Origin of the sequence: Methanococcoides seepicolus, assembly GCF_023684405.1 — an archaeon.
In the GTDB taxonomy this organism is placed as follows: Archaea; Halobacteriota; Methanosarcinia; order Methanosarcinales; family Methanosarcinaceae; genus Methanococcoides; species Methanococcoides seepicolus.
The window spans coordinates 1-57671 of record NZ_JAGSOI010000007.1 but is presented as its reverse complement, the minus strand read 5'-3'; the positions used below and the strand labels follow the sequence as shown (position 1 = coordinate 57671).

Below are 57671 nucleotides of genomic sequence, written 5' to 3'. Positions count from 1 at the left end.
ATTTGTTACAGCTTATCAGATATGCAAAGAATTCCATTGAAAATGCATATGAAGACCTTTCTTCAAAGGAATCTCCTGCGAATCTGAAATTAGGATGCGGCTGTAGCGGAGGTAACTAATATGACCTTTACGATCTCAGCTCCACCTCATAAGAAAGAGAATATCACTTTTAAGAAGATAATGTGGGCAAAGGTCCTTGCTCTTATGCCTGTAGTCCTTTTGTCCGTATATTTGTTCGGTCTTCCTGCCATAGGGCTGGTGGCTGCAAGTATCTTTGCAGCGATAGCGACCGAAGCAGCTATACAAAAAGCATTTGGCCAGAAGATAACTATCGCCGACGGACATGCAGTGTTGATCGGTCTGATGGTAGCTATGATAATTCCACCGGAAGTTCCCCTCTGGATCCCTATGATAGGAACTGTTTTTGCTGTTGGTATTGGAAAGCATGCTTTTGGGGGCATTGGTTCCTATGTTTTCAATCCAGTCCTCGCGGCATGGCTCTTCCTGTCGTTGGCATGGGGTTCAATAATGGCTCCTGCATCCTATCCTCAGACAAGTGCCTTATTTGAGCTGGTTCTTGAGAACGGGGCAGGGGTAATGGCTGGAGTGTCACCTTTATTCATTTTACTGGCAGGTGCAGTCCTTATCTTCCGCAGGTACATCGAATGGAGAATTCCTGTGGCTTTCTTTGTGACAACGGTACTGCTTGCCTTCTTACTGGGTGACAGTCTGTCCTATGTTGTTCTTGGGGTTGTAGTGTTTGGTGTTCTTTTCATAGCAACTGATACTTCAACTTCACCCACGACAAAGAACGGTCGTGTGATCTATGGTATCGTTTGTGGTGTTCTTGTAGTTGTATATGGACACTTTGCAAATTATGTGGATGGGACTTTCTATGGTCTGTTCCTTGCAAACTGTGTTGCTTCACTGATCGATAACAATACCCTTCCGGCATCATATGGTACCGAGACATTCTTACAGCGTAAGTACAGGAGTATTGTTTCAAAGGTACCTTTCAAGGACCGTCTGGAGGTGTTCTTAGATGACTGATTCCAACAAAGATATTGTAATAATTATAGGCAAATTGGTATTGATCTCGGTCATTGCTTCAGCCCTTCTGGCTGTGACATTTGTGCCTACGAATGAACAACTGAAGAAGAACTACGCGGAAGCAAGGACTTCTACCCTTGCAGAGATCATGCCCTCAGCAGCAGAGTTCGAGGCAATCTATGGCGATACTGTCATAAATGACGAAGGTGACAAGGAGATCCTCTATTATCGTGCAAAGGATAGTTCCGGTAATCTCGTAGGGTATGCTTTCTTCAGAAAACAAGTAGGTGCTCAGGGTATGATCGAAGTGGCAGGTGGCGTTGATTCCTCGTTCAATGCAATTACCGGTATAGGTATCATGGCTCACACTGAGACTCCCGGACTTGGTTCAAAGATCGCGGATGACCCCTTCAAGAGCCAGTTCACCGATGTGAAGGTTGCAGATCTCAGCCTTTCAAAATCAGGTGGAGCTATTGATTCTATCACAGGTGCTACGATATCCTCGCAGGCAGTAATTGATGCCCTGAATGAACAGGTTGGAGACATTAAAATGGCAGAGGCCTAACGGAGGTGTAGATATGGATCCCTTAAGTGAATTTATTCGTGGAATTACAAAAGATAATCCTATATTTGGTCTGGTATTGGGTCTCTGTCCTACACTGGCAGTTACCACATCCATTGACAATGCGATCGGTATGTCCGCAGGGACAGCATTTGTTCTGATCTGTTCCAACCTTATGATCTCAGGTCTGAGAAAGCAAATTCCTGCTTCTGTAAGATTGCCGATATTCATTTTGATAATAGCAACATTCGTTTCCATTGTCAAGATGGTCATGGAAGCTTATTTCCCGCCGATGTATGCGGCATTAGGTGTGTTCATTCCCCTGATCGTCGTGAACTGTATCATCATCGGTCGTGCGGAAGCTTATGCTAATAAGAACAATATGTTCTATTCATTGATCGATGCTTTAGGAAGTTCTGCAGGTTTCCTTCTTGTGCTGGTACTGATCGGTGGGATAAGGGAGCTTCTCGGAACCGGTGGTCTCGCGATCTTTGGAACTCAGCTTGTAAGCATTCCTATCAATCCGATAACCTTTATGATCCTGTCACCGGGAGCATTTTTGACAATAGGTATTCTCATGGCAATAGTAAATCACAGAAGAGCAAAGAAGCTTGCAAGGGGTGGCTAATATGGCTGCTGATGTAAGTCTTTTCCAGATATTCATGGATGGTGTGTTCATCAAGAACTTCCTTATCATACAGTTCCTTGGTCTGTGTTCCTTTGTAGGTGTGACCAAGGATACAAAGAGTGCTGCGGGCATGTCCGGAGCTGTCATTTTCGTAATGACACTGGCAGCGACCGTGTCCTTCCTTATCTATAACTTTGTGCTTGTTCCACTAAAACTAGAGTTCCTTGATCTTATTAGCTTCATTGTGGTAATTGCAGCACTTGTACAGCTTGTAGAGTTCGTTGTAAGGAAGAATGTCCCATCACTTTATCGTTCCCTTGGTATCTACCTGCCTCTTATTACGACAAATTGTGCAGTTCTCGGTGTAGTATTGCTCAATGTTCTGAATGAATACTCTTTCATTCAGAGTGTCGTTTTCGGTGTTTCAGCAGGTATTGGTTATGCCCTGGTGATGTTGATGATGTCCGGTATCAGGGAAAGGACTACCCTTGTGAACGTTCCGTCATCAATGCGTGGTTTGCCGCATGCGTTCCTTATTGCAACAATGCTGTCTATGGCATTTGTTAACTACTTTGGAGTGATCCCCTTATGAGTCTGACTACATTGATAATCCAGGCAATGGCCACCCTTGGTGGTCTTGGCCTTGTGATAGGTATCATGCTGATCGTGGCATCAAAGTTGTTCAAGGTCGAGACAAATCCTCTTGTTGAGGAAGTTGTTGAGATCCTGCCAGGTGCAAATTGCGGTGCTTGTGGTTATGCGGGATGTGCGGACTTTGCAGAGAAGGTAGTTGCTGAAGATGCACCTCTTGATGGTTGCCCTGTTGGAGGTTTTGATACCACTAAGGAGATCGGTGTGATCATTGGTCAGGAAGTTTCAGAATCCGAGAAGGAATATCCATATGTAAGATGTGGTGGTGGCATCCGCTGTGTCGACAGGTTCGATTATGTCGGTATTGAAGATTGTACTGCTGTTATCATGCTTTCAGACGGTGAAAAGGGCTGTAATTACGGCTGTATGGGCCGTGGTACTTGTGTTCGCGCGTGTCCATTCGATGCTATTTTTATTGGCGAGGACCGCCTTCCATCTGTGAACAAGAACCTCTGTACAAGCTGTGGTCTTTGTCTCGAAGCATGTCCGAACGATATACTGATGTTTGCAAAGGACTCTGAGCAAGTTCATGTCCAGTGTAATTCACATGACAAAGGAAAGACCGTAAAGGCTGTCTGTGAAGTCGGATGTATTGGCTGTAAGATCTGTGAGAAGAACTGTCCTGAAGATGCTATCAAGGTCACGAAGTTCCTTGCAGAGGTCGATCAGGATAAGTGTACTGCTTGTGGAATCTGTGTAGAGAAATGTCCACAGAACTGTATTGAAATGAGATAAGGAGTGAGTTGAATGACATATAAGACTTCTATAGGACTCAACGAGAACATTGTGGCGGTATTGTGCTATCTTGGATTCTGGATGACCGGTGTTTTGTTCCTTTTCATTGAAAAGGAGAATAAGTTCGTTCGTTTCCATGCAATTCAGTCAGCAATGGTCTTCATGGTCCTTACTGCGATCGTCTTCCTCATTGCATGGGTTCCATACGTTGGCTGGTTACTTGCAGATTTTGCAGGTTTCTTTTCCCTTTTCCTTTGGGCATTGTTCATGTTCATGGCATGGAGAGGTTCAAGGCTCAAAGTACCTGTCATTGGAAGGATCGCATACAACTATGTTTACCAGTGAGTCCGGATCTTTCCGGTCTCAATTTCAATTTTCATGTGCATCTTGCACATGACCTTTGTTTATTTTTTATGAACTATGGTCTTTCTCACGAAAGATTAAAAAGTATTATCAACCTTATTCCTGCATCGTTAATCCAATTCGCAATTGAATGGAGGGTTCTAAATAAAAGAAGAGATATGGATCGAAAAATACAGGCCTTTTAAGCTTGAAGATGTCGTAGGTCAAAAAGAGACAACTGAAAGGCTGATATCCTATGTAAGGTCTGGAAATCTTCCTCACTTATTGTTCTCAGGTCCTCCGGGAGTAGGCAAGACCGCCACTGCAGTCTCAATTGCAAGGGAACTTTTTAAAGATGACTGGCGTGAGAACTTCACAGAGCTTAATGCATCGGATGAGCGTGGTATCGATGTGGTCAGGACCAAGATCAAGAATTTTGCTAAAACCTCTCCTATTGGTGGTGCGGATTTCAAGATAATCTTCCTTGATGAAGCCGATGCATTGACATCTGATGCACAGTCCGCTTTGCGCCGTACAATGGAAAAATATACCAGTAACTGTCGTTTCATTCTTTCCTGTAATTACTCTTCAAAGATAATCGAACCAATTCAGTCAAGATGTGCAGTTTACAGGTTCCGACACCTTGCAGATGATTCCGTTGGTGAAAGATGTCGCCATGTGGCTGAAAAAGAGGGCCTTACCATCGCCGATGATGGGATGGATGCTTTGAAGTATGTTGCACAGGGTGATATGAGGAAAGCAATAAATGCACTTCAGGCTGCAGCATTGTTCGATACCACCATTCACAAGGATGCGATCTATAGAATAACTGCGACCGCTCATCCGGAAGAGATAGCCGAACTTTTGAAAACAGCTCTTTCAGGGAACTTCATATCTGCACGCAAGAAACTTGATTCTTTAATGCTCGAAAAAGGTCTTTCAGGGGAAGATGTTGTAGGGCAGATATATCGTGCCATCTTTGATATGGATGTTTCCGGTAAGAAACTGGTAGCCTTGATGGATATGATCGGTGAGGTCGATTTCAGGCTCACTGAAGGTGCCAATGAAAGGATACAGCTCGATGCTCTACTGGCCCATTTTGCACTGGCAGAGGAGCAATAAGGAATGCCTTTCGAAGAGCAGTTAATTGAACTTCTTGTAAGCATCCCTTCCTGGTTTGCAACCATAATCTTGAGTGCTCTGCCTATTTCTGAGCTACGTGGTTCAATTCCGATAGCTATTGGTGTCTATGGGCTAGGTCCGATAGAAACATACTTTTTAGCGGTGTTGGGAAATCTCATCCCTGTGATCCCGCTTTTACTTTTTCTGGAGCCGGTTTCAACCTTTCTGAGACGTTTCAAGGTAGGGGACATCTTCTTCACATGGCTTTTCACAAGGACACGTCAAAAGCATTCTGAACGTATGGACAAGTATGGACCACTTGCTCTGACGTTGTTCGTTGCCATCCCCTTACCGGTCACAGGTGCCTGGACCGGTTGCGCGGCAGCGTTCGTATTTGGAATAAAGTTCAGGCAAGCTTTGCTGGCTATATTTGCAGGATTGTTGATCGCCGGAATTGTGGTTACTCTTGTAACTCTGGCTGGAATGGGTGCCCTTGAGATATTGAATTAAAAAATAGTGGGGAGGTTCAATCGCGTGGCTTTGTGATCATTTCGTAAGCCAGTTTTATATCTTCCTCTTTTACTGTTTTTCTTCCTGCATGATTGGCGTATATTATTGCTTCCTTTGAAATTTTGATCCCGTATGCTTCTATTATTTCCAAAAGGGCGGTTGCTGCAGGTTCGCTAACTCTTTCTGCATCTGCACTGCGTATCAACCTTTCTACGGAAGCCAATGGTAGTATTGTCATTCTTTCATCCCCTTATTTCTTTTTTATCGCTTTTTAATTGAAGCTCTGCTCTTGATTTGGGTAAATATCTATATATACGTTTGTATTATGAAAAAAGCTACGTATGCTTGTTTTTCCTGGTATTCTGATCTGAAATATCTGTGGGTGTATCTTATTTATGGAAGAAATGCTTAGATTATGTGTACTGTCTCACTAAAAAGGGAGAATATTATGGATGAGAAATATGCGCCTCACATTGAGGAACTAACAAAGGCGCTTGCTAATGTCGATAGGTCCAAGGTCGAAGATGAATTTCATTTGCTGATAAAGTATCGTGTTCCGATCAGTGAAGCAAAACGTACGATACTGAGAAAATTCAGATCATCAGACTCTGTGACGACTGATGTCAAAGACCTTTCTATAGGTGACAAAGGAGTTTCCCTGGAGACTCGCATCCTTAATATCGGTGAAAGGACCGTTGATCTGAAAGGTGAACGAACTAACATATTTTCTGGTGTTCTTGCGGACGGGTCCGGATTATGTCCTTTTACATCGTGGAAACAACTCGCGTTGAATGCCGGGGATGCGGTGAGGATAAGTAATGCAAGTGTCAAGAACTGGCATAATCGTGCGGAAGTGAGTATCAGTGCTTATTCCGAGGTCATATTGCTGGATGATAGTTCTCTTCCGGACATTTCTGAATTGTCTGTTACTCCTGTAAAGAAGCTCATCGATGTAGGTCCTTCTGATCTTTTTATTAGTTCGGTGGCTGCGATCATTGACCTGTATCATCGAAATGTGGAAGTAAAGGGTGAAGATCTTACCATCATTGAAGGTGTTCTGGCGGATGAGACCGGTAGGTTGCCTTTTGTCTCGTGGTCTCCTCTGGATGGTATGGATATCGGTTCGATGATCCGTTTTAAAGATGCATCTGTGCGTATGTATCGTGGGGTTCCATCTATACATCTTGATAGTTCTACTCCAGTTGAATCGGTTGGTGCTGATGAAGATCTATCGTTCGATCCGTTGGCAGTGAACAAACCTCCTGAGCCAGTGCCCATCTCTAATGTCTTGCAGGCTGAAGGTATGTTCGATGTTGCTGTGGAGGGCAATATTGTTTCTGTCAGGCCGGGTTCAGGTCTGATCACACGCTGTCCTGTCTGTAATCGGGTGATCATAAAGAACGTTTGCCGTTCCCATGGGGCTGTTGATGGTTTGCAGGATATGAGGATCAAACTAATTCTCGATGATGGGACCGGTTCCGTACTCGTGATGTTGAATAGGGAACTCTCGGAGATCGTTTATGGAAAAACTCTTCATGAATCGTTCTCTCTTTTGGGTAAGACTATGTCGATGAATGCGATCTTTGAGGATATGAAACGTGTTCTTACGGGGCGTTATCTTGGAGTTCGTGGGAATACTTCCCGAATCGAGTTCGGGGTTACTTTTGTGACAAAGTCTGTATGGGTGCCGGAGTCGGATATTGAAGAAAGGGTTCCTCTTCTTCTAAAAAGGCTGGATGGGGTGGAGTAATAGTATGGTAGATCGTGAAATAGCATATAGGGTGTTTGCAAAAGAGCTTAATGATTCCAGTTCTACGATCCATTCTACTGTGGATGAGGCGATAACATCTGATGGGCACACGCCAAACTATCTGTTGACTCCGGGTGGTGTTATGGTGAACCGCGTTTTTGTCACAGGGGTTCTGACAGAGGTGGAGAATATAGGTTCCGATGGTGATACTTGGCGGGCTCGCGTTGTTGATCCTTCCGGAGCTTTTACTTTATATGCAGGTCAGTATCAGTCCGATGCAGCGATATTTCTGTCATCCGTAGAGCCTCCGGAGTATGTTTCTGTTGTTGGTAAGGTCCGATCCCATAAGCCGGATGATGGTCCTGTGGTCATATCTCTAAGGCCTGAAGAGATCAATATTGCAGATGAGGATGCGCGCAACAGGTGGATATTGGATACTGCAGAATTGACGCTTGACAGGCTGGATGCATTTTCTAAGATATTGCTAGCATGTGGCAATATTGATTCCATGGATGAATGCATGGAAGGTCTTGGAATAGCTCCTGTGCTTTCAGAGGGAATTGGAATGGCTATAAGGCATTATGGCGTTGATGAAAGTTATCTTAATGAAATTCGATCAGTCGTAAAGAAATGTATAGTTTCCCTGGATCTGCTTTCTGACGCATCTGATGAAAAGGATATTGATACCCTCGTTCTGGAAATAATGGACGAACTTGATAAGGGTAAAGGTGTTGATTATGCCGAACTTCTATCTGTTGCAGTTTCCAGACAGCTTAATGAAAGAACAGTGGATTCAGCAGTAAGGTCATTACTTGCAATAGGGCAATGTTATGAGCCAAAGGCGGGTATCTTAAAGCTGATATCATAAGATATCATTCTGATATATTGTATTGATACCTTGATATAATTGTATCAAGGGTATCAATTATAATGTATCATTTTTTGGGCTCTGTAGAAAACCTATCAAAATCAACATATATAGACTGGAATTGGAATTATATTCCAACATCATGTAACACATTCCATAATCTTTTCAAATTGGATTAGTGTCCGAATATCGAGGATTTCTACAGAGACATTTTTTGATATGTATTAATTCACTTAAACTCGATACTTATATCTTTTACATTTTTTGCAAGGGTCTGTGATATTAATCCTAGCTCAAGGTTGCATGCATGAAGTATTCCGCTCGGTACTATACAGGTGGCACAACAGTTCCCGTCTTGTGCTTTTCCGATGACATAATTATCTTTAATACCAAACATTTGCATCATTGAAACTTCAAGATCTGAAATGTTCTTTACTTTTGGACAATCTGTCTCAATTTTGATCGTAACATTTTTACCGTCCTTTGTTCCATGGATCTTGTGTGTGAATCCACATATCCTTGAGTTTACAGTGATATCTGTCATGGTATACCTCTTGTAGATCTTTAATAAAATATATGCCTTGATAAATTTCATTTGCTGATCTGTCTAATAAACGTATCGTGAACTTTCTATATAAGGTCTTGTAAAAATGTCACAAAACCATATGGTTCAGCACTTGTGTCATATTCTACCTTCTCAATATTTGTTTTATCAGTTATTTTCATTACAAAAAGGTTAAATATTGATAGGGATTGTTCGATATGCTTAAATAAAGAAAACAAAAATAGATTCACAGCGATTGTGTCTCTCAAAAAACATTTACGATCACAATTTTTTGATATTGAAGGCAGGGAAGGGATTGGCATGGAAAAAGATGAGATTATCAAAATGGTACGGGAAGGATTGGAGGGTATGACCGGAGTTGGCAAAACAATTGTCCTTAGTGATGAAGACAGGAAGGTCATAGCAAAACTGGAAGAAAAAGCAGATCAAATGACTCTTATGGGACTTGGCAGGGGTGACAACAAAGGCGTGAAGGCAGTTCTGCAGAGTGATGTTATTATTCCATTCCAGACGACCATGGAATATAAGTGGCCTTGTGGGCCTAATGTTCTTCTTATGCATGAGGATACGGTCGTTGGTGAGGATATTAATGATCCTGAGAAATTACAGTCCTTTGAAAATGACGCGGAGTCTCTTGTCATCGGCAATATTGTGGTATACGATAAAGGTTTCCTAACAGCGCTCAATTCTAAATCTGATCCTCTCGTGGTCGTTATGCCACCAAAGCCATGTGATGAGGTCGAATGTTTTTCCCATGTCTGTAATGCAATTCTCGCTTCCCCCTCTCCTCCTACGGATGAGTATCTGAAAGAAAAGATGGGGCTTCAGAGTGAACATGGTACTGGTTCATTCCTTCTTGGATTCAATTTTGAATGTTGTCAGTGTGACTGAAACTTATTTTGTCATTTTCTCTTTTTTATTTCTTTTTTTGTTGCTTAAGGCATCGACCGACCGGTTTTGTATGGTTTATACAAAGCCCTTATATAGCATTGAATCTTTTGTTTTAATGCATTATTATTATATTGAACTGAAAGTATTATTATGTCAGAGGTAATCAAAATGTATGGTATCGCATTGGATTTGGGAACAAGTGGGTTTCGTGCCCAGTTGATCGATCTGGAATCTAAAAAGGTTCTAAAGACGGCTATTACTATGAAACATCCGCTACCTGGTGGAAATGTCATGGACCATCTGGATTTCGCTATCCAGATCGGAGAAGATGTGGCCAATGAGATAATGTTGGATACGATCAAAAGGATATTTGATGAGTTCGGTGTTGATCCTTCTCTCATTAAAAGACTTGCTGTTTGTGGGAATCCTATACAGCTCTCCCTGTTCCAGAACATGGAGATAAGGGACCTTGCTTATGCGGGTGAGAACAAGCAGAAAAAGTTGGGTGTTGAGAATGTGGTCAGGGATGCAAGGGTCTTCCCTGCAAGCGAACTGTTCGAAGGTATCATGGACCTTCCAAACTGTATCGTTATTGTTCCTCCTGCGATAAAACATGAGATCGGTGCAGATGCTCTTGCTATGATGATCAAGACCGATTTTATGGACATGAACACTCCTTCGATGGTGACTGATTATGGTACCAATGCAGAGATGGCTATCAAGGTGGGCGATAAGATCATAACCGGTAGTGCAGCAGCAGGTCCTGCCATTGAAGGGCAGGGCATCAATTGTGGAATGCTGGCAAGTCCGGGTGCTATATCAGATGTGACGGTTGAAGATGGTCTGTGGAGGGTCACTATCCTCGATGAGTCCATGACCGGGCGCAAGGGGCATTTGATTGATCCTGTTACAGGTGAGATAAAAGAGTCTTCTGATGTTGTTGCAAAAGGCGTGACGGGTACTGGTGTCATTTCTGCTCTGGCTCTTGCATTGGAATGTGGTATCATGAAGAAAATACCTGAGCTTCCCAATGGTAAGCTTTTCCTTGATGAGGGTATCGAGATATTTGAAAAGGATATCGAAGAGGCTGGTAAAGCGATTGGTGCTATCAGGGCTGCACAACTTACCCTTATGATCGAATCAGGTACTGCTTATAGTGACCTTGATAATATGTATATGGCTGGTGCAACGGGTGCTTATGTTGATGCGGACAAGGCGAGAAAATTGGGTTCATGTCCTAATTTTGCACATAATATAGTACAATTCGGGAACACTTCAGTTGCACTTGCAAGGGACCTTGTTCTTGATGAGTCCAAGCTCGATGAGGTTATCGAGATGGCCCATAAGATCACCGCCGATCACTTGATGATGGCAAAAAGTACGGTTTTCTCTAATATCTATATGTGTGAGCTTTCTTACTGGACACAGGGAATGCCCATTGAGATGTATAACCAGATGCTTGAGATGTACGGTTTGCCTTCTCTGCCGGAAACTTTCATAAATCCTCGTATAGAGAAGAGGGGTGTAAAGGATATCGATGAAGTTGGCGTAGGCGGGCTTCAGATAGTTGAGGACATTGGCATCATCATTGAAGAACATGCTCCTAAATGTATTCGCTGCGGTCAATGTGAGATCGAATGTCCGGAGGATGCTATTGAGATAATTGAGCGCGATGGGGAGCTCTATGCAAATTATAATAGTGAAAGATGCCTTGGCACCAGTTGCAGAAGATGTGTGGCGGTTTGCCCGGTGGATGCAATTCACTATAAGGAGATCTCTGTTAAACATTGAATGCGCTTGTAAAGGCGTGCTCAATTCTCTTTTTTATTTTTTTATCGGGTAGTTGCGGCGGCATCTCTTCTTTGTATTTAAATCTTATGTAATTCAGTGTTTTGCTTTTAAACACATCATCATTTAAAACATATTTTGATACATTATTATAAAATTCATATACTCTATTTGCCTGTGTATTATCACATGTGTAGATACAATAAATAGGAGCAATTTTTCTTGTGTTATTTTGTCACAATTCTCACATTTTATCTTTTTAGCTTCTATTGATCGTGTTTTTTTCTCTAAATCTGCTCCATGTTCTTTTTTTAGCATCCGAGCAAATATGCTTGATTTAGACAAGCATCTAAAAATATGGATGTTGTGATTCTTTTGAAATTGTCCGTTTAAGGCAAATGGGGCATATATATTTTTGGAGTTGTTAACCAATATATATATAAGCGAGTATTGAAAAGCAGGTATTACAGTAAAAAGCGGAAGTGCGTCTGACAACTGATGATGGATGATCAAATTAACAATTGCTTACAGGGTCTATACGGATCTTGGCATGTTAATGATGTTTTCCATTATAGATGTTTTAAGACGCTATATGAAACGCTGTTTGTATAGGTCATTGACCTGTCTTACGGGGTTTCATACCGAAGCAATATAATGTTGGCATTTCCGCCACATTCGGACACCCTTTTGGGGGCTGTGGTCCTTGTGACCTTGTCCGAATAAAAAAGACTTGCCGATATTATGATCGGGGACGTTCGTTCCAGAATTGATCCGATCTTACTAAAAAAGACAAATAAAGGAGTTGTAAAGAAAATGGTAGAAGCTTATTATCCAGGTAGATCCCCTCTCCAGGGTGTACAGTTAGAGTTGTTCTCCGAAGATGATCTCAGAGCTATTCATTATGCTTCAATGGAAGTTTTCCTTAACCCTGGTGTTCAGGTATCTGACGCAGAAGCAAGGGCTATCTTCAAGGAAGCAGGCTGTGAAGTTGATGAGAAAACCCAGATCGTAAAGATCCCTGAGTACCTTGTAAACAGAGCACTTATTGACGCTCCATCAAGGTTCGTTCTCGCTGGCCGTGACAAGAAGAAGGATGTCGCAATGGAGCACAAGGGTAAGGTTCACTGGGTTAACTTCGGTACCGGTGTCAAGATGTGCAACTATGTCGCACCAGGCAAGTACGAGACAGTCGACTCCGTTGAGCAGGACATTGCAGATTCCGCAAAGGTCGTTGACTACTTAGAGGAGATCAGCTACTTTACACTTTCCGTTTCCGCAAGGGACTGGGCAGGTAAGGGTGCACAGGATGTTCACGAGACATTCACACCTATCGCAAGCACCACAAAACACTTCCACCACATCGACCCTGTTGGTGAGAACGTTGAGTACTACAAAGGTATTGTTGACGCATACTACGGTGGCGACTCTGAAGCAGCACGCAAGAGGCCTATCTTCTCTATGCTTCTGTGCCCAACCAGCCCACTCGAGCTCAGTGACAATGCATGCCAGGTAATCATCAAAGGTGCACGCTTCGGTATGCCTGTAAACGTTCTGAGCATGGCAATGTCCGGTGGATCCTCCCCAGTATTCAGGGCAGGTACACTCGTTACACACAACGCAGAAGTTCTCGCAGGTATTGTACTCGCACAGCTTGTACAGCCAGGCGCAGCAGTATTCTACGGTAGCTCAACCACAACCTTCGATCTGAAGAGAGGAACAGCTCCGGTCGGTGCACCAGAACTCGGTCTTATCAGCGCTGCAGTAGGTAAGCTCGGTCAGTACTATGGCCTCCCAACCTATGTTGCAGGTACTTAGGCAGATGCAAAGATCCCTGATATACAGGCAGGCCACGAAAAGACAATGACCACTCTCCTTCCAGCATTCGCAGGATGTAACACCATCTACGGTGCAGGTATGCTCGAGCTCGGTATGACACTCTCTTTGGAGCAGTTGGTTATCGACAACGATATCATCAAGATGACCAGGTCCGCAATGCAAGGTGTCCCAGTAACAGACGAGACACTCGCTGTACCATCCATCCAGAAGGTAGGAATCGGTAACAACTTCCTTGCACACAAGGAAACCAGGAACAACATCGGTGTCGTATCTGATCCAGAACATATCGACAGAGACATGTTCGGTGACTGGGAAGCTGCAGGTTCAAAAGACCTCGCAACAGTTGCACACGAAAAAGTTCTTGACATCATGAAGAACCATGTAGTCAAGGCAATCGACAGCGACCTCTTAGCAGACATGAAGGCTGTGGTGGACAAGGCAGATGTTGCATTTAGATCCAACATGTAAATTGGAATATAATTATCTACATAAATAAAGGAGTTTTAAAAATGGTTACACAGGATGAAATTAACGCGAAAGCAAAAGCTGCAGTCATGGATTTCGATGACGAGCTTGTTGAAGAGATTTGTGAAGAAGCAATCGAAGCAAAGGTCGATATGGTTTCCCTTATTCAGGAAGGTCTTACTGCAGGTATGAACGAAGTAGGCGACCAGTTCGAACAGGGTACCCTCTTCCTTCCTCATGTCATTGCAGCATCCGAAGCAATGAGCGCTGGTGTTGCAGTACTCACCCCTACGCTTGAGGCACAGGGCGGAGCTGTAAAATCAAAGGGAACAATCGTTCTCGGTACCATCGCGGGTGACATCCACTCCATCGGTAAGGACATTGTCTTAACAATGCTCAAGATCGCTGGATTCAAGGTAGTTGACCTCGGCAGGGACGTTGCAATCGAAACATACATAGATGCAGTCAAGGAACACAAGCCAATAATCGTTGGTTCTTCCGCACTCATGACCACAACAATGGTCCTTCAGATGCAGATCGAAGAACAGCTTAAGGAAGCTGGAATCCGTGACACTGTCATGACCATGGTCGGTGGCGCACCTGTCACACAGGACTGGGCAGACAAGATCGGCTCAGACATCTATGCTGAGAACGCAACTGACGCAGTCGTCAAATGTAACGCAGCAGCTGAGTAAATTGACTCTATGAGAAGATGAGGGGTTCGCTCGGACTCCTTTTTCTTTTCTTTAGAATTTATTATCTATAATTATATATACTTGTACGAATTATTATTATTATTATTATTATAGAGTTGGAGGAGTCACTTTGGACATAAGAGAATTGAAGAAATTGGAAAATAAACGTAAAATGAACAAGGGCTACATGTGGGCTTTGTTCTGTGCATTATTATGGGGTATCTGGTATATTCCTGGAACAATTATCTGGGCAGTACCTCCATTTGATGCAATGTGGATCAATATTGCAGATCCAACTGGTGCAGGAACATACGAAAGTGCAACAGCTGCAACACTTGTGGTCGCTGTACTGATATCTGCGTTCAATGCGTTAACTGTTATTATTGCACTTTTAATTTGGAATGGTGCTCTTGGTAAGTTCGGAGAAATGAAGAGAACATTGAAAGAGTTCCACCCATGCAGTAAATGGTTCTTCCTTGCATCTATCTTTGGTGGCCCTATGGCTATCCTTGGTTCATTCATTGCTATTGGATTCGTTGGTGCCGGTTTCGCAGCAGTTGCTGCTTTGCTCTATCCTGTGATCGGTTCAGTTTTGGCCTATTACTGGTATGGTGAAAAGATCAGTAAACGTGCAGCTCTTGGTATCTTTGTCATCATCGCTGGTGGACTTACCATCTTCGTTGGTGGAGCTCTTGCTGAGATATCCGCTGGAAATATCGCATGGATCGGATACGCTGGTGGATTAATGGCTGCATTAGGTTGGGGTATTGAAGGCGCTATTGCTGGAAAGGGTCTCGACATTGCAGAACCTGATGTTGGTATTGCAATTCGTTTCATTGGTGAAAACCTCCTCTGGTGGGTCCTCATCGTACCAGCAGTCGCACTTGCTGGATATCCAATCTTCGAGTATGCAATTGCAGCATTTAACCCACTGTCAATCCTGGTCCTTGCATTCGCAGGTATCACATTCGGGTTCTGTTATGTCTGCTGGTATAAATCATTCCCACTTATCGGTGTTGGAAGAGGTCAGGGTATAGGAAACCTTTACGGTCTTTGCGCTGTGATCTTCATGTACCTTTTCCTTGCACAGGTGCCAGCATGGACAGTACTTGTCGGTGGTGCACTTTGTGTCCTCGGTAGCTTTGTAATGATCTCCGAAGAAACAGGTGACATGGAATCTCTGAGAGGTGAATAATATGGCTGGACTACGCCCAATAAAATTCAGGTTGCTTGAGCTATTCTCTGATGAGAAGGAGCACTGGAACAACGAGATCGTTGAACAGATGCAGAAAGAATACGGAATGAACAGCAATTTCGGCAGAGACTCACTCAATTTCGATATCCTTGAGTTAGCCTCAGGCGGTATGCTCAGGTCAGTGGAATCAAAAGTAGATGAAGATGGTGTGTATAAGAAAGGTTTCCTTTTGCACAAATATGTCATCACAGATTTCGGAAAGACTCGTGCATCAGATGCATGCCTAATGTACGTATAAGGAGGTTTGAATATGGGAGTAATGAACGACTATATGGTTGGCTACTACGGTGAAGGCTTTGATATGTCCACTGCCGTTTTTCCAGCAGCAGAATACACTTGGATGATCGCGATCATCGTCATTGCTTTGATCGCACTGTGGCAGGCAAGGACATTCGTGTCCCAATTCTAAAGGCCTAAAACACAAAATATATATGTGTAGTTGGACTTTTGGGTAAACGATGGGGTATATGCCTCAGCGCATCCGCCCCAACTACACTTTCAATTTTCTATAAGTCCCTTTGGGATTGTCATAGAATTGTTTTCAAAGGAGGTTTTAAAACGACAAACGAAGAATTATTTAAAACACTATCCGATGCGGTAGTAAGTTGCAAGAAAGACGATGTAATCGCTGCAGTAGAGAAGGCAAAGGGCCAGGCTCCAGCAGTAGAACTTATCGACAATGGTCTCGCAGCAGGCATGAACGAAGTCGGTGTACTCTTCGAGAGAGGAAAGCTTTTCCTTCCACACGTCATGATGGCAGCAGACGCAATGTCCGCTGGTGTTGAAATGCTCCAGGACGAGCTTGCAACCGGCGAAGGCGCATCCACTAAGCTCGGTGTTATCGTAAACGGTACCGTCGAGGGTGACGTTCACGACATCGGTAAGGCAATCGTATCAACAATGCTTCAGGCAGCAGGCTTTGAAGTCCACGACATTGGCAGAGATGTTCCTGTACAGAACTTCATTGACAAGATCAAGGAAACCAACGCTGACATGGTCGGTCTCTCCGCACTTATGACAACAACCCTTCAGGGCCAGAAAGAAGTCATCGAGCTTCTCAAAGAGAACGGCATGAGGGACAGCATCAAGGTCATGGTCGGTGGCGCACCAGCAACAGACGCATGGGCAAAGAAATGTGGCGCAGACTGCTATGCAGAAAATGCAAGTGAAGCTGTAGCAAAAGCAAAAGAGCTTCTTTTATAATCACAAATTTTAAGGTGTAAACATGGCAACAGAATATTTCTTAAGAATGGGTGACGGTCAGAAGATCTTCATGACCAAGGAAGACATACTGGCTGACATCGAAGCAGGTTGTGCTGACGCAGCAGACCTCGGTGACATTCCAGCACTTTCCGAAGATGAAATGGATCATATGCTTGACATCATCACTTCACCTGGCAGGATCGTCGGTGTAGAGCCAGGACTTGAAGTTCCGGTAACACACGACATTGGTGCTATCAGGATCGATGGTGACCAGGGTAACAGTGGTGTAGGTATTCCTGCAAGCAGACTCGTTGGTTCAATGGTCCACGAGCGTGCATTTGGCGCAGACACAATGGAGCTCGGTCACATCGACTACAGCTTCAAGCCAGTCAAGCCAGTTATCTCCCAGGAACAGCAGACAATGGAAGTTTGCCAGCAGAACATGGTTATTCCTATGCTCTACGGTGCAATGCCAAACATGGGTCTGTACTACACTCCTGATGGTCCTTTCGAGAACCCAGGCGACCTTATGAAAGCTTTCAAGATATCTGAAGCTCAGGACTCTATCCAGCACGCTGGTGACCACGGAATACGTGACATGGTCTGGATCATGCAGAAGCTCCAGAAGGTTGGCTCTGACGGTGTTAACTTCGATACCATCGGCGCAGCTGGCGACGGTGACATGTACGCATCACTTAATGCTATTGAGCAACTCCGAAAAGAGTTCCCTAACATGTACATCAATGCAGGTATGGCAGGAGAACTCGTTCTTGGTATGCACGGTGACCTTGAGTACGATGGTACAAGACTTGCAGGTCTCTGGCCACACGAGCAGGTATTACTTGCTGAGAAGGCAGGAGCTAACACCTTCGGTCCAGTATGTAACACAAACACCAGCAAGACTTCCGCATGGAACATGGGTCGTTCAGTAACATTCACAAAGGCAGCTGTCGAAGCATCCTCTATTCCATGTCACGCAGATATGGGTATGGGTGTCGGCGGTATTCCAATGCTTGAGACCCCTCCAATAGATGCAGTAACAAGGGCAAGCAAGGCAATTGTTGAGATCGCAGGCGTAGATGGAATATAGATCGGTGTTGGCGACCCACTCGGTATGCCAATCGCACACATCATGGCTTCCGGTATGACCGGTATGAGAGCAGCTGGTGACCTTGTTGCAAGGATGCAGTTCTCAAAGAACATGAGACTTGGAGAAGCAAAGGACTTCGTAGCAAAGAAGCTCGGTGTCTCAAATGCAGACCTTTCCGACGAGTTCGTCATGAGAGAGATCAGAGAAGAGCTCGACATCGGTGTAATCACCTCTGTGCCAGGTTGCGCAAAGGGTATTGCAGCTAAGATGAACATCGAGAAACTCCTCGATATCGAAATCAACTGCTGTGAAACTTTCAGAAACACAATCGCATAATTTCAATAAAGTAGATAGGGTTCTACCCTGTCTTCTTTTTATCTTTTCTTTTTTTAGTGATCTTTCAAAATCATTTGGTTTCAACACCATTATATTAGTCGTTTTTGAAAACAACTTTATATTTTAATTGCATTATCTCTATTAACATTACTCAGGCAGATGCCTAAATGCTTTCTGGAGTTTTAAAGTGGAATCCATATATCTGTTACAGATCGCGCTTGCGGTATTGGTCATGAGCCTTCTGGCACAAAGTCTGAGCAGGCTCTTCAAAATGCCCGTCCTTATTTTTCTGCTTGCAGAAGGTATCATTGCAGGACCTGAAATACTTGGACTTCTGGACCCTTCTCTTCTTGGAGAAGGTCTTACAGCAATAGTCTCTTTGTGCGTTGCAGTGATAGTATTTGATGGTGGGCTTCATATTGATGTGAAGTCGATAAGGGCCATACAAAAAGGTGTGCTCAGGCTTGTGACCATTGGGGTCATTATTACATTCGTCTGTGCAACATTTCTAAGCTATGCAATAGTTGGTATCCCATTGGAAATAGCTGCTGTTTTCGGAGCATTGGTAACTGCAACAGGTCCTACGGTGATCACTCCTGTTGTGAGGCAGGTCCGGGTAAGTCATAAGGTCAGCAAAACCCTAGAGCTTGAAGGTGTCCTTAACGATGCCGCCTGTGTTATACTTGCAGCACTTGTTTTTGAGGTCGTAGTTTCCCAGTTATCAGGTTTTGAAGTTGCCAGCTTTATTCTTTACAGAGCTCTCATTGGTCTGTTAATGGGTTCACTGGGAGGTTTCTTATTATCAAAGTTCCTCTCAAAAGCCGTTATCTCCGAGCAAATGGTGAAATTTTTGACCTTAACTTCAGTTATTGCTATTTTTGTAGTCTCTGAGTCATTGGGTGCAGAATCCGGGATCCTTGCAATGGCAGTGTTTGGAATAATTATGGGTACCTCAGATGTACCTTACAAGAATGTTTTAAAAGAGTTCAAAGGGGATCTCGTTATGATGATGCTCTCTCTTATCTTTATTCTTCTTGCTGCAATGCTCAGGTTCGAAGATATTTTCAGGATCGGTCTTCTTGGAATTACTGTTGTATTCTTATTGATGTTCTTTGTTCGTCCTCTTTCCGTTTTTGCAAGTATGGTGGGGACAGCGTTCAATACTAAGGAAAAGCTATTTATCTCGTTTGTTGGTCCTCGCGGAGTCGTACCCGCATCAATTGCAACTTATTTTGCGATAAAACTGAATGGTTTAAATTTTGAAGGTGGGCAAGAGCTTGTAGGTCTGGTATTTTTAACTGTTATCATTACTGTATTAATGACAGGTTTCCTGTCGAAATATGTAGCTAAGTTTTTAGGAGTGATACCCATGGAGATCCTTATAGTAGGCGGAGGAGAAGTCGGCAGAATACTTGCGGAGAGATTTGAAAAAAGAGGTGAAAATGTAGTTGTTGTTGAATCATCCGATGAGCACTGTCAACGCCTTATGAAATCTGGAATTCGTGTCGTACATGGCGATGCGGAAGATGTGAATGTCCTCAAAAAAGCCGGTATTGAAAATGCAAAATATGTCGTTGCAAGTACTGATCAGGATAATACCAATCTTCTGGTATGCCAGATCGCAAAGACAAAGTTCGGTTTCAAGGAAGATCAGATAGTTGCAAGGGTAAACAATATGGAAAACCTACATGCATTTTGGGACCTTGAGATACGCGCAATGAGCCCTGCCATGAGTACTGCTCTTTTCCTCGATAATATGGTTGGTAGGCCTCACATGTTCTCCATGTGCGAAGTAGGTGAAGGTGGGGATATACTCGAGATCAAGGTCACAAATCCAAAGGTTGCCGGAAAATCCATCAAAGAGTTGTCGCTTCCTGAGGACAGTCTTCTGCTAATGGTGAGGAGGGGTAATCAATCGTTCATTGCAAACGGTAACCTCGTACTTGAATTCGATGATGTGGTAACTGTCATTGGGGAAGGGGATGCAGCAAAGGTTGTTGCAGACCTTTTGGGTAGGTAATTTCAGTTTTTCAATTACTTTCACCCCGCTTACTTTAATTACTTATACTTAAGTGATGTAAGTTAATTTGCCTCTCTATCAGGAACAAACATGAGGCTTGAGGAAATAATATGGATAAAACAGCAGAGAATATAAAATCAAAATTTTTGGAACTTGGTGTGGATATACCAATTGAGGACATTGTAGATCGTCTTGATAAATTGGTGACAAAATTCAAAGTTCCTCTTGATGAAGCTCGCAGAAGTGTCATTACGTATTTCTTAAAGGAAAATGATCTCGACAGAAATGCTTTTTTTGGTGGTCAGTCAACAACACCTGACTCGAGGTCAACACCCGATGTTAAGCTCAATGGGATTGATGAAGGTGGAAAATGGGTGAACATCAAGGCAAAGGTCTTACAATTGTGGGACAGTTCCCATGAATCTGTTTCACAGGTAGGCATCATCGGTGATGAAACTGCTACAATAAAGTTCATCAAATGGGCACGTGACATGATCCCTGATGTTGAAGAGGGAAAAAGCTACTATTTCAAGAATGTTGTTAGCAATGAGTGGAATGGAAGGTTTGAAGTAACTCTTAATAAGAACACTGTAGTAGAAGAACTCGATGAGGACATTGAAGTTATTTCATCTCCGATCGGCGGAGCTGGAGATGGGCAGCCTGCACCAATGGTAAATGTTGCTGATATTGCAGAAGATGGAAAATGGTTATCTATTAAAGTAAAGGTCTCTCAGTTATGGGACAATTCCCATGAATCTATATCTCAGGTAGGATTGGTCGGAGATAGCACTGGTACTATCAAATTCATCAAATGGACGAGTGCAGATCTGTTAGATCTCACTGAGGGGAATAGTTATCTTTTTAATAATGTCGTTGCACAGGAATGGAATGACAAGTTTGAGTTAACTCTTAACAAGAACAGTTCTATAGAAGAACTTGATGAAGACATAGAGATCGCTTCTTCTTCCATTATATTTGCTGGTGCAATGGTGGATGTACAGTCAGGTTCCGGATTGATAAAACGTTGTCCTGAGTGTAAAAGGGCACTCACGAAAGGTGCCTGTATGGAGCATGGAAAAGTAGATGGGACTTATGATCTTCGTATCAAGGCAGTTCTTGATGACGGTAACACTGCACAGGAATCTATTCTTAAAAGAGATCTTGCTGAACAGGTAAGTGGTATAACTCTGGATGATGCAATTTCCATGGCTGCTGATGCACTTGATCAGGGTGTTGTCCTTGATCAGATGAAGTTAAAATTACTTGGAAAATATTTCATCGTGACTGGCTCCAAAGTTGATCGCTACATTCTTGTAGATTCAATTGAACTGCAGGATGGGCTGGATATGGAAATGCTTGATGAACTTATTACAGAGGCGGAGGTGCTCTAAATGGCTGGATATGTTAGGGAAGTTTCAAGGCGTGTTTTTGCACAGGAATTCAGAGAATCCAATCTGACTTTCAAGGATGGGGATGACCAGTATTCCCCACAATATCTGCTGACACCTACCGGTGCAAAGGTAAATCGCCTTTTCATTGTAGGTACTCTCATCGAGAAAGAGGATATCGGTACGGATTCCGAGTATTGGAGGGGTCGCGTGTCCGATCCAACTGGTTCTTTCATGATCTATGCAGGTCAGTACCAGCCGGAAGCTGCTCAGGCTCTTGCAGAATGTGAAACTCCCGCTTTTGTAGCGATCGTAGGCAAGCCAAGCACTTATACAACCGCTGAGGGCACAGTTCTTACATCAGTAAGGCCGGAATCGATCTCTATTGTCGATGTTACAACACGCGATCTTTGGGTTGCTGATACGGCAAGACGAACTCTTGAGCGTGTCAAGGATCTTGATAATATGGATTCCAATGTCGTCAAAGCAAAAGAGCACTACAATACTGATAAAGATCATTATTCATCAATGGTCAAGGAAGCTTTGAGATCATTGAAAGAAGATCTCTGATATTTCAACAACTGCACATTTTGTGCAGTTTTCCTATTTTTGAACAAAACGTAGGTAAAGAAGTCATCTTACATATGTACGGTGATGTTATGAAGACATTTTGATATGGTTCGGCATTGAAGGTGCCAGTCCTTCTAAAGTTAACAGACGCCTTATGTCAATGGGCTTTAAACCGGTTCAGGGTTTTATGATCATGTTTATGACTGGGACATTTCCCTAAATGTTGATGAGATTCTGAAATTTGGCGATAAAGCGCAGTTAAGTCTTCCTAACATGGGTGTAATGTTCAAAATAGAAACTATAAACGATCAGGAAGAATAAAGCCTTGCCATTATCGTTTTTATCTATCGTTCTCCAGATCTCGTGAAAAATCGATGAACCCGCATGCTTTCCCTTCGATCTCAACGATCTTGGGAGATATTTTTCCAGCCTCAATATCTATCAATACTACAGATGGGTCTGAAAGGCGTGGTTTTGTCGGTGAACCCGGGCATATCAGTATCACATCGCTTTTTTCTATCAATGGTCTGTGGATGTGTCCGAATATAAGGACATCAACCCCCATCTCAAGGGCTAGATAACGCAAAGCGGTCGTATCCATAATAGACAGTGAGCCTTCATGAACGATCCCTATCTTAACCCCATCTGCTTCAAAAACAAGTCTTTCAGGCAATAATTGTCTTAATTCAGAATTATCTGAATTCCCATGTACTGCCTTAAGTTTACCTGTGGCTGCAAATGCATTATAGCATTCAGTTGATGTAAAATCGCCAGCATGGGCGATTATATCGCAGTCATCAAGCAATCCCTTGAAGGTGGGGGGTATATCACCCTCCTTGAGATGTGTGTCAGAAATAGCAAGTATTTTCATAGTTATCTATCTATAATATGTCAGCTTTTCCTCACTGAACAGTGAGGTCTACCAGCTCATATTCCAGATTTTCTATCTCTAGCCTGCTCATAATCTGTGGTACTTCCTCATCAATTGCAAGTACGAGAGATGACAATCCGTGGAATGCAGCTTCCACAATTGATTCCTTGGCCCCATACATCACGTCTGGTTCCATGTTTATCTTTTTCAACGCTACAAGTGATTCAACACCAATGACTGCAATAAATGATTTTGAACTGGCAAGTTTTTCCAGCCTTTCAAGATCTACATTTCTTGATCCGCCACGTTCACTTCGTGGTATCTTGCATACGGTGATGCTTGCCGTTTCAAGTTCGATCATTCCCAAAAGGTTCGTAACTCCAACATCATCCCCTTTTTCAACAGAAGATATCGTGATGCCGGTTGCACTCGTTATATTCATTTTGCTGACGTAAAGTAAACCCTTTCGCATCTGAAGGTATACATTATCCCCTTTTTCAAGATCCTCATCTGCAATGGCTGTCCATGTGGAAACATGACTAATGATGTCGCTCATGACAAAATTAGCATAACGCTTCATGTCCGCAGCACCTTCCAGGACCCATTCAACACCTTTTTTAGTGATCCTGTAGCGTACACGGCCATCAGAAAAGATAAATCCTTCAGCGGTAAGTTCTTTTATATATTCAGAAACTGCCTGAGGTGTAACGCCGATCTTTTCAGCGATCTCCTTCTGGCGAACATTTGGTTGATGTGCAGCAACTTCTGTAAGTATCTGAAATTTGGTGATACCACTTTTAGTTTGAAGAATATCTATCATTCATTTTCCTCATTCATCTTGAGCCTTTGTCCCATGACAGAAAGCTTCGATGATCTTCTGGCCAGAGAACGAATATATAATGGATTTTTGTTCATAGCACGTGTCAAACTGCTCATGGAATGATTTCCTTTCTCCACCAGTTCTTCAAGTTCTGTTATGAGGTCACTGATCTCTTCATATTTATTGAAAGTAAGTATTATTATATCGCTCAGATCTTCAAAAGAACACTGGAAGTTCGATTGAACTTTAGAATAAGATGAATGATATTCCTTTTCGGGCATTTTTCCGGGTTCCGGCATATGCCACTGACTTTCAAGAAGTCCACATTTTTTCAGTATGCTAATGCTTTCTGTTGCATCAAATCCCATTTTCTCTTCTATGTCTCCTTTTGTCAACCACTCGTCTAAAAGGAGATTGAACACCTGTTTATGTTCTTTTGACTGAAAAGTCTGGAGCAGGGGAACCAGTTCTGAGGGGTCATTTATAATTCGAGTCCTTTTCGGCATTATTAGAAACCTCTTTTAAGGTAAGTTTTGGGGGGTTCGCAGATTTTTCCGGGTAAAATCCACTTTTTTATTCACTACGCTTACTCCCATATGCAACTTTAACTAAATAAAGGTGTTGTGGGTGTATGGCTTTATTGCGCAGATTCTAGTGTCTTATGCTCTTCTTTTTTATGATAAAAATCATCATCTTTAATTGACCGATACATTTATCCAAGTTTGTTATCAATACTGATTAGGAAGCATGGCTGAAGATCTATATACGAAAATTTATAAGATACTTGATAAAAAGCAATTATCCATAAGTGGTATAAGCAGGGAGCTCAAAGCAGAAGGTTTTGAAGAACACCGGCTTATCATCACAGGCTATCTTCGCGCATTGCGTGATATGGATAAATTAAAGGAAGTTGAAATCCCTCCCTCCAAGATATATGTATGTGTGGAGGGTGGGGATGCATCCGAAAGTGAGCTATATTCTGTAATGGCCAAACATTTTCAATCCCTTGAACCGGATATTCGTTTTCCTGTGGCTGTTCACATTGCCACTTCCATCTTTGAAAGACCTGTTTTCAAAGAAGAACTGAAATTAATGGGTATTAATGAATCCCACATCAGGAACTATCGCCGTTCTCTCATTACGGTCGGGGACCTGGCGGGTAAAGATCTGAAAGAATTGAGAAGGTCCATTAATCGTATCGAAATTCCCGATTCGGACCCTGCATATAATATCGCAGTGGATCCCACATCAGTCGAGATACTAAGGCTCGCGAATACTGTTCTTATTGCTTTGGTCAAAGAAATGTCTGACCTTAGTGGTCTTGTACCAAAGACAAAACAGATCACTCTAATTTAAGGCTAAGATCAAAAAAGGATGGTGAAGGGATTATCCCCCTCCACATCATTCAAGATAGATGGCCGGTCTGAGTGGATATGCGAACCTTGCCTTATTTTCGGGGTCATAGTCCGCATTATCTGCTGAATATATCTCAACAGGGCATCCAAGCTCGTTCTTGAAGAATTCCAGATTTTCCTCAAGTGCGATCTTCTCATCAAGATCGAAGTTCGAAAGGGTATCGAACTTTTCCTCGTTCATGGCCGTTATGTCCGAAACGACCTTCTGCGCAAACTTAGGAACTTCCTTTCCATGGCTCCTCATCTCTGGTTCGCTCATAAGATCCTTTATAAGTATACCAGGATTCAGGCTTCCTTCCTTTTGCATTGAAAGGGCCTTCTTGAATGTCTCCATCTTCCATTCAGGTGAAGTGTACAATATGGCCTTCTTTGGTGTGAGCTTTGTAACTTTTATGATCTCATCCACATCTGCAAGGGTACCGCTGATAAGCTCCTCTGTAAATTCTGCCTGAGTGTCCACGAGAGTCTCATCATATTGCGGATAGTCTGCCAATGAAATAAGATTATTGTCTGAATGGCCTATTGCCTCCCATATCTCTTCACAGATATGCGGGGTGAATGGCGCCATGAGTCTTATCCAGACATCCAGTACCTCACAAAGAAGAGCGCTTCCACCACGCTTCTGATACCATCTTATATCATTGAACAGCAGGAAGTATGCATTCTGCAATGCATTTCGTGTCCTGATCGTATCAAGGGCCTCATTTGTTTCAAGTATGCGCTGCTGCAATCTGCTGAGCATCCATCTATCGATGCCTTTCAGTTTCTCCATATTACAGGTTGGGATGCCGGATCCGATAATATCCTTTGAGAAATTATAGAACCTTTCTATCTGCTTTCTGGCAGTTTCGATTCCGGAGTTCTTCCAGTCAGCATCCTGCATCTGTTCCGCACTGGAAAGGATATACATCCTGGAAATGTCCGCACCATAATTTGCGATAGCATCATTCAGTGTAAGAAGGGGACCCTTTGATTTACTCATCTTCTTTCCTTCAAGTGACACAAAACCATTGATGGCTATTGCACGTGGCCATTTATCCTCATCGAAGATAGCTACGTGGTGGAACAGGAAGAACAACAGGTGGTTCGGTATCAGGTCCTTTCCTGAAGATCTCAGGTCAACAGGGTACCAGTATTCGAAGTCGTTGCTTATCTGTTCGATGATATCTGCATCGATACCGCTCTTTTCAGCAGCAGTCTCCAATGAACATTTTTTAAGGAGCACATGGTCGAACAGTTCCGGCACTAGCTGCTCTGTCTCAATTCCCATTGCAATGAACTTCGCAACGATGTAATATGACATGTAGATCGTGGAATCCCCAAGGGACTCAATAAGCCACTGGTTATCAAAGGGCAGAAGTGTTCCAAGCCCTTTCTTCCTCGCACATGCCTTGTCCTTGAGCCAGTCCACTTTGTTGTTGAACTCGACCCTGAGGTCTTCAGGGATGATGTCCATGTTCTCGATACAGTGGTAAACCTTTTCCTTCCATTCAGGGTTAGAATAGTTGAGGAACCATTGTCCTTTGACCATATTGACGACACATGGTGTTCCGCAACGGCAGACGACCGGTTCACTGAACTCGTAGAATACTTCGCCGATCCCCATTTCAATGAGGTCCCGTGTAAGAACATCCTTGATCTTGGAAACAGCCATTCCGGAATACTTGCCCGTATTCTCTTTAAGCACACCACCATGGAATTCGCGGCGATAGACGATCTTTGTCGCCTCTTCTGCCTTGGGGTCGTCCTGGTCCTTTACCTCGAACTGTTCCACAGCCTCTATCGCAGGGAATTCCCCGAATTCTTTCACTTTGATCAATGAAATGAACTTGAGTTCCCGCAGGTCTTCAATGATCCCATATTCGCTGAGGTCCTTGTCATAGAGGTCTCTCAAAGCAAGATAATCGTATGGTGCATGTGAAGGCACGCTCATTACGATACCGCTTCCGTTCTCTCCCTTAACAAAGGATGCAGGCAAGGTAATGACCTGTGCGTCGTTCAGGGGGTTAGTGACCTTGATGCCTATCAATGACCTGGCATCGATATCCTCGATGAACTCTACCTCTCTGTCCGTGAAAGTAAGTTTACGATATGCTTCCTTGCTTACGACCCATACCTCTTCCCTGCCTTCAAAGGTCACTTTTATCTTAACATGCTCCAGATTTGGATTGATCCACAGATTTGTCACACCGAAGACCGTTTCAGGTCTTAATGTGGCACATGGGATAATCATGCCATCATACTTGAATTTGACAAGAGTGTAATCTATGATCGTAGCTTCTTCTCCGTGGAGGATATCATGATCTTCCACAGGATTATCGTCATTAGGGCACCATTTGACAGGATGTGAACCCTTGACGATGAGGTCCTTTTCATAAAGCAGATTGAACTGCCATTCGATGAACTTCTTATAATTTGGATCGGTGGTCGTGAACTTACGTCTCCAGTCGATGGAATATCCAATGGAGCGCATGGACCTTTCAGCTTCCACACTGAAATAATCCACTATTTTTTCAGGAGTGTCTATGCCCTTGAGCGTTTCCATTGGTATCCCGTGGAACTCGGTATACACTTTCATCGTCTCTGGATCCCGATTCTGTATGAGCTCTGCAAGCCCGACTATCGGTGTTCCGGTCACATGGAATCCCATTGGATAGAGGACATTGTTGCCCATCATCCTCTTGTACCTTGCAACGACATCACCGATGGTGAATGTCCTTGTATGCCCGGCATGGAGATTTCCGTTCAGGTAAGGGTATGGGATAGTTATGAAATACTTGTCGCGGTCATCGGCTTCAGCTTCAAAGACCTTGCTCTCATCCCATTTTTGTTGCCATTTTTGTTCAATATTGCTTGAATTATAATCCTGTTGCATAAATAACACCGTTCCAACAAGTTCTTATCTTATTTCGAGAACACATCATGGATAGCTTCGATCTTGGTATCCGCGACTTTTGCTATGGAAAATTGTAGATATGATAATAGCTCTAGTTCTGATAAATTTAGTTATATTTCGTTTAATTAATGACAAACTAAATAAAAGGAGCGGAAAGAACGCTTCCCTTTGATCATATATTGTTTTCTTTATATGGTGACCGTCATACTTATTGAAGGGAAATCTAATCCACATATCATGGATATCCAGCTCATAGAAGGCTCTTTGGTCATAGATGAACTACAAAGGTTTTTGAAAGGTCTTTCTTCAATAGCATCCGAACATGATGTGATAATACAGGGAATGGATGCCGGCAAGATCGCTGGAAAAGCCCATATAGACCATGCAATTTCAAAAGCAATGAAAGCAATGGAGAATGGTACTAACATTGCAAAGGACCTTGGGGTGGAGATGATGCGTTATGCTTCCGGTAAAAGGCAGATCGGCGAGGCATTCTCCATTGGGCTTTCCGAAGGCAGGCTGGATGTCGTGTTCATTATAATGGGAGCTCCTGAGAATGTGGGCGAAGCCGCTAAAAAGGTTTCTTCACTCGTTGAGCCTTCGGATGTGCTCAAACATTCAATATCCAAGAATGAGAAGCTTATTTCCCAATTCTCTATAACGGATGCTGAAATTGAAGCGGTGGGAGAAGACCGGATACCTGAACTGGTTCTGGAAAGGGTTGCTCTTGTTGATGTTCTTAAATAAGTTTGTTTCGACCCTATCTGTACCAACGTTCGTTTTTGATGAAAGTTAATGGAAAACATTAATAGTTTTGAAACATTAGTCAGCTACATACTTTTATCGGAGATGATATTTTGCCTCACCCAAAGACAGTAGAGAACATGATAAAATGCGCAGGTCCTATCGAGTGTGCATTACTTCCAAGCCTTATCCACGTAACAGAAACTGCAGCCATTGCTGCATCATATCAGATGGGGAAAGGCAACAAGAACTACGCAGATCAGGTTTCTGTAGAAGCCATGCGTAGGATGATGAACACTCTTGATTTCAAAGGTGTTATCAAGATCGGTGAAGGTGAGCGTGATGAAGCTCCTATGCTATTCATCGGTGAGGAAGTCGGTACAGGCAAAGGCGATATCGTAGTAGATATAGCAGTCGATCCTCTTGAAGGGACCAATCTGACCGCAGACGGTATCCCTGGTTCTATCTCCGTTATGGCAATGGCAGAGCCTGGCGGATTGTTCCATGGGCCTGATGTTTATATGGACAAGATCGTTGTTGGTCCTGATGTTGTCAGGTATGAAAAGGAACATCCTGATGAAAAAATTGACCTTGATGCACCTGTCATAAAGAATCTTGAGATAGTTGCAAAGGCACTTGACAGGGATATTGGGGAGATTGTTGTTGTCATTCTCGACAGGGAACGACACACAAATAAGATCGAGGAGATCCGTGCCACCGGTGCACGTGTAAGCCTTGTTTCTGACGGCGACCTTATGCCAGGTGTTTCCACAGCTGTACGTGGTTCGGGTATCCATGTCGTAATGGGTTCAGGCGGTTCAGGCGAGGCTGTGCTGACTGCGGCTGCAATTAAGATCCTTGGCGGCAAGGTCCTTGCAAGACTCATCCTTCCTACCGTTGCCAACGGCGGATCGGAAGAAGATATAGAAGCAGAGAAAGCAGAGAAGATGCCCCGTCTTGCTACAATGGGTATCACAGAAGATAACATCAATGATGTTCTTGACACTGACAAACTCGTTCCAGGCAAAGATTTCATCTTTGCAGCATCTGGAGTCACAAATGGTCAGTTCCTGAACCAGGTGAACCTTTTCGGTGGCGGAGATGCGAGGGTTCACAGTATTTCTATGGGTAGTTCTGGTGTTGTGAAACTGACAGATTCCATCTACATCGGCGACAAAGAACAGACACCTCTTCGTTTGTAATTCCTCCTTGACATGAAAGTACACATCACAACCTATGGATGTTCGGCAAATCAGGCTTCATCCGAGATCATGATCGCATCGGTCAAAGATCTCGGGTATGAGTTTGTGGATGAAAAGAATGCCGAAGTAGTGGTCATTAACACATGTACTGTTAAGTATACCACTGAGCAGAAGATCCTTCACAAGATCGAGGATCTTGGGGCTAAAGGAATCGATGTGGTCGTCACCGGCTGCATGCCACAGGTACAGCTCGAAACGATACTTGAGAGGAATCCCGATGCTCATATCCTTGGTGTGAACTCCATTGCAAAGATCGGGCAGATTATTAAGTATATTGAAAACTCCCGCAATGGAGGTTCACGCGAAAGGGTGGAACTATTATCCTCTGAGCCGGAAGGTTTTCTCAAGACCGCTCATTCACGTTTTAATCCGAACATACACATCTGCCAGATATCTCAGGGATGTGATTATAGCTGTGCTTATTGTATCGTTACGATAGCCCGGGGCAAATTACGTTCTTTCGATGCCGATTCCATTGTTGAGGATATCCGTATGGCAGTGGATGAGGGATGTCGTGAGATATGGCTGACCTCGCAGGATAACGGGCAGTATGGCACTGACAGGGATGTGTTGCTTCCGGAACTCTTAAGGCGTATCGTGGCGATCCCAGGAGATTTCAAGGTAAGGGTCGGCATGATGAACCCGTTCTCGGTAACTCCTATCCTTGATGAGCTTATTGATGCTTTCAAATCTGATAAGATATACAAGATAGTGCATCTTCCGATACAGTCAGCATCTGATTCTGTCCTTAAGAAGATGAACCGTTACCATTCCATAGAAGAGACCAACGCCATCATTTCCCGTTTAAAGGATGCTTTTCCGAATCTGACACTTTTTACTGATATCATTGTAGGATTTCCGGGTGAATCCGATGAAGATTTCAACATGACGCTGGAATGGGTGAAGACAATGAAACCTGACAAGGTGAACATTTCCCGTTATACTCCTCGCCCTCTTACAAAAGCACTTGAATATCGCAATCTGGATACTCGCATCGTTGTCGAACGTTCACATAAACTTCACAAACTATGTGATGCCATTAAATTGGATTCAAAGAAAAAGATGATCGGCTGGAAAGGGGAAGTTTTCATTTCAATGGATGCAAAGGTCAAAGGAGTAATGGCACGTACTGCATCATACAAACCGGTCGTTCTTCCTGAAGGCTCTGTATCTCCGGGAACTTCCTGTGATGTTGAAATTTATGATACGACTGCCGGATATTTCCTTGGTCGTGTTCTGGTATGATGTCGCTTCTTTATCTTTTTTGATCTTTTTCCTGAACACGAGTGACTATTTCCTTGTTGTAGGATTTGACGATATCACTTCTTGTAATGATGCCAAGAAGTCTTTTGTCATCATCTCTTGAGACAACAGGTAGTCTTCCAACGTCCCTCATCGCAAATCTTTTCAGGACAACATCCAGCGTTTCGTCAGGGTATGCTGCTATAACATCATGGGTTGCAATTTGGCTTATCTTAGTATCAAGCTCTCCATAATTGACCTTTTCTCTCATATCCTCGAGAGTTACTATCCCACATAACTTCTGATCGCTATCAAGGACCGGAAATCCTGCGTGCCGGCTTGACTGCATAAGGCCGAGCAGGTCCTTTGCGGTATCTTCCACGGATATCGTATGGACATTAGTTCGCATATTATCCCTGACGAACATTGCTTCCATTATGTTGACCTCTTTTCCTCTGCGTATTGTGAACCCTCTTCGTTTAAGCACTTCTGTGAACATCGATTCTTCGTGAAGGCTGTTCGAAATAGAGTTGCTGATCACACATGCGAACATCAGTGGTAATATGATGTTGTAGTCTCGTGTAAGTTCAAAAAGGATAAGTACCGCTGTAAGCGGGGCTCTTGCGACTCCTGCAAGTGTAGCGCCCATTCCTACCAGTGCATAAGCTCCTGCAGCGGCGGTGCTTGTTGGGAATATGCTGTGTACTATCGTTCCGTATGCTCCACCGAGCATGGCTCCTGCGAACATTGATGGTACAATGGAACCGCCAGCACCACCGGAACCGATCGTAAATGAAAATGCGAGTATTTTCAGGACGAATAATACCAGAAGCAGCTGGATGGTAAAGCTGTTCATAAGCACATCTGCTATAACATCATATCCTATACCGCGTATCTGGGGGTAACAATATCCCATTAACCCTACGAAAAGGCCGCCAATAGCAGGCTTGAATGCACTGTGGACAGGAAGTTTGTTAAATCCGTCATGTACTGTGAAAAGGGTACGTATCAATAATACGGATGATATGCCGCAAAGAATTCCAAGTATGAGGTAAAGGATCAATTCCCCTATCGGGTCCACAAGGCCGTAGTATGATATCTGTATCGGCTTGACCTCGAAGATAAGATTCGCTACAAGTGTAGCGAATACGGCCGATATTACAATAGGTATGAAAGTCCTTGTTTCAAGTTCTCCGAATATCACTTCTACAACAAAGACCACTCCTGCTAGAGGTGCATTAAAAGCAGCAGCGATACCTCCGGCAGCACCGCATCCTATCAATGTCCTGTAACGATGGTCGGGTGCTTTCAGGGCTTTTGCGAATATCGAGCCGATACCTGAACCCGCAAGGATGCCGGGAGCTTCTTTACCTACGGAACCTCCTGTTGCAATGGATATTATTGATAAGACCACTTCCCGGAAAGCATCCTTTATCCTGATACGCCCTCCATGCAAAGCAGTCCCTTCAATGACCTCTGCTACATTGCAGCGACGTATATCTGCGGAAAGGAAAGCTATGATGCCGACCAATAATCCACCGATGGCAGGGATCAATATCACAAAATAGCTGTTCGTGATCTCACTATTGCTCCAGAAGAAATCTTCTGTATAGTTCAGACAAATGTTGTATGCTACAATGGTCAGTCCTGTGAATATTCCTATAAGTATCGCTATATCATTGGTGACCCCATCTTCAAAGTGGGGCCATCGTTGCATTAATTTAGTGATGTCCGATCTTGAGAACATGATGGTCCACGAACTTCACATAATATATTCGATATTAATTCTATAGGGCGCAAAGGATGTGCAACATTGCTCATCCTCTGCATGCTGATATTTTATAAATAATTAATACGTTATTCTTTTTTGAGGGTCGCACAAAGGTTCTCGATGGTGTCAATTACGGTCTTCATGCCAATCTCGTCATCATCCACAGGTTTTTGTGCAATTCCGCCAAAGTGTGCGCCGTCTCCTACCAGTATCATTCCGTGCACCATCATGCAGTCGTGGACGTTCTGTATGGTCTTTTCCTGACCTCCGTTCCTGGAGCCTCCGACTGCCATTACTGCACCGAACTTGCCACGAAGCTGGGATCCCTGCCTTCTGAGCAGTACGCTTCTGTCGAACAATGCTTTGAGTTGTGCTGTCATGCCACCGAAATACACCGGAGTTGAAAATACGATCGCATCAGCTTCTGCAAGTTTGCCATATAGTTCCTGCATATCATCATTGATAGGACATTTTTCCCCTCTTGCACATGTTCCACATGCAATACAAGGTGCTATCTTCTTTTGTGAGATCATGATGCTGTCAGTCTCAAAACCCTTGCTTTTTGCGACTTCCAGTACGTTTCTTATGATAGTCTCATTGTTACCGTCTTGTTTTGGACTTCCTGATATCCCAAGTATTTTCATATAATCACCAATCCGCATAGGCAATGTAGGATTATTAGCTTTTGGGTTTGATCCTGTGATATATCCAGTTTCAAAAGGAGTGTATTGATAGATTCACTCCTTTTCATAGTCAATAGCTAGCCTCAAAAAGAACTTAAATTGCATATATCGGCAAAGAAAGTGCAGCTAATGAAACTATAGCTGTTCTTATTTCTTTTTCTCGATTCATTTTTCCTCGGCTCCCCCTGAGATCGCTTTATAGAGTGAGTTGTAAATTTCGGCAATTACAATAACAATCGGTACGATTATGATACTTAATCCGAGTAGTGTAATGATTGAATTAACTGCTCTTCCAATGCCTGTTTGCGGAACTATATCCCCATATCCTATAGTTGTGAGCGTTGTTATGGCCCAGTAAATACTATTTGGTATGTTGGCAAACCCGCCAGTTTTTCCTTCAATAAAGTACATCAGAACGCCTGATATTATTGTTAAACTCAGAAGAGCAAATATGAATAAAACTATTTTTCGGAAACTTTCATGTAATACTCGCGTAAAGGGACTGCTGTGCATTTGATCAAACTCCACGAATTATTTCTTACATCGTTTATTCACTGCTCCGCATTGCCATTATTCCGCCGGATATAAGCAATACCCCGGGGATAATCCACCATATGGAGAAATATAAAAAAAATCCAATTATACCGGATACCAGCATTAATTTACCGCCTTTACTCATGTCTGTTTTAGCAATAATTCCTCCGGCAATTCCCACCAAACCCACTACTAATGATAACATCCCCCAAACAATCATTATCAGTGAAGTTCCAGCATCTCCAATAATTACAGGACTGCCATATATCATGGAACCTCCGCCTGGCCATATCGAAATCAGGGCTACAGATAAAATGATAACTGACGCAAGGACTCCTAAGGAACCTCCAATGATACCTAATAGTGTTTCGACTTTTGCTTTCATTGTAAGATGTCCCTGTTATCCTGCATCCTGACCAGGAAGTAATACATTACTGCACCTATCAAATTTAGGAAGATCAAAGCAACCGACCAGATCAATTTCTCATGCTCTCCTGTGCGGGGAAAATCCTCTGTGTTCCTTTGGAGACAGTCACATAACATGAATATCCAGAAAAGAATGGCTATTGCAATTATTCCCCACAATAATTGGCCGATATGATATGTGAATACAATTATTGCAAATAGTAACATAAGTCCAGCGACTGTCCATTCTGATTTTATTTTGTTCACTTTATCCTCCCCTTATTTTTAATTTTACATATGTCTCTAGTTTGCAGTCTGTTTTTAGTCAGTCCTTATCATGCTATAAATATATTTTTTTAATGTCTTGTGCATCTGAAAATAAAAGAGTACTGTAAAAATCAGGGTCATTTGCAGCACGAAATATTTACTCTTTTCATAATCAGGAATTAGCACATTCATGGATAGAAGTCCGAGACCTATAATGGTCGAAAAGCTTACTGAATAGATGAGTGCTGTCTTTCTTGCTCCATATTTAACGGCGATTTTTCCCCAACCTTTCATCCCAACAACAAAATCCATTACTTTAAGAGGTTCGTTGAGATCGGTTTTCTCCAATTCCTTTAAGAATCTTTTCTCCTGGATTTTTGAGATCATCGGGTATTTTACTACTGAAAGTAGGAATACAGCTAACATGAGTATGGTTATACACAGGAGAGATTGCTCTAGGAATAAAAGTAGCGTTATCAAGGTCAGCAAAAAACTGAATATTGTTGGTAAGAGACTTGTTTTATTTTTTCTGTATGCAATCGCATTGTAAACAGTCATGAAAGCAAAGAACACAATTCCCAATATCAAGATGATTTCTATCAAAATTAACCCCCTATAATCCCATCATAGTCATAACATTTCAGTGCTTTTTATAATGTTTTATATTATATGGTGATTCCTTTCTTCACCTCAGATCATAACCCATAAACCCAACAAAACAAGGGATATTCCACTTATTAATTTCAGGTATCTCCTGTGCTCACGAACATGTTTGGATAAAGTATAACCTCCAAGCAACCCAATTCCAAGGAAAGGTGTCAATACTCCAAAACTAAAAGCAAACAATAGGGCTAAATCACCAATTGTCCCTTCTGTAATTGTTTTGTTCAGCAAAACCAGAAGCATAGGTACAGTGCACGGCACTTTTACCAGAGAGAACAAAACACCCAGGAAAAATAATCCTCCAATTGTACCGGCATGTTTTCTGGCCTTGTTCTGGAAATATTTGTCGAGGGACATCGGCAGGCTGAAAAGTCCCATCAGGTACAGTCCGATTCCAATAACTATAATTCCTGTGACTACAGAAAACAATTCCATGTCAGGGAGTGTCTTCCTGAATACAAGCAACCCCACTCCTATGGCTAGATAGGAAGTCATCAATCCGACACCAAAGACTATTGCTCGTTCCATACCGCTGCGGGTAGATTCACTGGTACCGGCTGTAAAACTTAAAAGAAATCCAAGTATTGCCATTAAACAAGGGGAGAATCCTGCAAACAAACCGAGTGAATAAGCAAACGGAAGATTCAAATCACTGTTTATGTACTGGTTTTCAGGCTTATTATCCTTAAAATACCTATCAATTGATAGTCTAAGTTTTTCTTCAGTTAGTTCTTCCTTTGGGATTTTAGTTTCATTATTTATGACCACCGCTGGAACCTCTATAAAACCGTATTGGTTCCATCGGTTGAATCCTTCAGTGTTTATTACATCGATTCTTACAATTTCTATACTTTCATATTGTTTTTCGATTTGATCAATAATGGGGTCAGTTATCTCGCAATCATGGCATCCAGTTTGGTGGAAATATTCGATGTATAATGGTTGTGCAGCAGAAGTGGGGATGGACAGGAGGAGTAAAATAAAAAAGAAATAAGTGAAATATTTCAGCATATTAAACCTCTTTAAAATCCGAATTGTTCAATTGTAATGGTTGGGCTCATAGGAGTTCCTTGATAAAAATTTCCAATGGCGACCTCCTATTAATATTATCTTTTAAATTATAGTGCTTGGTTGAGTGTTTGTTGGTTCGTCTCGACACTCTTTGCAGCGAATATATACAAAAATAATAAAGTTGAGGCGAATTTAAATATCATACAAATACTGTCATATTATTTGATTTTAACAGGATATATTCATAAATGCATCTAATCAATTGGTTTTCTTTACCCTTCTTATGAGCTCCATCCCTGTAATGAACCCAATTCCAATGAGAAATCCATTAAATATTCCATTCATTAAATCATGAGACAAGTATCCTAGTAATGTGCCTGTAATAAGGGCTGCAATGAACTGAAAAAATCGTTCTTTCATTAGAGATTTATTCATGTTTATCCTTCCTATTGCCTTTTTTTTGTTTTTAATCTATTGAATTTAAGAACTTATTCTTTTTCAAGCTTAATTATTCAGGAGATTTATTCCTCCTCCCCCAAAACCAGCATTTTTGCGCTTGTTGGAACTTCAAATTTAAATTCAGAATCTGGGATTCCTGTGTTAACTTTAAGTTCTCGAATTTCTAATTTCATTGTTAGATTTCCATTGGACTTATAAATCTCATACTTAAGAGGCATCCATGTTTCTTGATCTACCCAGATTTTTGTTTTGTATGGTAACTCGGAATATCCATCCATTTTTTCTGGAGTTGTTTCCAACAGATAAGTAGTTCTTCCATCTATGTTTTCCTCACCAAGTAATGTTACGCTTGTATCATTCAGAAATTTATCTATAATGTTGGCATAGTCATTTTTCATATGTTCGGGTATATTGGAAATTGCGATTTTTGTGACCGTGTTGGTATCTGGAAAGTATGTCCACATAAATTCCCCATCTAAAATTCTGATGTTTTGATTTTGTTTACCGGGCTTTGTTGCAGTACTTATAAGCATATTTGGCCTTTTGAACATAGTTTTATATTCAATTTCTTCAGTTTTTTGTTCGATATAGGAGGTCATGTGCATTGTATATGAATAATCTTGAATGCTGTTCTTTTTATCCAGTATCTGGGATGTAATTTCTTCTGCACTTAAGTTTTCCTCCATGCATCCTGAGACAAATAAGGCTATAGCTATGGAAGCCAGCACGAGTATTAATCTAAAATTTTTCGTTGTTATCATACACGAATCCTTCCTTAAAATTTGAGTTTAAAATATAATTCATAAACCAATCAATGTGAGCACAAATCCACTGATTTTTTATCATGTATGGTACCTTAGTGAGGTTCGAATAATAAAAAAATAAAAAGGGATTTTTCATTCTAATCTTCTACATGTTAGCAGTAACCTAGGAGTACGCATGCAGCCTCTGCTCCATAATCACATCCATGCTCATCTATGAAACCGCATAGAGCAGTTGCAACTACTACACATGCAATTCCACCGACACCGGTTGTAAGTCCTGCTATTGTGCATAATACGGCCATGGAGATGGCACATCCATATACACATACAATACCGTATAACGTTTTACATCCGCTGCATTCGGCTGAACTAGTTGTTATCTGATCTATCTGAATAAGAGGACTCGTGGAATCTACGGAAGCTATGGAAGCCATGGAAACTTTAGCTCCAGTACCAAATATGCTATCTACAGTAGCACTTTCAGTTTCTATACTATTTCCGTTTACAGTTAATAAGTCAACAGATGTTGGGAATTGGTCTTTGTCTCTATGGACAATCGTTGCTTGCATTTTGATAATTTCATTATCATTGTTCATTATAGCAATAATGGAGGCATCAGAATTATTTGTGCCTAGAAATGGTAATCCTACTCCCTCATAATAGGTATCTTCTACAGTTGTACTCAATCCCTGAGCATATTCTTGATTTAACTTGTACCCTTTTTTGTTCAATGTTTGTACTAATTTTTGTATATCATTGGATTTCAAAGCATTTTGTACGTGTATATCAACTGACTTAGAATCCAATGTTGTGATGTCTGAAAACATTCCGTAAGTATTTCCATCCGCAGATGCTTGCAAACAGCTTGTCCCACTAGGCACATGCCATAGCAGGTGTGACTGCAAACATACTCACAACCAACATTGCCATAAACAGCGCTGCCATTCTAATTCCTTTAGTTTTCATATCTTTTATCTCTCCAATTTAATTACAAAGACAAAGCTATGCTTATATAATGTAAATGACAAACTAGCCTTGCCTTTGGGCTAATGTGGAGTTCTGGTTGTTTACCAATTATCTTAACTCCACATTATAATTTACATTGTACAAGTTCTATTAATACTTAGTGGTAATTATTTGTAAATATGGACTCGTATTTCAGATAAAACTTATATTAATCATAATTTCGAGTTACTTTACATGTTAATTGTATATAAAATAACGAAATTCAATCTTATTGTAATAAAATCTAAAATTCTCTCTTGATTATGTATAAAATCGTGGATCGTAATTTGGAGTCCATAAGATTTCCCTCTCATACAAATACCATTTTTCCGGGAGCTGTAGCCATTGGTTGTATCATATTACAAATGCCGATCTATCCACATATTATCGGCATCGGGACAACCCTGGACAAATAGATGAAATCAATTATGTGAATAGGCTATTTGTCCAGAGTGATAAATGTGCAGGGATATGGACGAAAAAATACGATTTTCTTACACACCGACAATTAAGTGAAAAGCCTTGCAAATCTTCCTTTTTCTTTTCGGATCAACTCATTTCTTAGTTTAAACTGATTTTGTCTCTAAAATATATAGTTAAAGTTTTAGTTTTTTTAATTATAATATAATAAATATGAATATATAGTTCGTTTTTATCATTTAGTATGGAAAAATCTTAAATCTCTTTCAGTTCTGACATTATTTTGAGGTGTTAGAATAAATTATAAGAATCCATACATATCAGTTCTAAAATTAAAGGGAAGTATTGTAGATATTTCAGTAGTGGCAATAAACTGTGCCATACTGGGCATGTGGGATTATAGGGCCATTCTTGTAATTCTGGCAGGAACGATGATCCACAGCGGATGTGACATACTAAATGACATCTTTGATTTTGAAATTGACAAAATATGTAAACCAAATGGAGCTATTGCTTCCGGTCAGATGTCCATGAAAAAAGCATGGATTTATATGGCGCTGCTGTTTTTTGCAGCGCTTTTATTATCACTCAAGTTAAGCTTTATCTTGTTCTTATGTCTCTTGGCAGGTATCATTATTGGTGGGATAATGTATTCGCATCCGATGTTCAGATTTAAAGACATCCCTGGTATTGCAATGCTGGATATGGCGGTCTGCTTTGCTCTGGAATCAATTGGTCTCTGGAGTGTTTATTCACCGCTGTCCCCAGATAGCTTAATGGTTGCAGCCTATGTATTTGTACTGATATTTTCCCTCACCTTCATGAAGGATTTCAAGGATGTGGCCGGTGATATCAATTCGCTGCCCCTGAAGATTGGGATCCGCCGTGCAGCAATTGTTTGTAGTCTGCTGGTAGTACTTCCATTGATACCCTTATTGTATGCGGCCACAAAATATCATTACCTTTTTCTGGCTGCACTGATCTATGTAGTACTGATTGCAGGCTGTATCCAAATGCTACTGGATGATCCGGTAGCAAAAGGAAACAAGCTCAAAGATAGGATGATCATGGCATTGACCATGCCTAACTTTATGGTGTTACTGGTAAAAATGTTATCAATCTTCTGATGACAGGCCCTGTAATTTTTCCAGAGTACCGGAAGTTTCTTCCTTTTCCGGTATCTGGAAAAGTTCTTTTAGCTTTGTTACTGCTTTTTTGTCAATGAAGAACTCATTTACCGTCTTATATTTGTTCAGGAGCATACTTATTTTGATATCGGGGTACCTGTTGACAAGATAATTTTTACAATAGACTGCAGCGTCCTGATCTGATGTTGCCCTTCCGCTTATTACAGCCATGGTTTTATCGCCGAAACAATGATAGACATTCTGAAGGATGACGCATCCGGAAATAGTTGGAGTTACAACAATTTCCCCTGTGGTCGATGAATATTCATCAGCCATTATCACATGTTCTTTCTCGATCTCAAGCAATTGCTCCTCATCTTCAGCTTCTGCAAGTATGATGAATTCTGTTGCCAATCCTGCACGTTTCCAGTTAGGTACTATGGTATACCTGTCGATCAACCCTTCCTTTTGCATGTTGCGTGTATGATATGCAGCAGAGTTACCGTCTTTAAAATCCAGTATCTTTGCCAGCTCTGAATTGGTTATCTTGCTATTTTTCATCAACGTCAGCAGAATAAACATGTCAGTTTCATTCAGGTTTGAAACTTCAGATAACGTTTGAGCAATTCTTTTTATTCTTGTTTGATCAGTTTCATCGAGTGTCATTGCGATAAAATGAACTCGTTTAGATAAAAAGTTATCTTTATTTTCGAATTAAATGTCGATTTGATGCATGGGATCATTGTGAGTATTCTTGAATGCATGTTAAATAATGGACTTATCTGCAACAAAAACAAGTCCTAAACTCATGTTCTCTATCCGACTGGCCTTAATATAACGATCATCCACTCCGATCTTCTTTCCACTGTGCCATTTTCCAGAGATCCGGAGTTGATCATTTTTAGAAATAGTACATATTCCGGGATAAATAACGATCACTGCTTTACCATTGAGATCAGCGGAAAAGATACTTTCATATTTTCCATCGATACCACCAAATACAAGCAAAAAATATATGCCGATAAATGTGGTCGCCTTCTGACATATTTGTGAATGGGTTAGAGCTTGCGACTCGAATATATTTTGTTCGGAAGTGTATTTGTCTCGATTCATTTTTCCTCGGCTCTCCCTGAGATTGCTTTATAAAGTGAGTTGTAAATTTCGCCAATTACAATGACAATCGGTACGATTATAATACTTGATCCGAGTAGTGTAATGATTGAATGAACTGCTCTTCCAATACCTGTTTGCGGAACTATATCTCCATATCCTATAGCTGTAAGCGTTGTAATGGTCCAGTAGATACTATTTGGTATGCTGGCAAACCCGCCAGTTTTTCCTTCAATAAAGTACATCAGAACGCCTGATATTATTGTCAGGCATAGAAGCGCAAATAGGAATAAAACTATTTTTCAGAAACTTTCATGTAAAACGTGTGTAAAGGGACTTCTGTGCATTTGGTCAAACTCCACGAATTATTTCTCACATAATTTATTCACTGGTTCGAATTGCCATGATCCCGCCAATCGTAAGTAATAGTCCGGGGAGGATCCACATCCAGAAGAATAAAGCAATTCCAAGTATGCCGGATGCTAACATTAATTTACCACCCTTCTTCTTGTCTGTTTTAGCAACAATTCCTCCGGCAATTCCTATCAATCCCAATATTAGTGTTACTGTGCCAAATCCCATCATTACCACGAAAGGATCAGATATTCCGAAGACCTCAGAAGTGGCATACATCATGGTACTCCCGTCTGGCCAGATATTGATTATGGCTACATAAAATATGAAGGCTGATATGATGACTCCAATAGAGCCACCGGCGATTCCAAATATTGTTTCAGTTTTTTTGCTCATAATATTTTCATCCTGTTATCCTGCATCCTGACCAGAAAATAATACATTATTGCACCTATGAAATTCAGGACTATTAGCACAACCGACCAGATCAATTTTTCATGCTCTCCTGTGCGGGGAAAATCCTCTGTGTTCCTTTGTAGACAGTCACATAACATGAATATCCAGAAAAGAATGGCTATCGCGATAATTCCCCACAATAGCTGTCCCACATAGAATGTAAAAACAAGTGTAGTAAAGAATATCATAAGTCCGGTGAATGTCCATTCTGATCTTATTTTATTAATTGCATCACTTCAGTTTAATGTTGTTATCTCAATCAAATATATTTAATATGACGAACAGTTAAAAGAATTCAAAGTTATATTAATTTTATGGCCATATCATCAAACTGTATTTTTTAGTTTAACTATATATTTAATATATTAGCATTAAATTGTTTAATTTAAACAAATAAATTAGGTATTATTAAGATTTAATTTTAATACTAAAGTAATATTATGTAAAAAGATATATATAGTAAACCTGCACATGTTGACATATGTTCCTTCCAACAGGAGAAAAGCAGTTCGAGTTCTGGATACTACGAAGGAGTGGTCTTCCCAACATCAACATCGCACACTCGTTCAACATCTCCCGGCAGGCGGTATCCAGAGCACTCATAAAAATGGACAATCGCATCGAAAAAACACTTCTTGAAATGGCGCAGGCAAACCAGATCGAAGTGGAGAATTTGAATATTGAGCGTGGTATATTGTTCGGGCACTCAGTACCCCTGAATGTTAATGTTTTGATTTTTATATCTGAAAAATACGGTATGCAGGTATGGTATGAACATGAAGGTGATTGTGGTGAGTGCAACAGGTATAAAGAGTGTATGGAGTTGCTCTGGGATTTTGCAGATGAGATGCAGATCAAACTGAAGCAGACAGATGATCCTACAAAACTGGCAGAGGAACTGTTTGAAAAGTTGAGGGGGTTGTTATGACAATAAATGTGACAGAAACTATACGGAAAGTCATGGGCTGGTGTCCCAATGAAACTGCGGGGAGATTAAACTCATCTCAGCAGATTGATTTTGCAAACACTTCACTAAAACCTTCAGGAATAAGGGGGAGCCAAGAACAAATGAATTCAGAACAACAAAGAAGAACAGTTATTTTTTCATTAGTTGCACTTTCTATTCTAATAATATATAATTTAAGTTCCCTTTTAGGAAGTGAATTATACTTAATGCAGGCGAATCGGATCACTGTAGGCACACTCGGTCTTGCAATAATATGGATATTCACTATGTTGAAACTCAGGAGGCTTAAACGCGAAAAAGCCCATCGTGAAAATAATTGTTCAATCTGAGTATGCAATATCTAATGCAAACGATTTTGCAGATGAAATGAAGATCAAACTCGAACAGACGGACGATCCAACAAAATTGACAGGGGTACTGTTTGAAATATTGGGGAAGTTAGTATGACAATAAATGTGGTAGAGACTATACGTAAAGTCATGGGTTGGTGTCCGAATGTGGGTGCTATGGAAGCCAGAAAAGCAGTGCAAGTCGATGACCTTGTAGTAAATGCATCTGATAAAGGTGGGGAACCAAATCATACGACCATGACATGGTGGAATAAATATCGCAACTTGATTTTAATAATATCAATTCTTGGCACCATCAGTCCCATAAATATGTTTATTTCGTGGGGAGGAAGGAACATGAGTATTTTTTTGGCAGGAACTTTTTTAGGGATATTGATAAGCACGATTACATGGAAAACAACCTGGCATTCACTGGACAGGATAGCAATTCGCACACCCCGTAAAGCTGCCACAAAACTCTTTATAAAACGGATAGTTGTTTTTGGTATCATTATTTTCATATATGTGGCTGCAATCGCCCATTTTAAGTCAATTTACGGATTAAGAAGTGTCGTTTCATTTCTTGGTGGATGCGGCATGTCCCTGCTGTGGTCACATTACATGCAGATTGTACAATGGGAAAGGAAAAACCAGAAGACACTGGTTAAGTCGGGGTATGTTACGCCAATTGTTGTAGTATCGAATGAGGGGGACACGGAATGACAACAGTTATTGAATATATTAATAGAATGATGGGCTGGTGTCCGATGCAAAACTGGCAAATTGCATAGAAACAATGTTCATCACATGGTCGGTGTACCAACGCCCATCCAATTCGATCAAATAGTGCTCCAGTAAGGAATATGAGTGTGCCTCTGCAGATGATCGATTGGCGTATCTTAGCAATTCTCATTGGTCTTTCTCTATTGTTCCTGATCTTCTCACTTCCTGACCACTTAAATAGGACGCCTACAACCTATCTTCTCGAAGTTCTAATTGCTACGGCACTGATAGCAGCATTTTTCCTGTTTGAGTACAACAAAATAACCATTGATCTTGAAATGCTGTTGATAAAAGTCCCTCTTTTCAAATCCTTAAAAATTCCATTGGGAGATGTGGAATCTGCAACAATTGTTGACAATACTATGTATAAACTGAAAAAGTTGTACTATATTTTAGTTGTTGTTGTATTTGTGTTTTTATTTATTAAAATAACAAAAGATTATGCTAGGCTTAGTTCAATGGGATTTGCCGATGGTCCAAATATAGCCATTATTGCTATTACATATTTTTTATTCACATTTATTTTTTATAGATGGTACCGAAGGTCACGTTATCCTGAATCTATCAAAATCCATGCTGAAAACAAAGATATCACGTTATTCCCCCGCAATAGTGCTGAGTTTCATCTTCTTAAGGATAAATTGATGAGATAATCAATAGTTCTGTACAAAAGTGACCATATCATTCAACAGAAACAGGACAGCTTGCTTTTGAAATAAAAATGAGCGGTGAAAATAGAGATAATATCCAAAATCTGATAAAGTATATTCACTTGCCTGTAAAAAGATTGTATATAGACCACAGCACTACTATGGATATAATTGCATATGTAGCAGTAAAACCTTTTAATTTGTCGGATTCAACCACCTTCCTTTTCAAATATAAATAAATTATTAATGCTGTTACATAACCTCCGGCCAGAACTGCGTAGTAGCTAATTTCTGTATTCGTTAAAAAGATCGCTATAGTTCCAGTTAATCATATTAAAAAGCCAACAGAGATACTCTTTATACTTACTTTATCCTCGATTTTCTTCTTTTTGTCAATTACATTCCCAGCGATGAAATAATGTCCCGCAATTAGAAATAGGGGTAGAAGACCAATTGTTGCCCAGTTACTTCATATTTTATATTTCCTAAACCTACTATCAGGATTGCAAATGCCCATATGTAATAAATTACTCCACCAACAAGGACTCCAATTATTTCCTCAATTTTGAACTTTGATTTCATTTTATTCTCCTGCACAAATACGCAATCAAAAACACAGCAATTACCATTGCTAAACCCGGGAATGGCACCTCCTGACCAGGGGAAGGTACAGTTTCATTTTTGCTGTCATTAATCTGGATGTCCTCAGATGGGCTGGGTTCTTCAGTAACAATTGTGTTGCTTTCCGGTTCAACAATAAATAAGTCTGTGTTGTTATTGGAAATTGCAATATTGCCGATCAGAACATTATTCCTGCTATACTTCCCAATGTAAATGTCAGAGGGTCCCCTGTTTTCCGAGGCATTGTTGTTAATCAGTTTGTTGTTCAGACAACGGTACAGGTAAATACCGGAATTCCCGTTTGAGTTCGCGGTGTTATTTATTATCAGATTATCATTGCTGATTACAAAGTAAATTCCATTGCGTCCATTTGAATTTGCAGTATTGTTAATAATTGTGGTGTTATCGGATCGGGCTACGTAAATTCCTTCGCCGTTACTTAGTACAACATTGTTGTTAATCGTACAGTTATCACCGCTGTCTACTGAAATCCCCTCTCCATTATTTGTAACGGTATTGTTGCTTAATTCATTGTTGGGACACGTTTCCCATAGAAGGATGCCATAATTCTTATTCGACTTTACGTTGTTATCTTCAAAGATATTATTTTTGGAGTTCCATAACCAGATACCCATTAATCTGTTATTATTTACACTGTTATTAATGATCGTATTATTCCGGGAATCCATCAGGAAAATTCCCAGATTGTTTAGTGTGATCGTGTTGTTCGTTATGGTAAGCCCGTATCCACCTTCAAAATATATCCCGGCTTTATCCTGCCCATATTCATCGGTTTTTGCACTTGTTATCTTGAATCCACTTATGGTTACGTTATTTGCATTGATGTCAAAAACATCGTCCTTTGTACTGGCAGCACGAACAACCGTATTTTCAGGATTTCCAAATTTCGACATGATTGTTAATTCTTTATTCACATTCACGTTTTCCACGTATTCACCTGGTGAAACAAGAATTATGTCGCCTGCTGTTGCGTTATTTATGGCATCCTGTATGGATTTGTAATCCGCATCCATATTGTCGTTAACTGTGATAATGGCTGCAATTGCTGGATTTGTAGCCAGTAGTGAAATGACAAAAAATACTATCATGAAGCTTATGATTTGAGATTGTAGTTTCATACGAAATCCCCTTTAACATTAAATAAAAAATGACGACCATATGATCGCCATATTGCTTAAAATCATCCAGTCCTGAATCCCTGGAGAGTGTCTTTTGTAACCATTATGTGGTTACCTATGTTGTTACAGGTGTCATTACCATGACCTCCTGTTCCATTATAGGAGAACTCAAGCTGCATATAGTCAGGATAAAACATCATTGTACTCATGTATGGTGTCCACATAACAGTATAATATGTTTTGTTATCTGTGGTATTCCACTTGAATGCTTCATCGTGTCTTGCTCCAAAATTGTGTCCAAGTTCATGTGCCGTAAGAATAGCCCTATCATCAGGATTTGCCTGATACCTTGAGTTTGTACCTGCTGCAACCATCTGTACAGCACTGTACGCTGCGTCAGAACTTCCATTGTATGTTTGTGAAAGGCCTATCCAGTTTCCAGTACATTCTTTTCCTGTAAACATGATTACAAGATCACTATCTGTTCTCTCTCTTTCACTATCCAAGTTATCTTTAGAATAGTCCAGGATATCGGAAATGTTGCCACTAGGGGTATTACTTAGATACTTGAATCCGTTTATGTTAAATTGAGCATCTGCGGGATCATAGATATCATTAACATCGTCTATAAGACGATCAATTCTTGTTTCAGGACTTGGATAAGTAGTCTGGAATTCAGTGTCGTATCCAGTTTGTAGATCAATAGTTGCCAGACTCAGGGTACTCATAGTTGCAATCTGCATGCTTTCAGCAGTTAGTGGTGAATTAACCACAGTTTCAAGATCGCATGTTCCACAACCAGCAGGCTCAGCGGAATCAGCAAGACTACTCTGTTTTATTGCATCTTTATCGTAGACCACGTGGATGTATTTACCATTGTACACATTGTTTGTTTCTTCAATGAAGTATGTCTTTTCATCAATCACAATCTTTCCAATGATTATAACATCATCCACTGTGAACTTGACACTGCTATCTTCTTTACCTACAACTTTCCCTTCATACGTACAGATTTCGGGTGCGTCCATGATCTGGATTCCCTTTTCATCTTCTACTATGATCTTGGCCCCTTCACTTACTGAAGGTCTTTTGTTCAGTTCAATGTCAAGGTCTTGTCCTATTATCTTTATATTCACATAACCATCTTCAGCGTCTTTTTTAAAGACTGCCGGGTTTACGGTAACGGTGTCAAAATAGGCCAACGTGTCAGCAAACCCTACTGACCTTTTGTCGACAGTTACTGCTTCTAAGATAGCCGAATCATCACTTTTTGCAAACGTTGCTCCAGATGCAAATGCAATGCTTAAGACTAGCACAGAAATAAGCAATGCACTTACCCCAAATCTTGTTCTATTTTCCATTTCTATAGCCTCATCGATTTATTTACTCCAGAGGCAAAGCTATGCTTATATAATGTAAACGGTAAACTAGCCTTGCCTTTGGGCTAATGTGGAGTTCTGGTTGGTTACCAATTATCTGAACTCCACATTATAAATTAAATTATACTGGTTCTATTTATAATTGGTGATTGTGATTTGCGAATATAGACTTTTTTTTAGACAAAAGAAGTATTTATCATAATATCGAGTCAATTCTTATGTTACTTGTATACTAAATAGCTATTTTGGTCTTATAATGCCAAAATATAAAAATCACTCTAGATTTGATGAAAAACCCTGAATAGTTATTTGAGCTTCAAACGATTTCCCTCTCATACAAATAGCGTTTTTCCGGGAGCTGTAGCCAGCGGTCACATCATATTACAAATGCCGATCTATCCAAATATTTTCGGCATCGGGTCAACCTTGGACAAATGAATGAAATCAATTATGTGAATAGGCTATTTGTCCAGAGTGATAAATGTGCAGGGATATGGAAGAAAAAATACGATTTTCTTACACACCGGCAATTAAGTGAAAAACCTTGCAAATCTTCCTTTTTCTTTTCGGATCAACTCATTACTTAGTTTAAAATGTATTTATCTCAATAAAATATAGTTAAAGTTTTAGATTTTTTAATTATAATGTAGTAAAAATGAATATCTACTTATTTTTAATCATTAAGTATGGAAAAATCTTAAATCACTTTCAGTTCTGACATATTTTTGAGGTGTTAGAATAAATTATAAGAATCCATACATATCAGTTCTAAAATTGAAGGGAAGTATTGTAGATATTTCAGTAGTGGCAATAAATTGTGCCATACTGGGCATGTGGGATTACAGGGCCATTCTTGTAATTCTGGCAGGAACGATGATTCACAGCGGATGTGATATACTAAATGACATCTTTGACTTTGAAATTGACAAAATATGTAAACCCAATGGAGCTATTGCTTCCGGGCAGATGTCCATGAAAAAAGCATGGGGTTATATGGCACTGCTGTTTTTTGCAGCACTTTTGATATCCCTTAAGTTGAGCTTTATCCTGTTCTTATGCCTCTTAGCAGGGATCATTATTGGTGGGGTAATGTACTCGCATCCGATGTTCCGATTCAAAGACATCCCCGGTATTGCAATGCTGGATATGGCGGTTTGCTTTGCTCTGGAATCAATTGGTCTTTGGAATGTTTATTCACCATTGACATCAGATGGCTTAATGGTTGCAGCTTACGTATTCGTGCTGATATTTTCCCTCACGTTCATGAAGGATTTCAAGGATGTAGCCGGTGATATCAATTCACTGCCCCTGAAACTTGGAATCCGGCGTGCAGCGATCGTCTGTAGCCTGCTGGCAGTACTTCCATTGATAGCCCTGTTATATGCGGCCACAAAATATCATTACCTTTTTCTGGCTGCACTGATTTATGTTTTACTGATTGCAGGCTGTATCCAAATACTACTGGATGATCCGGTAGCAAAAGGAAACAAGCTCAAAGACAGGATGATCATGGCATTGACCATACCAAATTTCATGGTGCTACTAGTAAAAATGTTATCAATATTCTGATGACAGACCTTGTAATTTTTCCAGAGTATCGGAAGTTTCTTCCTTTTCCGGTATCTGGAAAAGTTCTTTTAGTTTTGTTACTGCATTCATATCAATGAAGAACTCATCTACAGTCTTATATTTGTTCAGGAGCATACTTATCTTGATATCGGGGTACCTGTTGACAAGATAATTTTTACAATAGACTGCAGCGTCCTGATCTGATGTTGCCCTTCCGCTTATTACCGCCATGGTTTTATCGCCGAAACAATGATAGACATTCTGAAGGATGACGCATCCGGAAATAGTTGGAGTTACAACGATCTCCCCGGTGGTCGATGAATATTCATCAGCCATTATCACATGTTCTTTCTCGATCTCAAGCAATTGCTCCTCATCTTCAGCTTCTGCAAGTATGATGAATTCTGTTGCCAATCCTGCACGTTTCCAGTTAGGTACTATGGTATACCTGTCGATCAATCCTTCCTTTTGCATGTTGCGTGTATGGTATGCAGCAGAGTTACCGTCTTTGAAATCCAGTATCTTGGCCAGCTCTGAATTGGTTATCTTGCTATTCTTCATCAAAGTCAGCAGGATAAACATGTCAGTTTCATTCAGGTTTGAAACTTCGGATAATGTTTGAGCAATTTTTTTTATTCTGGTTTGATCAGTATCATTCAGTTTCATTACGATAAAATAAACTCGTTTAGATAAAAAGTTATCTTTATTTTCGAATTAAATGTAGATTTGATGCATGGATTCTTAATAATCCGTGTGAAATTATGGCTTTGTAGAAATACTCTACTATCTTTTTTGGATTTATGAAACTATTATCAAATTTTAGCTGAATCGTTATTTTTCAACTCTCTATCAGTTTCAGAAATACTTTCTGCAGATCCATCCGGTCTTCTTCGAATCTGGAAACTGTCCCGCCTAACAACTTGATGCTCTTTGCAATTTCAAAGCGCATCCCTGTATCCGCATGCACATGTAGCACACCATCTCTGATACGCGTTTCAAAGACACCATCGATCTCACTCAATTTTTCAACAGCATCCTGAAGAGATATATCCGATATTTCCAGAATATATTGCACTCCTTCTTTTTCTCTGACCATATCCTGCAACTCTTCTACGGTTCCCACAGCCAGCAGTTTACCTTTCTCAATCACCGCTATCCTGTTGCAGATCTCTTCCACCTCAGACATTGAATGAGAACTTAAGAAAACAGTCACATCATTTTCCCGACTGAGCTGTTTTATCAGACCACGCATCATTTGTGCCCCTTTTGGATCAATACCACTGGTAGGCTCATCCAGGAACAGAATCTCCGGCTCATTGATCAGTGCCTGAGCAAGTCCGAAGCGTTTACGCATACCTGTTGAGAAGCCACCTATTTTCTGGTCTATGGCACCATTAAGTCCTACCATATCCAGCAGTTCAACTATTCGCTTTTCCCGGATACCTGCTTCAATATTATACAACTTTGCATAAAATCTCAGATTCTGTCTGGCAGTGAGGTTATCATAAAATCCAGCCGGTTCCGGGAGTACGCCTGTAACCTTCCGAATATTGATAATCTCTCTCACAATGTCAAAACCTGCAACCTTCCCGATACCACCGGTTGGTTCCAATAATCCAATAAGCATTTTCATGGTCGTTGTTTTACCTGCACCATTAGGTCCCACGAAGCCAAAAACCTCCCCCTTTTTGACATCAAGTGAAAGTGAATCAACCGCTACAATCTCTCCCTGCTTGCCAAATTGTTTGGTGAGATTGCGGATTTCTAAAATATTTTCATTACCGGTTTTACTGCCACCGGATATATCCTGTGAATTTTCCATATGTATTTACCTCCTTCCGAATTTAGAAACAATGAAAACCAGCAAAAGGAGAGCTCCGATTATCATTCCAATACCGATGAAGCCACCACTACTTGATTTAACCACAGAGACTTCCACACGTTCGTCTTCACTTTCTGCCTCATCGCTTACAGCCCGCATCAGGATTTCTTTCGTGTCAGGACTAGCGTCCGCCCGCACTTTGATTTCCACCGGGATTTCCCGGGATTCACCCGGCTCCAGTTCATCTATGGCACCAAAACTTCTTACAAAAGTAGTGATTCCAGAAACACCCTGTATTTTTAGCTCGACATTATTGAGGGTTCTATCACCTGAATTTCGCAAATTAACCACAATTTCCCTAGAGGAGCCGGGGTTTAAGTTGATACTTTTCGATTCCGGGAATATTGTCAGCATCTTTTCTTCCTCGATTCCCCTGTTGATAGTAAGATCAAGTTGCTGGGAGACACCAATCTGGCTATTTTCCAAAGCAACGTCCACAATAACAGGGTAAGTACCATCACTTACATTTGTAGAAGGACGAACCTTTACAATGAAATTCTGTTTATCATTGGCTGCTATACTTGTTTTTGTGATCCTGTATTTTCCATTGCCTTCTTCTAAAAATTCAACATCCCAACTATCGGGTTTCTCAGCAACATTGATGCTGGCAGTCACACGATGATCGTAGTCATTCTCCAGAGTAACATAGAATTCCACCGGATCGTTTGGTCTTGTCTCCAGACCCGGCATATCCGAGTAAATATCAAGGTCTAAAACTGCCTCGCTGTCTACGTTGACCACAAACTCCTGTGAAATAGTATCACCATCATCCGGTTTGAAATCAGCCCATATGGCATATGCACCATTTGGAGTGTTTATCGGGGGTTTGACCCGGAGTGTTATTTTTTTTGAACTGTTTTTGTCTTCCGGAAAAGTTAAACCGGTTACCTGATCGCCATCATTGTAAAAACCTGCACTCCAGCCATCGCTTTTATCTTTAATAGAGAGAGAGCACCAGGCTTCATCGCTATTATTATGCCCTTTTTCGATGGTAATTGGAAATTCCACCGTGTCTCCGGGAAGAACAACCTTTCCGGTTATACTGGTAATTACTGTGACTGAAGACCAATCTGCACTTGCAGGAGGAAGAGTTAATAAAATGATGAGTATTAGAGCAATACCAAGTTTCTTAAAATTTTGTTTTATGAACATTATTTATCACTTCACAAAGTAATGTCTTTCCTCAGAAATGCAATGAAAGCTATAATGAACAATATAGCTGGAGTCACTACCAGTACTACAATATTCATTTTGAATTCGATTAGGCACTGGGTAAGGGTATATTCAGTATCAAAAATGCCTCCGATGACTGATCCGGCTGAATTAAATCCACCAAAACCCAAATCGATCCTGCCCACTACAGCCTCTGCAAAATGATGTATTGGAGCCATATTCAAAAGTTGTGTTATCAATACACTTTCGTTCGATATGTCCCCTGTCAATATAGCAATAGCAGTTTTGAGAATTGCACCAAATAGTATGCCAATAAAAAGCCATACAACAACATTATAGGTCAGCGAATCAGTGCCATCTTTTACCATTGTTGAAATGAGAACTGCAGCTCCCAAAAATATGGACACATAAAAAAATGTGAGAATGGTGAATACGAATATTCTTATAATCTCTGTATATCCGATTTCGACTCCATAAAAAATCAGCAGTGTTCCTATGGATACAAAAACTGAAAATATGATTATAGCAGCCAGTACCAGCATTGATCCGAGTAATTTTCCTGCAATAATATTGTCCCTGAATAGGGGATGAGTCAACAACACATTAAGTGATCCGGATTTCTGCTCTCTGACAACTGCATCAAATCCCAGCACTATACCGATCAATGGAGCGAACATGGCTATCATTTTGACATTAATACTACCCAGAAGCATTGAACTTTCCTGATGTACAAAAGAACCGGACATGTATGTAGAGGAGAATATTATTATGGTATATATTGCAAGCAGCACCAAAAAACCGGTATCCTGAAGATGATCAGCAACTTCTTTTTGTGCAATCACAAATACATTTCTACCTTTCATTCGAGTTACCCCATATTTTTAGTTATATCCTGACGCAAAAATGTTAAAAATGCCATTATTAATAAAAAAACAGGAGTGATAAACAAAACCAGAACATTTATCCAGAGTTCACCCCACCACTGCTCCAGCGTATATTCTGTATCAAATATCCCTCGCACGTTTGGTCTCTCACTTGAAATACCTAGCCAGCTTAAATCAGGGAGACCACTTACCGTCATAGCGTAGTGATGACCAGGTGACAATTTTTGAATATCTGCATTGACTTCTAAAAAATGATCGTTGTCATCGAGATCTAGGGGTTTATGCCCGGTTATAATAGAAGCAGTAGTAGTGAAAATCATACCAAATGCGATACACAATACAAGCCAGACCGCGATGTTGTATATTAGTGAATTTCTTGCATTTTTTGTGACAATCGAACTAAGAATACCAATTGCCATAAATATGGATAAATACAAATATGTAAGAATTGCAAAGATCAAAAACCGATTTAACATAAGTGAACTTAACTCAGCCCCTGATGTCACGAGCATTGTTCCTACTACGGCGATAATTGATACAAAGACAACCAATGCCAGTGTTATCATTGCTCCCAGTGTTTTCCCGGCAATTATGGTATCCCTGTAAAGTGGGTGTGTCAGAAGCACATTCAAAGACCCACTTTCCCGTTCTTTGCTCATCGCATCAAAACCAAGTGTAATTCCTATAAATGGCAGGAAAAGGGCAATAATTTGAGCAACATCAACAAATCGGCTGAATATGTCGTATTCTGCCTGTATTCCAAGCAGGTAGCTTTTTGAGAAAACAACAACAGTGAACGCCAGCATCAACATTATGAACTTCGAACTCCCCACATTGTCTGCAAATTCTTTTTGTGCTATCACAAACACATTTCGATTTGTTTCCATTATTGATCCTTCCGTTATTTTTTCATGTGCATACGGGCCAATGCAATCAATATTCCCATACATGCAGGAATTGCAGTAAACCCGGGTAATTTTGCAGGTTCTGTTTTAGTTTTTGTTTCCGAATGCTCAGTCATATCATTTTTGAGAATGCCCACTTTGGGCGTTGTAATGTTCATATCATTTCCACCAGTTGTGCGTATGTAGCTCCCTTGCTCATGCAGTCCGAAAATAATATTATCTACAGCAATGAAGCGTCCTGATGGATCCAAGCTGATCCTGCCGGAATTTGTGGATGGCAGTGCTATATCGCAGGTATCCTTTGTGCTGGTGTTCAGCACTGAGACTCTGTTATCTTTGACGAATAACATATCTGCATCTTTCCACGCGTGATATGCCACATTTTCTATTGTCAATCGATCTGTTCCGTTGAGCAGGGATAGATCATACGTTCTTGTATATGGAGGAATTCTGGAGCCGGGATTGGGACTGGTTGTTACAATATGACCATTCGGAGTCACCATTCCATCAAGATTCCCATTTCCTTCGATCAGCTTTTTCAGATCCCCAGTCATTGAGAGTGAGTATAAGGTGTATGAACCACCAGAACTTACTCTAATCAAGAACTTTTCATTGTCCGGATACCATTGTTTCATGCTCAAAAAACCAGAGTTGAAAGTTCTGATTTTGAGAGGTTTCTCCACAGCTTCGTCTTTAACGTACATGTCGTAACTAAGATCATTACCTTGCTTTGATGTTTTCAACTCATAGAATAATATTTTTTTACTATCAGGACTCCACTGCACTCCTCCTACGTTCTCTGCAGAGAAAATTGGGATTGTTTGTCTTTTTTCAATATCCAGAGTAATAACATCATGGTTATTTTTCAAAATTACAAGCTTCTTGCCATCAGGGGACCATTCCAGATTAGTTATATCAACGTTATCTCCCGGTATGCTAAAACTAACGTTATTATTTTCATCCAGATCATAAATGGTAATTTTCCCAGGTATGAATGCAGCTATTTTATTCTCATTTGGAGACCATTTGAAATTAGACGGATCGCTTTCTGATTCCACATTTGGATCCAGCTCTATTTTTTGAATGAAATTCAGATTATTCGACATGACAAAAAGATGCGCAGACTTAATTTGGTACCAATTTCCTTTTTCCAAATATAAGTACGAAAAATAGTCACCGGAGTGACTCCACATTGGTGCTGTAATTGCTCTTCCTTCCTCTCTGGAAGTTCTTTCTGTCCATGCAATACGTGTTAATTGGGAGCCGTCTTCATTTGCTGCATAGAGTGCATCTATTCCGCCTGGCTGATATTCACCTTTAGGATATGCACTGACAAATGTATCAATCAACATATGGTTACCATCGGGACTCCAGACTACGTCAAAAAACTGGTGGTTTCCGATATCAAGACGAGTGGTATCCACAAGACTTATGAGGTCTTTGCCTGCAGTCTGGTTTAAATCTGACACAATGGTTGCATTCGTTTCGTTTAGACTAGTGGTTGCAGAAACCGGTTGAAAGGATATGCAAACCAATGTAATTAGAACTAGTATTAATGTTATTTGATTTTTAAGCATTTGGCCCTCTATGTTTTGCGTTTCTTTGATCGATTTATTGTGGGACGTGGTAGAAAAATTGAAAACGATTGGGAATGACCCAATCATTCCTAAAACTTTTAATTGTGTCGGATTAGGTATTTATGCCTGCAACAAACTTATAGGAAAACTGAGTTCCGGGATAGATTTCAATGCGAGGCTGCGGAGATGCTCCCACGTTTGCGGTGTGATCATTGTTTGAACTGCTAACATGTGCTTCAATGTCACCCTCATAGTCATCATGTAGTTTCATATGCCCACCGTTCTGTACAAATGTGGCCTGTGCATCAATGTAAACATTATCACCAGTGGTTACACTGAATTGATACCAGTCATCTGCAGAAAAAGTGCCACTCCAAAAACCGAGTCTTCCCTCTGGAACAGTTATCGTATCTGCATTAGAATACGATGAACCACCAGATGCTGAAACCGTTCCAACAGCTAGTAACATGACTAACAACGAAATTCCAACTTTTCCAATTACTCCAGAGGCAAAGCTACGCTTATATAGTGTAAACTACAAACCTAACCTTGCCTATGGGCCAATGTGGAGTTCGGGTTGGTTACCATTTCTTCGAGCTCCACATTACAAATTACATTGGACTGATCTTATTTATAGTTGGTGACAACAATTTGCAAATGCAGGGTTTTATTTTAGATAAAGGAAGTATTTATCACAATATAGAGTCAATTCATATGTTAATTGTACACAAAAAAGCTATTTTTGACAATTTGGTACCAAAATAAGAAAAAAATCGTTCAATTTAATCGAAACCCTTGGATGGCGATTTGGACTTCATATGATTTCCCTCTCATGCAAATACCGTTTTTTCGGGAGCTGCATCCAGCGGTCGCATCATATTACAAATACCGATCTATCTACCTATTTTCGGCATCGGGTCAACACAATGCTTAGTTTAAACTGTCTTTGTCTCAACAAAATATAGTTAAAATTTTAGTTTTCATTATTATGATATAAAATAACGAAATCTAGGCTTTGTAGAAATCCTCAATATTCTGGCAATAATTCTAGTTAAAAAATATGACATTGTTAACTAAACATAGCTACCTCTTTATTTCTGTACTTCATCAAAAGAAGAACAGAGTACTTCAGCATTTCAAGACTCTTAGTATAACACTTTGACTTTCTTCTCAATCTTGCCAGAAAGTGCCTAATTATGCTGTTATATCCTTCA

The 57671-nt window shown here is 40.9% G+C and carries 62 protein-coding genes and 3 pseudogenes (1 of these 65 running past the window's edge); 33 read left to right on the top strand and 32 right to left on the bottom strand.

Annotation, left to right across the window (positions count from 1 at the left end; genetic code table 11):
- The 9 genes from rnfC to KDK67_RS03110 all read left to right on the top strand — a co-directional run.
- Positions 1-119: the 3' end of an Rnf electron transport complex subunit RnfC gene (gene rnfC, locus KDK67_RS03150; RefSeq protein WP_250867382.1), read on the top strand. 1243 nt of this gene lie to the left of the window's left edge; the window shows 119 of its 1362 coding nt (coding positions 1244-1362); its start codon lies beyond the left edge, outside the window; the stop codon is at positions 117-119.
- Position 120: 1 nt separating this feature from the next.
- On the top strand, positions 121-1050 hold the full coding sequence (rnfD, locus tag KDK67_RS03145) for an Rnf electron transport complex subunit RnfD (RefSeq protein ID WP_250867381.1): 930 nt from the start codon (positions 121-123) through the stop codon (positions 1048-1050).
- Positions 1043-1615 carry an Rnf electron transport complex subunit RnfG gene (gene rnfG / locus KDK67_RS03140; RefSeq protein WP_250867380.1) on the top strand — a complete coding sequence of 191 codons (573 nt, stop codon included), beginning with the start codon at positions 1043-1045 and terminating at the stop codon, positions 1613-1615. Before rnfD ends, rnfG begins: the two co-directional genes overlap by 8 nt.
- Before the next feature lie 13 nt (positions 1616-1628).
- The gene (gene rnfE, locus KDK67_RS03135; protein WP_250867379.1) at positions 1629-2240 is read left to right on the top strand and encodes an Rnf electron transport complex subunit RnfE; all 612 of its coding nucleotides are present in this window, start codon (positions 1629-1631) and stop codon (positions 2238-2240) included.
- Position 2241: 1 nt separating this feature from the next.
- The gene (rnfA, locus tag KDK67_RS03130; RefSeq protein ID WP_011499440.1) at positions 2242-2832 is read left to right on the top strand and encodes an Rnf electron transport complex subunit RnfA; all 591 of its coding nucleotides are present in this window, start codon (positions 2242-2244) and stop codon (positions 2830-2832) included.
- Positions 2829-3626: a Fe-S cluster domain-containing protein gene (locus KDK67_RS03125; protein WP_250867378.1), complete on the top strand. Its 798-nt coding sequence runs from the start codon at positions 2829-2831 to the stop codon at positions 3624-3626. The genes rnfA and KDK67_RS03125 overlap by 4 nt, the downstream gene beginning before the upstream one ends.
- Before the next feature lie 12 nt (positions 3627-3638).
- On the top strand, positions 3639-3971 hold the full coding sequence (locus KDK67_RS03120) for a DUF4870 domain-containing protein (RefSeq protein ID WP_250867377.1): 333 nt from the start codon (positions 3639-3641) through the stop codon (positions 3969-3971).
- Between the two features lie 162 nt (positions 3972-4133).
- Positions 4134-5090, top strand: a complete 957-nt coding sequence (locus tag KDK67_RS03115; protein ID WP_250867406.1) for a replication factor C small subunit — start codon at positions 4134-4136, stop codon at positions 5088-5090.
- 3 nt (positions 5091-5093) lie between these two features.
- Entirely contained in the window at positions 5094-5600 is a 507-nt protein-coding gene (locus KDK67_RS03110) for a COG2426 family protein (RefSeq protein ID WP_250867376.1), read from the top strand.
- 16 nt (positions 5601-5616) lie between these two features.
- On the opposite strand, the gene KDK67_RS03105 is transcribed toward KDK67_RS03110, so the two are convergent.
- Positions 5617-5838: a histone family protein gene (locus KDK67_RS03105; protein WP_250867375.1), complete on the bottom strand. Its 222-nt coding sequence runs from the start codon at positions 5836-5838 to the stop codon at positions 5617-5619.
- A 210-nt stretch (positions 5839-6048) separates the two neighbouring features.
- On the opposite strand from KDK67_RS03105, the gene KDK67_RS03100 reads away from it, so the two are divergent.
- Entirely contained in the window at positions 6049-7350 is a 1302-nt protein-coding gene (locus KDK67_RS03100) for a Single-stranded DNA binding protein (protein ID WP_250867374.1), read from the top strand.
- A 4-nt stretch (positions 7351-7354) separates the two neighbouring features.
- Positions 7355-8218, top strand: coding sequence for an RPA family protein (locus KDK67_RS03095; RefSeq protein WP_250867373.1), 864 nt, complete (start codon positions 7355-7357; stop codon positions 8216-8218).
- A 229-nt stretch (positions 8219-8447) separates the two neighbouring features.
- On the opposite strand, the gene KDK67_RS03090 is transcribed toward KDK67_RS03095, so the two are convergent.
- Entirely contained in the window at positions 8448-8762 is a 315-nt protein-coding gene (locus KDK67_RS03090; protein ID WP_250867372.1) for a DUF6951 family protein, read from the bottom strand.
- 321 nt (positions 8763-9083) lie between these two features.
- Here KDK67_RS03090 and KDK67_RS03085 point away from each other — a divergent pair, with 321 nt between their 5' ends.
- The 12 genes and pseudogenes from KDK67_RS03085 to KDK67_RS03030 all read left to right on the top strand — a co-directional run bounded on the left by KDK67_RS03085 (position 9084) and on the right by KDK67_RS03030 (position 22320).
- Positions 9084-9674: a hypothetical protein gene (locus KDK67_RS03085; protein ID WP_250867371.1), complete on the top strand. Its 591-nt coding sequence runs from the start codon at positions 9084-9086 to the stop codon at positions 9672-9674.
- Between the two features lie 168 nt (positions 9675-9842).
- Positions 9843-11465: a methylamine methyltransferase corrinoid protein reductive activase gene (locus tag KDK67_RS03080; RefSeq protein WP_250867405.1), complete on the top strand. Its 1623-nt coding sequence runs from the start codon at positions 9843-9845 to the stop codon at positions 11463-11465.
- 738 nt (positions 11466-12203) lie between these two features.
- Positions 12204-13766: pseudogene (mttB, locus tag KDK67_RS03075) on the top strand ([trimethylamine--corrinoid protein] Co-methyltransferase).
- A gap of 41 nt (positions 13767-13807) precedes the next feature.
- Positions 13808-14458, top strand: a complete 651-nt coding sequence (locus KDK67_RS03070) for a cobalamin B12-binding domain-containing protein (protein WP_250867370.1) — start codon at positions 13808-13810, stop codon at positions 14456-14458.
- 130 nt (positions 14459-14588) lie between these two features.
- On the top strand, positions 14589-15653 hold the full coding sequence (locus KDK67_RS03065) for a DMT family transporter (protein WP_250867369.1): 1065 nt from the start codon (positions 14589-14591) through the stop codon (positions 15651-15653).
- Position 15654: 1 nt separating this feature from the next.
- Positions 15655-15951: a hypothetical protein gene (locus KDK67_RS03060; RefSeq protein ID WP_250867368.1), complete on the top strand. Its 297-nt coding sequence runs from the start codon at positions 15655-15657 to the stop codon at positions 15949-15951.
- Positions 15952-15963: 12 nt separating this feature from the next.
- Positions 15964-16122 carry a hypothetical protein gene (locus KDK67_RS03055; RefSeq protein WP_250867367.1) on the top strand — a complete coding sequence of 53 codons (159 nt, stop codon included), beginning with the start codon at positions 15964-15966 and terminating at the stop codon, positions 16120-16122.
- A 125-nt stretch (positions 16123-16247) separates the two neighbouring features.
- A complete protein-coding gene (mtbC, locus tag KDK67_RS03050; RefSeq protein WP_331522104.1) occupies positions 16248-16916 on the top strand; it encodes a dimethylamine corrinoid protein MtbC in 669 nt (222 codons plus the stop codon).
- Between the two features lie 22 nt (positions 16917-16938).
- Positions 16939-18342, top strand: a pseudogene (mtbB, locus tag KDK67_RS03045) ([dimethylamine--corrinoid protein] Co-methyltransferase).
- Between the two features lie 187 nt (positions 18343-18529).
- Positions 18530-20362, top strand: a complete 1833-nt coding sequence (locus KDK67_RS03040) for a cation:proton antiporter domain-containing protein (protein WP_250867366.1) — start codon at positions 18530-18532, stop codon at positions 20360-20362.
- Between the two features lie 110 nt (positions 20363-20472).
- Positions 20473-21753 (top strand): replication protein A, encoded by a 1281-nt coding sequence (locus tag KDK67_RS03035; RefSeq protein WP_250867365.1) that lies wholly within the window; start codon positions 20473-20475, stop codon positions 21751-21753.
- A complete protein-coding gene (locus KDK67_RS03030) occupies positions 21754-22320 on the top strand; it encodes an RPA family protein (protein ID WP_250867364.1) in 567 nt (188 codons plus the stop codon). It abuts the gene before it with no gap.
- 340 nt (positions 22321-22660) lie between these two features.
- Here the strand turns inward: KDK67_RS03030 and KDK67_RS03020 are convergent, their stop codons facing one another.
- From KDK67_RS03020 to KDK67_RS03010, 3 genes are read right to left on the bottom strand one after another with little or no spacing between them, the layout of a single operon-like run.
- Complete coding sequence (locus tag KDK67_RS03020; RefSeq protein WP_250867363.1) at positions 22661-23191, bottom strand: metallophosphoesterase family protein; 531 nt, start codon at positions 23189-23191, stop codon at positions 22661-22663.
- A gap of 31 nt (positions 23192-23222) precedes the next feature.
- The gene (locus KDK67_RS03015) at positions 23223-24011 is read right to left on the bottom strand and encodes a DUF7839 domain-containing protein (RefSeq protein WP_250867362.1); all 789 of its coding nucleotides are present in this window, start codon (positions 24009-24011) and stop codon (positions 23223-23225) included.
- Positions 24008-24517 (bottom strand): ArsR family transcriptional regulator, encoded by a 510-nt coding sequence (locus tag KDK67_RS03010; RefSeq protein ID WP_250867361.1) that lies wholly within the window; start codon positions 24515-24517, stop codon positions 24008-24010. Before KDK67_RS03010 ends, KDK67_RS03015 begins: the two co-directional genes overlap by 4 nt.
- 241 nt (positions 24518-24758) lie before the next feature.
- Between KDK67_RS03010 and KDK67_RS03005 the strand changes: the two genes are divergently transcribed.
- A complete protein-coding gene (locus KDK67_RS03005; RefSeq protein WP_250867360.1) occupies positions 24759-25367 on the top strand; it encodes a hypothetical protein in 609 nt (202 codons plus the stop codon).
- Positions 25368-25412: 45 nt separating this feature from the next.
- Here KDK67_RS03005 and leuS read toward each other — a convergent pair whose 3' ends face one another.
- Positions 25413-28301, bottom strand: coding sequence for a leucine--tRNA ligase (leuS, locus tag KDK67_RS03000; RefSeq protein WP_250867359.1), 2889 nt, complete (start codon positions 28299-28301; stop codon positions 25413-25415).
- 213 nt (positions 28302-28514) lie between these two features.
- Here leuS and cgi121 point away from each other — a divergent pair, with 213 nt between their 5' ends.
- The 3 genes from cgi121 (at position 28515) to KDK67_RS02985 (ending at position 31573) form a co-directional block, all read left to right on the top strand.
- A complete protein-coding gene (gene cgi121, locus KDK67_RS02995) occupies positions 28515-29069 on the top strand; it encodes a KEOPS complex subunit Cgi121 (RefSeq protein WP_250867358.1) in 555 nt (184 codons plus the stop codon).
- Between the two features lie 110 nt (positions 29070-29179).
- Positions 29180-30268: a class II fructose-bisphosphatase gene (glpX, locus tag KDK67_RS02990; RefSeq protein ID WP_250867357.1), complete on the top strand. Its 1089-nt coding sequence runs from the start codon at positions 29180-29182 to the stop codon at positions 30266-30268.
- A gap of 12 nt (positions 30269-30280) precedes the next feature.
- On the top strand, positions 30281-31573 hold the full coding sequence (locus KDK67_RS02985; protein WP_250867356.1) for a tRNA (N(6)-L-threonylcarbamoyladenosine(37)-C(2))-methylthiotransferase: 1293 nt from the start codon (positions 30281-30283) through the stop codon (positions 31571-31573).
- A 10-nt stretch (positions 31574-31583) separates the two neighbouring features.
- On the opposite strand, the gene KDK67_RS02980 is transcribed toward KDK67_RS02985, so the two are convergent.
- From KDK67_RS02980 to KDK67_RS02935, 10 genes are all read right to left on the bottom strand, one after another.
- Positions 31584-33287: a chloride channel protein gene (locus tag KDK67_RS02980; RefSeq protein ID WP_250867355.1), complete on the bottom strand. Its 1704-nt coding sequence runs from the start codon at positions 33285-33287 to the stop codon at positions 31584-31586.
- Between the two features lie 140 nt (positions 33288-33427).
- Complete coding sequence (locus tag KDK67_RS02975) at positions 33428-33985, bottom strand: flavodoxin family protein (RefSeq protein WP_250867354.1); 558 nt, start codon at positions 33983-33985, stop codon at positions 33428-33430.
- 204 nt (positions 33986-34189) lie between these two features.
- Complete coding sequence (locus KDK67_RS02970; protein WP_250867353.1) at positions 34190-34537, bottom strand: potassium channel family protein; 348 nt, start codon at positions 34535-34537, stop codon at positions 34190-34192.
- A gap of 34 nt (positions 34538-34571) precedes the next feature.
- A complete protein-coding gene (locus KDK67_RS02965) occupies positions 34572-34943 on the bottom strand; it encodes a hypothetical protein (protein WP_250867352.1) in 372 nt (123 codons plus the stop codon).
- Entirely contained in the window at positions 34940-35230 is a 291-nt protein-coding gene (locus tag KDK67_RS02960; RefSeq protein WP_250867351.1) for a PLDc N-terminal domain-containing protein, read from the bottom strand. Before KDK67_RS02960 ends, KDK67_RS02965 begins: the two co-directional genes overlap by 4 nt.
- A 54-nt stretch (positions 35231-35284) precedes the next feature.
- On the bottom strand, positions 35285-35833 hold the full coding sequence (locus tag KDK67_RS02955; RefSeq protein WP_250867350.1) for a hypothetical protein: 549 nt from the start codon (positions 35831-35833) through the stop codon (positions 35285-35287).
- A gap of 87 nt (positions 35834-35920) precedes the next feature.
- Positions 35921-36904: a cytochrome c biogenesis protein CcdA gene (locus KDK67_RS02950; protein WP_250867349.1), complete on the bottom strand. Its 984-nt coding sequence runs from the start codon at positions 36902-36904 to the stop codon at positions 35921-35923.
- A gap of 258 nt (positions 36905-37162) precedes the next feature.
- Complete coding sequence (locus KDK67_RS02945) at positions 37163-37339, bottom strand: hypothetical protein (protein WP_250867348.1); 177 nt, start codon at positions 37337-37339, stop codon at positions 37163-37165.
- 86 nt (positions 37340-37425) lie between these two features.
- Positions 37426-38124 carry a LolA family protein gene (locus tag KDK67_RS02940; RefSeq protein WP_250867347.1) on the bottom strand — a complete coding sequence of 233 codons (699 nt, stop codon included), beginning with the start codon at positions 38122-38124 and terminating at the stop codon, positions 37426-37428.
- Positions 38125-38279: 155 nt separating this feature from the next.
- Positions 38280-38987, bottom strand: coding sequence for a halocin C8-like domain-containing protein (locus KDK67_RS02935; RefSeq protein ID WP_250867346.1), 708 nt, complete (start codon positions 38985-38987; stop codon positions 38280-38282).
- 927 nt (positions 38988-39914) lie between these two features.
- Here KDK67_RS02935 and KDK67_RS02930 point away from each other — a divergent pair.
- The gene (locus tag KDK67_RS02930; protein WP_250867345.1) at positions 39915-40679 is read left to right on the top strand and encodes a UbiA family prenyltransferase; all 765 of its coding nucleotides are present in this window, start codon (positions 39915-39917) and stop codon (positions 40677-40679) included.
- On the opposite strand, the gene KDK67_RS02925 is transcribed toward KDK67_RS02930, so the two are convergent.
- The 5 genes from KDK67_RS02925 to KDK67_RS02905 form a co-directional block, all read right to left on the bottom strand.
- Complete coding sequence (locus KDK67_RS02925; RefSeq protein ID WP_250867344.1) at positions 40668-41345, bottom strand: winged helix-turn-helix transcriptional regulator; 678 nt, start codon at positions 41343-41345, stop codon at positions 40668-40670. The two genes, KDK67_RS02930 and KDK67_RS02925, sit on opposite strands and share 12 nt — an antisense overlap.
- A gap of 99 nt (positions 41346-41444) precedes the next feature.
- On the bottom strand, positions 41445-41792 hold the full coding sequence (locus KDK67_RS02920; protein ID WP_250867343.1) for a hypothetical protein: 348 nt from the start codon (positions 41790-41792) through the stop codon (positions 41445-41447).
- Positions 41789-42088, bottom strand: coding sequence for a potassium channel family protein (locus KDK67_RS02915; RefSeq protein ID WP_338101226.1), 300 nt, complete (start codon positions 42086-42088; stop codon positions 41789-41791). The genes KDK67_RS02920 and KDK67_RS02915 overlap by 4 nt, the downstream gene beginning before the upstream one ends.
- Before the next feature lie 82 nt (positions 42089-42170).
- Positions 42171-42539 (bottom strand): DUF4064 domain-containing protein, encoded by a 369-nt coding sequence (locus tag KDK67_RS02910; protein ID WP_250867341.1) that lies wholly within the window; start codon positions 42537-42539, stop codon positions 42171-42173.
- Positions 42536-42787, bottom strand: a complete 252-nt coding sequence (locus tag KDK67_RS02905) for a PLDc N-terminal domain-containing protein (RefSeq protein WP_250867340.1) — start codon at positions 42785-42787, stop codon at positions 42536-42538. The genes KDK67_RS02910 and KDK67_RS02905 overlap by 4 nt, the downstream gene beginning before the upstream one ends.
- Positions 42788-43080: 293 nt before the next feature.
- Here KDK67_RS02905 and KDK67_RS02900 point away from each other — a divergent pair, with 293 nt between their 5' ends.
- The 4 genes from KDK67_RS02900 to KDK67_RS02885 all read left to right on the top strand — a co-directional run bounded on the left by KDK67_RS02900 (position 43081) and on the right by KDK67_RS02885 (position 45331).
- Positions 43081-43527, top strand: coding sequence for a hypothetical protein (locus KDK67_RS02900; RefSeq protein WP_250867339.1), 447 nt, complete (start codon positions 43081-43083; stop codon positions 43525-43527).
- Positions 43524-43895 carry a DUF1673 family protein gene (locus tag KDK67_RS02895; RefSeq protein ID WP_250867338.1) on the top strand — a complete coding sequence of 124 codons (372 nt, stop codon included), beginning with the start codon at positions 43524-43526 and terminating at the stop codon, positions 43893-43895. Before KDK67_RS02900 ends, KDK67_RS02895 begins: the two co-directional genes overlap by 4 nt.
- 114 nt (positions 43896-44009) lie before the next feature.
- Entirely contained in the window at positions 44010-44618 is a 609-nt protein-coding gene (locus KDK67_RS02890) for a DUF1673 domain-containing protein (protein ID WP_250867337.1), read from the top strand.
- A gap of 140 nt (positions 44619-44758) precedes the next feature.
- Entirely contained in the window at positions 44759-45331 is a 573-nt protein-coding gene (locus KDK67_RS02885; protein ID WP_250867336.1) for a hypothetical protein, read from the top strand.
- Between the two features lie 426 nt (positions 45332-45757).
- Here KDK67_RS02885 and KDK67_RS02880 read toward each other — a convergent pair whose 3' ends face one another.
- The 3 genes from KDK67_RS02880 to KDK67_RS02870 all read right to left on the bottom strand — a co-directional run bounded on the left by KDK67_RS02880 (position 45758) and on the right by KDK67_RS02870 (position 48449).
- On the bottom strand, positions 45758-45910 hold the full coding sequence (locus KDK67_RS02880) for a hypothetical protein (RefSeq protein ID WP_250867335.1): 153 nt from the start codon (positions 45908-45910) through the stop codon (positions 45758-45760).
- Positions 45907-47088, bottom strand: coding sequence for a right-handed parallel beta-helix repeat-containing protein (locus KDK67_RS02875; RefSeq protein WP_250867334.1), 1182 nt, complete (start codon positions 47086-47088; stop codon positions 45907-45909). Before KDK67_RS02875 ends, KDK67_RS02880 begins: the two co-directional genes overlap by 4 nt.
- A 62-nt stretch (positions 47089-47150) precedes the next feature.
- Positions 47151-48449: a M12 family metallo-peptidase gene (locus tag KDK67_RS02870; protein ID WP_250867333.1), complete on the bottom strand. Its 1299-nt coding sequence runs from the start codon at positions 48447-48449 to the stop codon at positions 47151-47153.
- Between the two features lie 792 nt (positions 48450-49241).
- Here KDK67_RS02870 and KDK67_RS02865 point away from each other — a divergent pair.
- Positions 49242-50036 (top strand): UbiA family prenyltransferase, encoded by a 795-nt coding sequence (locus KDK67_RS02865; protein WP_250867332.1) that lies wholly within the window; start codon positions 49242-49244, stop codon positions 50034-50036.
- Here KDK67_RS02865 and KDK67_RS02860 read toward each other — a convergent pair.
- From KDK67_RS02860 to KDK67_RS02825, 8 genes and pseudogenes are all read right to left on the bottom strand, one after another.
- A complete protein-coding gene (locus KDK67_RS02860; protein WP_250867331.1) occupies positions 50025-50702 on the bottom strand; it encodes a winged helix-turn-helix transcriptional regulator in 678 nt (225 codons plus the stop codon). The genes KDK67_RS02865 and KDK67_RS02860 overlap by 12 nt on opposite strands.
- A gap of 172 nt (positions 50703-50874) precedes the next feature.
- The gene (locus KDK67_RS02855) at positions 50875-51858 is read right to left on the bottom strand and encodes an ABC transporter ATP-binding protein (RefSeq protein WP_250867330.1); all 984 of its coding nucleotides are present in this window, start codon (positions 51856-51858) and stop codon (positions 50875-50877) included.
- A gap of 6 nt (positions 51859-51864) precedes the next feature.
- Positions 51865-53070: a COG1470 family protein gene (locus KDK67_RS02850; protein WP_250867329.1), complete on the bottom strand. Its 1206-nt coding sequence runs from the start codon at positions 53068-53070 to the stop codon at positions 51865-51867.
- A gap of 11 nt (positions 53071-53081) precedes the next feature.
- On the bottom strand, positions 53082-53954 hold the full coding sequence (locus tag KDK67_RS02845) for an ABC transporter permease (RefSeq protein WP_250867328.1): 873 nt from the start codon (positions 53952-53954) through the stop codon (positions 53082-53084).
- A gap of 5 nt (positions 53955-53959) precedes the next feature.
- The gene (locus tag KDK67_RS02840; RefSeq protein WP_250867327.1) at positions 53960-54838 is read right to left on the bottom strand and encodes an ABC transporter permease; all 879 of its coding nucleotides are present in this window, start codon (positions 54836-54838) and stop codon (positions 53960-53962) included.
- 38 nt (positions 54839-54876) lie between these two features.
- Positions 54877-56457, bottom strand: coding sequence for a TolB family protein (locus tag KDK67_RS02835; RefSeq protein WP_250867326.1), 1581 nt, complete (start codon positions 56455-56457; stop codon positions 54877-54879).
- A gap of 112 nt (positions 56458-56569) precedes the next feature.
- Positions 56570-56926: a hypothetical protein gene (locus KDK67_RS02830; RefSeq protein WP_250867325.1), complete on the bottom strand. Its 357-nt coding sequence runs from the start codon at positions 56924-56926 to the stop codon at positions 56570-56572.
- Between the two features lie 600 nt (positions 56927-57526).
- A pseudogene (locus KDK67_RS02825) lies at positions 57527-57671 on the bottom strand (IS1 family transposase); the annotation flags it as partial.

Excerpts from the sequence above, each read along its gene's own strand:
- KDK67_RS02860 (WP_250867331.1), bottom strand. The coding sequence starts at position 50,702 with ATGAAACTGAATGATACTGATCAAACCAGAATAAAAAAAATTGCTCAA.
- rnfE (WP_250867379.1), top strand. The coding sequence starts at position 1,629 with ATGGATCCCTTAAGTGAATTTATTCGTGGAATTACAAAAGATAATCCT.
- KDK67_RS02945 (WP_250867348.1), bottom strand. The coding sequence starts at position 37,339 with ATGAATAAATCTCTAATGAAAGAACGATTTTTTCAGTTCATTGCAGCC.
- KDK67_RS02890 (WP_250867337.1), top strand. The coding sequence starts at position 44,010 with ATGACAATAAATGTGGTAGAGACTATACGTAAAGTCATGGGTTGGTGT.
- KDK67_RS03070 (WP_250867370.1), top strand. The coding sequence starts at position 13,808 with ATGGTTACACAGGATGAAATTAACGCGAAAGCAAAAGCTGCAGTCATG.
- KDK67_RS02880 (WP_250867335.1), bottom strand. The coding sequence starts at position 45,910 with ATGAAATCAAAGTTCAAAATTGAGGAAATAATTGGAGTCCTTGTTGGT.
- KDK67_RS03020 (WP_250867363.1), bottom strand. The coding sequence starts at position 23,191 with ATGAAAATACTTGCTATTTCTGACACACATCTCAAGGAGGGTGATATA.
- KDK67_RS03005 (WP_250867360.1), top strand. The coding sequence starts at position 24,759 with ATGGCTGAAGATCTATATACGAAAATTTATAAGATACTTGATAAAAAG.
- KDK67_RS03105 (WP_250867375.1), bottom strand. The coding sequence starts at position 5,838 with ATGACAATACTACCATTGGCTTCCGTAGAAAGGTTGATACGCAGTGCA.
- KDK67_RS03095 (WP_250867373.1), top strand. The coding sequence starts at position 7,355 with ATGGTAGATCGTGAAATAGCATATAGGGTGTTTGCAAAAGAGCTTAAT.
- KDK67_RS03035 (WP_250867365.1), top strand. The coding sequence starts at position 20,473 with ATGGATAAAACAGCAGAGAATATAAAATCAAAATTTTTGGAACTTGGT.
- KDK67_RS02895 (WP_250867338.1), top strand. The coding sequence starts at position 43,524 with ATGACAATAAATGTGACAGAAACTATACGGAAAGTCATGGGCTGGTGT.
- KDK67_RS03010 (WP_250867361.1), bottom strand. The coding sequence starts at position 24,517 with ATGCCGAAAAGGACTCGAATTATAAATGACCCCTCAGAACTGGTTCCC.
- KDK67_RS03100 (WP_250867374.1), top strand. The coding sequence starts at position 6,049 with ATGGATGAGAAATATGCGCCTCACATTGAGGAACTAACAAAGGCGCTT.
- KDK67_RS02950 (WP_250867349.1), bottom strand. The coding sequence starts at position 36,904 with ATGCTGAAATATTTCACTTATTTCTTTTTTATTTTACTCCTCCTGTCC.
- KDK67_RS02910 (WP_250867341.1), bottom strand. The coding sequence starts at position 42,539 with ATGAGCAAAAAAACTGAAACAATATTTGGAATCGCCGGTGGCTCTATT.
- KDK67_RS02830 (WP_250867325.1), bottom strand. The coding sequence starts at position 56,926 with ATGTTACTAGCTGTTGGAACGGTTTCAGCATCTGGTGGTTCATCGTAT.
- KDK67_RS03085 (WP_250867371.1), top strand. The coding sequence starts at position 9,084 with ATGGAAAAAGATGAGATTATCAAAATGGTACGGGAAGGATTGGAGGGT.
- KDK67_RS02925 (WP_250867344.1), bottom strand. The coding sequence starts at position 41,345 with ATGACACTCGATGAAACTGATCAAACAAGAATAAAAAGAATTGCTCAA.
- KDK67_RS02985 (WP_250867356.1), top strand. The coding sequence starts at position 30,281 with ATGAAAGTACACATCACAACCTATGGATGTTCGGCAAATCAGGCTTCA.
- KDK67_RS02975 (WP_250867354.1), bottom strand. The coding sequence starts at position 33,985 with ATGAAAATACTTGGGATATCAGGAAGTCCAAAACAAGACGGTAACAAT.
- KDK67_RS02900 (WP_250867339.1), top strand. The coding sequence starts at position 43,081 with ATGTTCCTTCCAACAGGAGAAAAGCAGTTCGAGTTCTGGATACTACGA.
- KDK67_RS03055 (WP_250867367.1), top strand. The coding sequence starts at position 15,964 with ATGGGAGTAATGAACGACTATATGGTTGGCTACTACGGTGAAGGCTTT.
- KDK67_RS03125 (WP_250867378.1), top strand. The coding sequence starts at position 2,829 with ATGAGTCTGACTACATTGATAATCCAGGCAATGGCCACCCTTGGTGGT.
- KDK67_RS03090 (WP_250867372.1), bottom strand. The coding sequence starts at position 8,762 with ATGACAGATATCACTGTAAACTCAAGGATATGTGGATTCACACACAAG.
- KDK67_RS02855 (WP_250867330.1), bottom strand. The coding sequence starts at position 51,858 with ATGGAAAATTCACAGGATATATCCGGTGGCAGTAAAACCGGTAATGAA.
- KDK67_RS02850 (WP_250867329.1), bottom strand. The coding sequence starts at position 53,070 with ATGTTCATAAAACAAAATTTTAAGAAACTTGGTATTGCTCTAATACTC.
- KDK67_RS02845 (WP_250867328.1), bottom strand. The coding sequence starts at position 53,954 with ATGAAAGGTAGAAATGTATTTGTGATTGCACAAAAAGAAGTTGCTGAT.
- KDK67_RS02835 (WP_250867326.1), bottom strand. The coding sequence starts at position 56,457 with ATGCTTAAAAATCAAATAACATTAATACTAGTTCTAATTACATTGGTT.
- KDK67_RS03030 (WP_250867364.1), top strand. The coding sequence starts at position 21,754 with ATGGCTGGATATGTTAGGGAAGTTTCAAGGCGTGTTTTTGCACAGGAA.
- KDK67_RS03120 (WP_250867377.1), top strand. The coding sequence starts at position 3,639 with ATGACATATAAGACTTCTATAGGACTCAACGAGAACATTGTGGCGGTA.
- leuS (WP_250867359.1), bottom strand. The coding sequence starts at position 28,301 with ATGCAACAGGATTATAATTCAAGCAATATTGAACAAAAATGGCAACAA.
- KDK67_RS02965 (WP_250867352.1), bottom strand. The coding sequence starts at position 34,943 with ATGAAAGCAAAAGTCGAAACACTATTAGGTATCATTGGAGGTTCCTTA.
- KDK67_RS02870 (WP_250867333.1), bottom strand. The coding sequence starts at position 48,449 with ATGGAAAATAGAACAAGATTTGGGGTAAGTGCATTGCTTATTTCTGTG.
- cgi121 (WP_250867358.1), top strand. The coding sequence starts at position 28,515 with ATGGTGACCGTCATACTTATTGAAGGGAAATCTAATCCACATATCATG.
- rnfD (WP_250867381.1), top strand. The coding sequence starts at position 121 with ATGACCTTTACGATCTCAGCTCCACCTCATAAGAAAGAGAATATCACT.
- KDK67_RS02875 (WP_250867334.1), bottom strand. The coding sequence starts at position 47,088 with ATGAAACTACAATCTCAAATCATAAGCTTCATGATAGTATTTTTTGTC.
- KDK67_RS02980 (WP_250867355.1), bottom strand. The coding sequence starts at position 33,287 with ATGCAACGATGGCCCCACTTTGAAGATGGGGTCACCAATGATATAGCG.
- KDK67_RS02905 (WP_250867340.1), bottom strand. The coding sequence starts at position 42,787 with ATGATATTCTTTACTACACTTGTTTTTACATTCTATGTGGGACAGCTA.
- KDK67_RS02970 (WP_250867353.1), bottom strand. The coding sequence starts at position 34,537 with ATGCACAGCAGTCCCTTTACGCGAGTATTACATGAAAGTTTCCGAAAA.
- KDK67_RS02885 (WP_250867336.1), top strand. The coding sequence starts at position 44,759 with ATGAGTGTGCCTCTGCAGATGATCGATTGGCGTATCTTAGCAATTCTC.
- KDK67_RS03080 (WP_250867405.1), top strand. The coding sequence starts at position 9,843 with ATGTATGGTATCGCATTGGATTTGGGAACAAGTGGGTTTCGTGCCCAG.
- KDK67_RS03060 (WP_250867368.1), top strand. The coding sequence starts at position 15,655 with ATGGCTGGACTACGCCCAATAAAATTCAGGTTGCTTGAGCTATTCTCT.
- KDK67_RS02940 (WP_250867347.1), bottom strand. The coding sequence starts at position 38,124 with ATGATAACAACGAAAAATTTTAGATTAATACTCGTGCTGGCTTCCATA.
- rnfA (WP_011499440.1), top strand. The coding sequence starts at position 2,242 with ATGGCTGCTGATGTAAGTCTTTTCCAGATATTCATGGATGGTGTGTTC.
- KDK67_RS02920 (WP_250867343.1), bottom strand. The coding sequence starts at position 41,792 with ATGAATCGAGACAAATACACTTCCGAACAAAATATATTCGAGTCGCAA.
- KDK67_RS03110 (WP_250867376.1), top strand. The coding sequence starts at position 5,094 with ATGCCTTTCGAAGAGCAGTTAATTGAACTTCTTGTAAGCATCCCTTCC.
- KDK67_RS03015 (WP_250867362.1), bottom strand. The coding sequence starts at position 24,011 with ATGATAGATATTCTTCAAACTAAAAGTGGTATCACCAAATTTCAGATA.
- rnfG (WP_250867380.1), top strand. The coding sequence starts at position 1,043 with ATGACTGATTCCAACAAAGATATTGTAATAATTATAGGCAAATTGGTA.